The organism is Prescottella defluvii (assembly GCF_000738775.1).
Classification (GTDB): Bacteria; Actinomycetota; Actinomycetes; order Mycobacteriales; family Mycobacteriaceae; genus Prescottella; species Prescottella defluvii.
Genome location: NZ_JPOC01000037.1, coordinates 1 through 57,671, shown reverse-complemented (window position 1 = coordinate 57,671; position 57,671 = coordinate 1). Strand labels below are relative to the sequence as shown.

Below are 57,671 nucleotides of genomic sequence, written 5' to 3'. Positions count from 1 at the left end.
AGTGCGGGCGACGGTGGCCGAGGAACGAACCGAACCACGACATCACCGCGACGTAGCGGTTGCGGAAGCCGACGAGGTACACCATGTGCACCGCGAGCCACACCACCCACGCGATGAAGCCGGTGAGCTCGATGCTCTTCACCTTGGTGACGGCGGAGAAACGGTTGACGATCGCCATCGAACCCTTGTCGCGGAACTTGAACGGGGTCCCGCGCTTGGTCTTGCCGAGGATGGTGGCGGCGACGTGCCGGCCGCCCTGCATCGCGACGGGCGACTGGCCGGGCAGGTTGTTCAGCGACGTCATGTCACCGACCGCGAAGATGTCGGCGCGGCCGCCGACGGTGAGATCGGGGTTGACGAGCAGACGCCCGGCCCGGTCGGTGTCGCAGCCGGTGCGCTCGGCGAGCACGCCCGCGAAGTCGTTGGCCTGCACGCCCGCCGACCAGACGATGGTCTCGGCGGTGCGACGCTCCCCGGTCTCGCTGCCGTGGGCCTTGAAGGTGGCGCCGTGCTCGTCGATGTCGGTGACGAGGGTGTTGAGGACTACCTCGACACCCGACTTCTCGAGCGAGTCCTTCATGTATTCGCTGAGCTTGCCGCCGTACGCGGGCATCGCGACACCGGCGCCCTCGACGAGCGTGACGGTGACGTCGTCGGCGGTGATGCCGCGGATCGACTGCTCGAAGTAGCGGCCCGCGAGTTCCTTGATCTGGCCGGCCAGCTCGATGCCGGTGGCTCCGGCGCCGATCACGATGAAGCTGAGCAGGTTCTTGCGGCGTTCGGCGTCGCTGGTGGTGTGTGCTTCCTCGAAGCAACGCACGATCTGGGCGCGCAGACGCTCGGCGTCGTCGACGGTCTTGAGGGCGAAGGTGACCTTCGCGAACTCGTCGCGGCCGAAGTACGACTGCCGGGCACCGGTCGCGGCGACGAGCGAGTCGTAGCCGAGCGTGTGCCGCTGGCCGGCGGCCTCGTAGACGAGTTCCTTCTGGTCCGGGTGCACGTCGACGACGCGGCCGAGGCGGACGTCGGCGTTGGGGTACTTCGCGAGGATCGCGCGGATCGACGGGGCGATCTCACCGGCCGCGAGGACACCCGTCGCCACCTGGTAGAGCAGAGGCTGGAACAGATGCTCGGTGGTCTCCGAGATCAGAACGAACGGCTTACCGGCCTTGGCCAGCTTCTTCGCCGTGGCGAGGGCACCGAATCCGGAACCAACGATCACTACTTCGGTCCGGTCGACTGCTACTTCGCTCACGGGTACCTCCTCATCGAGATGTATGAGGAACACCGTAGGAGCGCTAACGACGTTTACGCCAGTAATCAGGGATATTCGGAAAACAGTTATCTGGATTGCTCATAAGTAGTATGGCGTCATGGACTTCCGTCAGCTGCGCTACTTCCTCGCGGTCAGTGAGGAACTGAGTTTCAGCCGTGCGGCCGAGCGCTGCTTCATCTCACAGTCCGCCATCAGCCACCAGATCACCAAACTCGAGCAGGAACTCGGCGCGCCGCTGTTCGAACGGTCGACCCGCGTCGTGCGCCTGAGCCCCGCCGGAACCCGGCTCGTACCGATCGCGCAGGAAGTGCTCAGCCTCGAGACCAAAGCCCTCGCCGTCGCGAAGGGACCGCGCGACCGGATCCGAATCACCGCGAGCATGAGTTTCGCGCCGCAGAGCCTCGACGCCATCGCCCGCGTCCGCCGGCGCCACCCGGATCTGGACATCGAGTTCGTGATCAAGAATTTCACCGACCGCATCGACGCGGTGTCGTCGGGGGACGCCGACATCGCACTGATCCGCGGGGAGGTCGACCGCCCCGGCCTCGAGACGCTGGAACTGGGCGTCGAGGACCTGATGATCGCGACGTCGAGCCAGCATCCGGTGTCCGCGTTCTCGACCGTCGAACTGGGGGAACTCGCCCCCTATCCCTTGTTGCTGCCCCCGCGGTCGAGCCAGATCCTGATCCACACGGTCGTCGAGGACGCGTTCCGGGAGGTCGGCCGGCGGGTGCAACTGGGGCCGCCGATCGCGCGTGATCACACCGCGATCCTCGACGTCATCACCAATCCCCGGGCGTGGACGGTGCTGTACGCGAGCACCGTCGCCGAGGCGCCCCGCACCGGACTGTGCGTCATGCGCGAAGCCCGCAACCGCCTACGTGTGCCCGTCAACGGGATCGTTCGCACCGGCGCAGGCACGGGTCCCGGCCTGACGGACCTGGTCGAGTCACTGCGGATGACGGTGACCGGACAGAGCAGTGTGCCCCCGAGTCCGGGTCCCGGACTCGGGGGCACAGCGCAGCCCCGGTAGCCGGGACTACAGCGTGCGGCGCCCCGACAGGGCGCGGCCGAGCGTGAGCTCGTCGGCGAATTCGAGATCGCCACCCATCGGCAGCCCCGACGCGAGCCGGGACACCGTCAGGCCCGGGAAGTCCCGCAGCATCCGCACCAGGTACGTCGCCGTCGCCTCGCCCTCGGTGTTGGGGTCGGTCGCGATGATCACCTCGGCGACGTCGACGCCGTCCTCCTGATTGCCGATGCGGGTCAACAACTCCCGGATCCGCAGTTGGTCCGGGCCGATGCCGCTGAGCGGGTCGAGCGCGCCACCGAGAACGTGGTAGCGCCCCCGGAACTCGCGGGTGCGCTCGATCGCCTGCACGTCCTTGGGCTCCTCGACGACGCACACCATCGTCCGGTCTCTCCGCGGGTCGGAGCAGATGCGGCACTTCTCCTCTTCGGAGACGGTGCCGCACACGACGCAGAACTGGACGCCGTCACGCACCTTCTGCAGCACGGCCTGCAACCGGTCGATCTCCGGCGGCTCGACCGTCAGCAGGTGGAACGCGATGCGCTGGGCGCTCTTGGGCCCGATGCCGGGCAGCTTGCCCAGCTCGTCGATCAAGTCCTGGACGGGACCTTCGTACAAGGCGCGCCTCTAGAAGGGGAGTCCGGGCAGACCGCCGGCCAGCGGACCGAGCTTGCTGGCCGCGATCTCCTGCGCCTTGTTCGACGCGTCGGCGATCGCACCGATCACGAGGTCCTGCAGCGTCTCGACGTCCTCGGGGTCGACGACCTTGGGGTCGATCGCGAGGCCGACGACCTCACCGGTGCCCTTGACCGTCGCGGTCACCAGACCGCCACCGGCCTGACCGGTCACCTCGGCCTGTGCCATTTCCGCCTGCGCGGCCATCAACTGCTGCTGCATCTGCTGCGCCTGAGCGATGAGCTGCTGCATGTCGGGCTGTCCACCTGGTTGCACCTGAATGGTCCTTTCTGAAGTCGCGTCGCCAGCGTAGTCCGTCCGGGGCGTCAGCCCAGTTCGCGCGCCAGGTTCGAGAGGGTCTTCTCCTGGATCTTGCGCAGGCCGAGCGGGGCGAAGGTGCGCTCGAAGAAGCCGCCGATGCCGCCGGCGCCCTTCCACTGCGTCGTCGTGGTGATCGTCGAACCGGCCCCCGCCGACGCGACCTCCCAGGTCGTGACCATCGACGAGTTCGCGTCACGCTCGGTGACGGTGTTCCCCGAGACGGTCACCGACGCCTTGACGTTGCGGGAGCGGCTCTCGGTGGCCTGCAGCGTCCACTTCGCGACGGTCCCGTCGCCCTGTCCGCCCTCGACGACCTCGTAGTCCCGGTACTGCGGGGGCAGGATCCGCGGGCGGACCGTCTCGTAGTCCGCGAGCGCGGCGAGCGTCTGCTCGGGGGTGGCGGTGACGGTGATCGAACTGCTGGCGCTGACCTGTGCCACGGGATGGGCCTCCTTGCTCGAGAGTTTCCTTCATCCTGCCGGGTCGACGGACGCACAGCCACCGCTGCTCGAGTGACCGACAGCACGAGTTTCCACTCACTGGGACTTGCATCACATCGAAGTAAGGAGGCTTCTTACTGTGCGCCGTGAAGCACGACGAAACAATGAGGTGAGCCTTGAAGAACACTTGGTACCGGTCGGGCATCCGACTCGCGGCACTCGGCGCTGCCGCAGCCCTGCTCGTCGGCGGGTGTGCAACCGCCAACAGCGAGTCGGGTGACGGCGCGTCCGTCGACATCGGCCCGGTCAACGTCTCCGCCGACCCGGGCGACCCCGTCCGCGGCGGCGCGGTGACGTTCGGGTCGTACTCCTTCCCCAACTCGCTCGACCCGACCAAGACTCAGGCCGCAGGTTCCACCGGCGGCACCGAGATGGCGGCGCTCTACGACACTCTGCTGCGCGCCGACTCCGAGACCGGCGACTTCGTGCCGCAGCTCGCCGAGTCGGTGGAGAACAACGCCGAGTACACCCAGTTCACGCTGAAGTTGCGCGACGGTGTCACGTTCAGCGACGGCAGCCCCCTCGACGCCGAGGCCGTCAAGTGGAGCATCGACCGTTTCGTCGCCGCCAAGGCCGACGTCGCCCAGGTGTGGGCCAACTCGGTGACCTCGATCGAGACCCCCGACCCCAAGACGGTGACGTTCACGCTGAACACGCCGTGGGACCGTTTCCCGGTGCTCCTGGGGATGGGGCCGGGCATGATCGTCTCCAAGGCCTCCGAGGTCGACGGCAAGTTCACGCCGATCGGCGCCGGTCCGTTCACGCTCACCCGGTTCGCGCCGAACGAGGAGCTCCTGCTCACCGCGCGCGAGGACTACTGGAACGGCCGTCCGAACCTCGACAAGGTGCGCTTCGTCCCGACGAACGGTGCTCGCGGCCAGTTCGAGTCGCTGCAGGCGGGCCAGCTGAACATGGCGTTCGTCTTCCGTGACGAGGCCGCGATCAAGGACACCCTCGCCGCCGACTACAGCGGTTGGCTCTCGGTGCAGGGGCTCGGCGCGCTCGGCATGATCAACAATCGTGAGGGCCGGCCGGGCGCCGACCTGCGGGTGCGTCAGGCGATCGTGCTGGGCGTCGACCCGGAGGCGATCAACGCCCGCAGCAACGAGGGGCTCGGAATCGCCGACTCGGCGCTCGTCCCGGAGAGCTCGCGCTGGTACTCCGGCGCCGAGGGTGTGCAGTTCGACCCGGAGAAGGCCAAGCAGTTGCTCGACGAGGCCAAGGCTGACGGCTACAACGGCAAGCTGACCTACCTCACGAACAGCGAGAAGAGCGCCGAGGCAGCCGCGCTCGCCACACAGGCGTCGCTGAACTCGATCGGCTTCGACGTGAAGATCGACTACGTCAACAGCGTGACGGACCTCGTCCGCAAGCTGTACGTCGAGAACGACTTCGACATGACGCGCTCGGCATACGCCTTCATGGACGAGTCGCCCTACCTGCGCCTGTACGGCGGCCTGGGCAGCGACTCGCGCAACAACGCGGCCGGCTTCGCCGATCCGCAGATGGACGCGCTCCTCGTCGACGTGAAGACCGCGACCACCGACGATGCCAAGAAGGACGCGATCGCCAAGGTCCAGGCTCGCGCCAACGAGACTGCCCCGTACGCGGTGTGGGGTCCGACCAAGATCTTCATCGCGTGGGACAACAACATCCACGGCGTCAAGCGCAGCGTGGACAACATCATGCTGTTCGACGGGGCGTGGGTCACCCCGTGACACCGGCCTGACGACAGTCCCCGACGCCCCGGCACGCACCCGCGTGCCGGGGCGTCGGCGTTTATTAGCATAGCTAAAAATATCCGACTGGCCGGGATATCGATAGCCGACCGACCCGACTAGCGATAGCGTCAGGGCGTGGTCGACTCCAAGAGTGGTATCCGCGAAATCGGGCTTGCCGCGCATCGTGCGGGAGTCCAGCGCCTGCTGGCCAGCTACCGGGCGATCCCTCCGGACGCCAACGTGCGCCTGGCGAAGAAGACGTCCAACCTGTTCCGGGCTCGAGCGAAGAGCAGCGCCCCCGGACTGGACGTGTCCGGACTCGGCGCCGTCGTCTCGGTGGATCCCATCGCCCGCACGGCCGACGTCCAGGGCATGTGCACGTACGAGAACCTGGTGGCCGCGACACTCCCCTACGGGCTCGCACCGTTCGTGGTGCCGCAGTTGAAGACCATCACCCTAGGCGGCGCGGTCACCGGCCTCGGCATCGAGTCCACGTCGTTCCGCAACGGCCTTCCGCACGAGTCCGTGCTCGAGATCGACATCCTCACCGGCAGCGGCGACATCGTCACCGCGACGCCCGACAACGAGCACTCCGATCTGTTCCGATCCTTCCCCAACTCGTATGGAACCCTCGGCTATTCGACACGCATCCGCATCGAACTCGAGCCGGTGAAGCCGTTCGTCGCGCTGCGACACCTGCGCTTCACGGACCTGGAGCAGCTCGAGTCCACGATGGCCCGCATCGTCACCGAACGGACCTGGAACGGCATCGACGTCGACTATCTCGACGGCACCGTCTTCACCCCGACCGAGGCCTACCTGACACTGGGCGTGCAGACCGACGAGCCCGGGCCGGTGAGCGACTACACCGACATGGACATCTACTACCGGTCCATCCAGCACGAGTCGGTCAATCACCCCAAGACCGACCGGCTCACCATCCACGACTACCTGTGGCGCTGGGACACCGACTGGTTCTGGTGCTCCCGCGCGTTCGGTACCCAGAATCCGAAGATCCGGCGATTCTGGCCGAAGCGCTACCGCCGCAGCAGCTTCTACTGGAAGCTCATCGGCCTCGACCAGAAGTACGACATCGGCGACCGACTCGAGGCCCGCAAGGGTCTGCCGCCACGGGAACGCGTCGTGCAGGACGTCGAGGTACCCATCGAGCACTGCACGGACTTCCTCCGCTGGTTCCTCGACGAGATTCCGATCGAACCGCTGTGGCTGTGCCCGTTGCGCCTTCGAGAGCCGGCGCATCCCTCGCTGGATACTCACCGCCCGTGGCCCCTGTACCCCCTCGAGCCGCACCGCACGTACGTCAACATCGGGTTCTGGTCGTCGGTGCCGATCGTTCCCGGTGCACCCCTCGGTGCGGCGAACCGCCTGATCGAGAAGAAGGTCAGCGAACTCGACGGCCACAAATCCCTGTACTCCGAGTCGTTCTACGACGAGGACGACTTCGCGCTGATGTACGGCGGCGACCACTACACCCAGATCAAGAAGCGATACGACCCCGATTCGCGTTTCCTCGACCTCTATTCGAAGGCGGTGCAACGAAAGTGACGACGCTCAGAACAACATCCGATCCGCAGAAGCTCACGATCGCGGAGATTGTCGATACCGTGTCCGACGGCCGGATCCCTCTGCGTTTCACTGCCTACGACGGCAGCGCGACCGGCCCGGAGGATGCGTCGTACGGCCTGCACCTCAACTCGACCCGCGGCACCACCTACCTGGCGACCGCACCGGGCGATCTCGGGATGGCTCGAGCCTACGTCTCCGGCGACCTCGAGGCGATCGGCGTGCACCCCGGTGACCCGTACGAGATCCTGAAGGCGATGACCGACATCCACTTCCATCGCCCGTCGGCGAAGGAACTGGCCGCCATCACGCGGTCGATCGGCTGGGACAACCTGCGTCCGATCGCACCGCCGCCGCAGGAACACCTGCCGCGGTGGCGACGGTTCGCGGAGGGATTGCGGCACTCCAAGACCCGCGATGCCGAGGTGATCCATCACCACTACGACGTGTCCAACACCTTCTACGAGTACGTGCTGGGGCCGTCCATGACGTACACGTGCGCCGCGTACGAGTCCGCCGACCAGAGCCTCGAGGACGCCCAGGAGAACAAGTACCGGTTGGTGTTCGAGAAGCTGGGGCTGAAGGAAGGCGATCGCCTGCTCGACATCGGTTGCGGCTGGGGCGGAATGGTCCGCTACGCCGCTCGTCGCGGCGTCAAGGTCATCGGCGCGACGCTCTCCCGGGAGCAGGCCGACTGGGCGCAGAAGGCGATTGCCGAGCAGGGCCTGTCCGAACTGGCCGAGGTGCGGTTCTCGGACTACCGGGACGTCCCGGAGACCGGATTCGACGCCATCTCGTCGATCGGCCTCACCGAGCACATCGGTGTCCACAACTACCCGGCGTACTTCGGCTTCATGAAGGAGAAGCTGCGCGAGGGCGGAAGGCTGCTGAACCACTGCATCACCCGGCCCGGCAACCGCAGCGGCGCCAAGGCCGGCTACTTCATCGACCGGTACATCTTCCCGGACGGCGAGCTCACCGGCTCGGGCCGGATCATCAGTGAGATCCAGAACATCGGCCTCGAGGTGCGGCACGAGGAGAATCTGCGCGAGCACTACGCGCTGACCCTCGCCGGTTGGTGCCGGAACCTGGTCGAGAACTGGGACGCGTGCGTCGCCGAGGTCGGCGAAGGCACCGCGAAAGTGTGGGGGCTGTACATGGCCGGGTCGCGACTCGGCTTCGAACGCAACGTCGTTCAGCTGCACCAGGTACTCGCGGTCAAGCTGGGCCCCCACGGCGAGGCGGACGTGCCGCTGCGTCCGTGGTGGCGGGGCTGATCGGCACCCCATCGATGCCGCCGATGCCCGTCGTCCGACCCCGGACGACGGGCATCGTCACGTGGTGCGCGCCGCCGCATCTGCCCGACGCGCCGCGCGCTCGATCGCCGCGGCCGCACGTTGCACCGCCTCGGCCATCCTGCGGTCGTTCACGATCCGGTCGAGCGGACCACAGATCGAGATCGCGGCCGGCTTGGGGATGCCCCGCGATATCGACGCACCGAGACAGCCGAGATCCGGAACCGACGTGCCCCGGTCGTAGGTGATGCCCTCGGCTAGGGCTAGATCCAGTTCGGCTTCGAGTGCCTTCCGCCCACCCACGACGCCGGCCTCGAGGTGCGCGAATGTCGGCTGGTCGAGGTGTTCACGCGGCAACCTCATGAGCAGCGCCTTCCCGACCGCCGAGCGGTGCGCCGGGTACCGTCCGCCCAGGCGGGACGGGACGTTCGCACCGAAGCTGCCCGAGAGCTTCTCCCAGTAGATCGTGTCGGCACCGTCGAGGACCGCGAGGTGGACGACCATACCGGTGGACCGGTGCAGATCCTGGAGGATCGGCAACGCCGTCCGATGGAACCAGTGGTTGCGCACTGCCCGCGATCCCAGTTCGAACAGGCGAACCCCCAGCTCGTACCGCGACCCGTCGCGATGGAGCCAGCGCATCGACACCATCCGCTCGAGCAGTCGATGCGCCGACGAACTGGGGATTCCGGTGAGCCGCGCAGTCTCGCTCAGCGTCAGGTAGCCGTTGTCGTCGAGCGCCTCGAGCACCAGCTCGATCCGATCGAGCATCGACGTGGCGGGGGCCTGTCCCCGGTCATCCGACAACGGCCGCGTCCTCTCTACTGGAGCGGGTCGGGCGCCGAATCCACCCGGCACCGAGACCCACCGCCCCGTAATATAGTTGGCGCGCCCGGGCACCCGGCGTCAGGCCTCCGTTCCCGAGCCGACCCCCTTCACGATGGCCGCCAGCAGATCCGCGATCCGGGCCTCGTACTGCTCGCGTTCGTCGTCGGGTATCTCCGACGCCTGCAGGATTCCGCTCCCGAACAGCGACCACCCGGAGATCGCGGCGAGCACGGCCATCTTCCGGACCCGATCATCGACGGAAACCGGCGATCTCCGGGTGACCGCCTCGAGTGCGTCCATGTCCTCGTTCGGAATCAGATCCGAACGACCGTGCAGATTCAGCCACGCCACGATCCGCACGTACTCGGGATCGGCGACTCCGACCATGAACAACGCGCGTACCGCCTCCGGGAGCGAATCCACGGACTCGACGATCGCCGCCGACTTCTCGTGACTGCGCGCGAGCACCGCCCGCACGACATCGTCCTTGTTGCCGACGTGCTTGTGGATCAGGCCGAGGTTGACACCGGCATCGGCGGCGAGTTCACGCATACTGAAGGACAGCCCCTTCTCGGCGAGCAACTTGCGCGCAGCCATCCGCACGGTTCTGCGCACTTCGTCTCTGCCCCAGGCCTTGTCGGCCGCCTGCGCTTCATTCACCCCTTGACAGTAGACGGTCGTCTAATGTGAAATCAACCATCACGCGGCGTTGATCCTGCGCCCCGGCAGTCACTGGTCGCAGACCTGACCTGGTGGCCCGAACCCGTTCGCTCGCAGCCTGCCCCCCACTTTCGGGGTATCCGACACACAGATACCCCGAGGACGCGACCCACAGCACGGAGGAAAGATGAACGACAACGACGCGCCGGTCCGCGAGATCACCGCCCAAGCGCCACCGAGACGGTTCGCGCGCGGATGGCATTGCCTGGGCCTGGAACGCACGTTCCTCGACGGAAATCCGCATCAGATCAACGCATTCGGCCGGAAGCTCGTCGTCTTCGCCGGGCAGGACCAGCGCATCAACGTGCTCGACGCGTACTGCCGGCACATGGGCGGCGACCTCTCGCAGGGAACCGTCAAGGGGAACGAGATCGCCTGCCCGTTCCACGATTGGCGGTGGGGCGGCGACGGGCGCTGCAAGAACATCCCGTACGCGCGCCGTGTCCCGCCGCTCGCCCGTACCACCACGTGGCCGACGATGGTGCAGGACGGACTGCTGTTCGTCTGGAACGACCCCGAGGGCAACCCGCCACCCGCGGACGTGACGATTCCGCGTATCGCCGGCTACGGCGACCCCGAATACACCGACTGGATCTGGTATTCGACGACGATCGAGGGCGTCAATTGCCGTGAAGTCATCGACAACGTCGTCGACATGGCCCACTTCTTCTACATTCATCTCGCCTTCCCGACGTATTTCAAGACGATCTTCGAAGGCCACACCGCGACACAGTTCATGACCGGTGTCGGACGCGAGGATGTCGCCCCCCGCAAACCCGTTCCGGGAGTTCCGGTCTCCCGCGGAAACACCTCAGTCGCGGCGTACCACGGGCCGTCCTTCATGATCGACGACCTCGTGTACCACTACGACGAGGCAGACCTGCCGATCGTGCTGATCAACTGCCACTACCCGATCGACGCCAACTCGTTCGAGCTGCAGTACGGCGTCATCGTCAAGAAGTTCCCGGGCCGAGACGACGCCGAGTCCGCCGCCCTCGCCCGGAAGATCGGCGACTTCGTGCGCCTCGGGTTCGAACAGGACGTCGTGATCTGGAAGAACAAGGCCCGCATCGACAATCCGCTCCTGTGCGAGGAGGACGGTCCGGTGTACCAGCTGCGACGCTGGTACGAACAGTTCTACGTCGATGCGGTGGACGTTCGCCCCGAGATGATCAACCGGTACGAGTTCGAGATCGACACCACCGCACCGAACAGCAAGTGGCGAGCCGAAGTTCAGGACAACATCGCCAAGCGCGCTGTGCCTGTCGCCGCAGGCCCACTGGGGTCCTCCCCGACCGGGAGCCTTTCCGGGGGTAGCTCCGACGGCGACTGCGATCGCGCCTTCGCCCCCGGCGGCGCCCTCGACTCCCCAGCCCAGCTGGATTTCGAGAAGACTGTTGCGGCGGTCGCGGCGGACCCACTGGTGCGCGCAGCGAAGGCCGACGTCGCGGCGATGTACCGTGCAGATCCCCAGGGTGCCACCCGAGCCGGACGAGACACTCTTCACGCAGCGGTCGACTCCATTGCGGCGGCAGCGGCCCAGACCGTGGTCACCGACGACTCCTCGGCACCACACTTCAACTGGGTCGTCACGGCTCCCCACTGCTGGCACGGCCTCGACGTGGACCGTTCGGGCTACGGAATCGACAACCCCGACAACGTACATCGGCACGCTGCCGTCGACGGAGAGTCGACCTTCGTGATTCGGGGACGCATGCCGGAACGGCGGCCGGCCCAATTGTCCTTCGTCCTCTACGGCGAGCTTCCCGGCACCGGGGCGGTGACGAAAGAAGGCGCCCCGGTCCTGGCGTCCCTCACCTCGGATCGTATGCAGATCGATCCCGACGGATCGTTCACGATCACCGTCGACCCAGAGCCCGCCGACGGCCGCCCGAACCACATTCGCACCACGGCTGCCGCTCGGCTCCTCATTGCGCGCGACTCGCTGAACAACTGGGCGGGAGAACGACCGTCGCATCTGGAGATCGACCGCACGGCCGGACCTGACGCGCCCGCACCCCGCAGTCGCGAGCAACTGGCGACGCAGACCGCCGATCTCCTTCGCACGATCGGCCGGTACTGGCTCGACTGGGACAACACCTTCATCTACACGAAGGCGCCCAACGACGTCCAGGCTCCGACGGCGCCACGCGGGTCCGGTTTCGGGTTCGCGACGAGCGGACACTTCGCCCTTGGCCCGAAGCAGGCGCTCGTGGTCACACTCGATCCGGTCGGCGCCCGGTACCTCGGGTTCGAGCTGACCGATCCGTGGGGCGTCGCGCGTGAGTACGTCGATCGATCGGGCAGCCTCAATCAGGCGCAGGCCCGACCCGACGCGGACGGCACGATCACCTATGTCGTCTCCGCCGAGGATCCCGGTACCTGGAACTGGTTGGACACCAGCGGTATCGACAGTGGCATGTACGCGATCCGCTGGCAGTCCGTCCCCTCGGACGTCGACCTGTCCCGGACGGTTCGCTCGGCTCGGTTGGTCGACATCGCCGATCTCGATTCGGCACTCCCCGCCGGCATCACCCGGGTCACCCCGGCCGCGCGAGTCGTTCAGCTCGAGGATCGCGCCGCGGCCTACAACGAGCGCCTCCTCGGCTAGTTCGGCACAGCTTGCTGGGGGCCGTGCACACCGGATCGGTGTGCACGGCCCCGGCATCACCGGTCCCTTCCGGCGTCAGATGCCCTCGAGCGCTCTCGGTTCCAGGGACCGCTCGTACTCATCGATCACCGTCGGGGTCATTGCCTCCAGGGGACCCTGCCGCTCGGGACGCCACCAAACCGGGTCCTCGGTCCGCCACCGTTCGGAGCGCAGCCGGCGCCGGAGCACCTTGGTGGTCGCGGTCGTCGGGATCCGGTCGCAGATCCGGACGAAGCTCGGGAGCCACTTCGGCGAGAAGTCGTCCAGCGTACGCAGGAAGGTGTCGAAGGCACCGGCGTCGAACACGGCGTCCGGTCGCAGCTGGACTGCCACCATCACCCGGTCCCCCACGGTGTCGTCGGGAACGGGGTACGCCCCGACGAGCGCGATATCGGGGTGCCGGCCGATCGCGTCCTCGATCTGGGTGGACGCGATGTTCTCACCGTCGACCCGAATCCAGTTGTCGTCCCGTCCCGCGAACCAGAAGAAACCTCGGGTGTCCCGGTAGGCGAGGTCGCCGGTCCACAGGATTCCGTGTCGCACCCGCTTCTCCGAGGCCTCCGGATTGTTCCAGTAGCCCTCGAATCCCGCTGCACCCTCAGTGTTCACGAGTTCGCCGATCGCCTCGTTGGGGTTCGACAACACACCGTTCGCATCGATCTCCGCGCGCGGACACTCCGACAAGGTCTCGGCGTTCAAGATCTTGATTCCGTCGGATGCCGGCATCCCGAGGCTGCCCGCGGGTGCGTCGGGTGTTCGCGCGAAGGTAATGCCGCCCTCGGTCGAACCGTATCCGTCGACGACAGTGCAGTCGTACCGAGCAGCGAACTCCTCGACGTCACCCGGCGCCGCCTCGTTGCCCATCACCATGCGCAGCGTCGTCGAACGGTCGCGGGGTGTGGCCGGAGCGGTGAGGAGGTACGCGAGGGGCTTCCCGACGTAGTTGAAGTGCGTGACACCGAACTTCTCGACGGTCGGAAAGAACTGCGACACCGAGAACTTCGCGATCACGGACGCCGCGCCGACGGACAGTGCCGGTAGCCAGCCCTGCACGATCGCCGCCGTGTGGAACCACGGCATGCTCACCAGACTCACTGTCTCCCGCGAGTGACCGAAGTACGACGCGACGGCCTCCGCCGTCCCGACGAGCCGGCGGTGCGAGCAGATGCACGCCTTCGGGGCGCTGGTCGACCCCGAGGTGAAGATGAGCATCGCAGTGTCGCCGGGCCGAACGTCAACCTGCGGGGCCGCGACGCCGAGATAAGGAGCGAGTGCGTCGTCGTGGTGGCTGGTGTCCACGTCGAGAACACGATCGCCGCACCGGCTGTCGTCGAGTGCGCTCAGTTCCTCGACGTATCGGCCTTCGGTGATCACGATCTGACAATCGCTGTGCTCGACGTCCCGGGCAAGGTCCCGACCTCGACGTGTTCCGTTGAGGCCCACGAACGTTGCACCGGCGAGCGCACAGGCCCCGATCCACAGCGGAAAGTCGACACGGTTGTCGAGTAGCACGCCGACGTGGAACGGGCCGGGTCGTCGTCGGTCGAGCAGGTAGGCGGCGCGCGCGGCGCACAGTCCGACGAACTCGCGGTACGTCCACGCCTGCTCGCCCTCGTACAGGGCGACACCGTCGTCGTGGGCTCGACGGAGCAGGAGTTCGGCAATGGTGGTCAACGGAGGCCTTCTTCTCTACCGGGAAGGATCTGCAACTGAGCGGAGGTCACCAGGTGACGGGCAGGGAGAACAGCCCGTTGATACCCGACCACCGCTTGAACGGCAGGTCCGCGGGGTCGGTGTCGAGTCTGAGGGTCGGGACCCGACGGGTGAGGGTTTCGAAGATCACCTGCAGTTCGAGGCGAGCGAGGCCCTGTCCGATGCACTGGTGGACGCCGTACCCGAAGGCGAAGTGGTCGCGAGCCTTCCGATGGATGTCGAGCTGACCGGCTCCCGGGAAATGCGCGTCGTCACGATTCGCCGACAGGTTGAGCGGGATGATCGAGTCGCCGGCCTTGATCGTCACTCCGCCGATCTCGATGTCCTCGCTCGCCACCCGCAGGATCACGAGATGGACGACGGTCAGGTACCGGAGCAGTTCTTCGACGGCGTTGCGGATGAGCGCGGGGTTGCCGCGCATCTCGTCCCACTGGTCGCGGTGTTCGAGCAGGGTGTAGGTACCGAGGGCCGTCATGTTCGTGGTGGTGTCGTGCCCGGCAATGATCAGTAGGAAGCCGGAGTTCTCCACATCCATCATGGTGATCTCACCACGGCGCACCGCACCGACGAGCTGACCCATGATGTCCTCACCCGGATCATCCTGTGCAGCACGTTCTTCCGAGATCGAGCGAATGTACCCACGCAGTTCCTGCATCGCCTCGATGGCAATGGTCAGCGCCTCGGGGTTGGTGGGATCGGTGGATGCGAGGGACCGATCGGCCGCGTCGTTGAAGAAGGCACGATCCTCCGCCTTCACCCCGAGCAGCCAACTCAGGACCGTGCTCGGTACCGGTAGGGCGAGCGCCTCGACGAAATCCGCCTTGCGATCCGGGCGCGCAAGCATCTCGTCGATGGTCTTGTCGACCAGTTCCTGGATCGCGGGGCGCATCTTGTTGATCGCGCTGAGCGTGAAGTTCTTCGACAGCAGGTTGCGGAAGATCGTGTGCTGCGGCGCGTCCATGCGAAGGAACAGTTGCTGATCCGCAGGTTCGGGCTGCGCGCCGAAGTGCGGGAATCCGCGATTCTGGGAATCGCTACTCACCCGCCGGTCGGACAGGAGTGCGCGAACGTCGTCGTATCGGGTGACCAGCCACGCCTTGCCGCCACCGGCGGTCGTGACCTGACTGATGGGTTCGTTGTCCCGCAGCCAGTCGTAGGCGGCCGGCGGGTCGATCGGCGGGCGCGGCCAGGGGAACGCAGTGTCGATGGCCTCGGGGCGGAGAGCTGTGCTGTCCATGTCAGGTCCTTTGCGTAGGTGTCGCCGAAGGGCAGGGCGGAGAAGAAGGTCGCGGATACGCGCAAGTGAGGGAGCGGCGGTCCGGATGCGGATTCGCTCGACGCGGTCGAGTCAACACGAGAACAGGGAGATCGAAATACTCAGTCCCACTGAGTGGTATCGGCAGATGCAACTGTAATACGCTGTTGTAATTACGCTTTCGCATCGGATGACAGCAACGAGCGTCAAGTCCGACAGCCCGCCGGAAGTGACGCTCGTTGCGTGCCAGATCTATACGTCGATGGGTGCGGTAAGGACGGCTGTGGCCATGGCGATCACGTTCGCCTTGAAGTCGGGGATGGAATTCGGCATCCGACGGCCGGTCGCCGCGTCCCGAGCGCGTGTCGCGAGCGCCGCGGAGACCAGGGTCAGTACCCCCTTGACACGGTCCTCGACCAGATTGTCGGGGACGTGCTCCATCCCGGCGCGCATGAGATCGAAAGACCTTGCAAGACTGGGATACCGGTCCACACCGACCATCTGATCGGTGTTCAGCTCGAACAACGTCTGACCGAGGATCCGCAGATACCTGCGGCCCCCCTCGTCGCGTAGCAACTCCACCAGCGGAGCGACCACGATCGTGACGGCATCACGAGGCGTCGACGGGCCCGGGGCGGGCCACTTCTCGAGGAGTTCGGCGCGGCGCTGCTCCAGCTGCGCGAGGTACTTCTCGCGAATCGCCTGCAGCACGCCTTCACGGGACCCGAAGTGGTACCGCAGAGCGGAGGGGTTGCGTTGACCTGCGCCTTGGACGATATCGCCGATCAGCGTGGCCTCCACACCCCTGGCGGCAAACAGCTCCTCGGCAACTTCGAGGAGCTTCTGCTTGGTCGAGGGGGTTCCCTGGCTCATGGCCGTAGTGTACCTTCCACCTACTACTAATAAGGAGTATTAATTATGACTTCCATCACGACCCGCAAAGTCGGTCGACTCCTGGTGTCCACAGCGGCTGTCGCCGCTACCACACTCGTCGGTACCGCAGGCGCACAAGCAGATACGGGAAGCCTCGGCATCGGCGGCTTCGGTAGCCTCGGCACCGGGAGCGCTGATCAGGGTGGTGCACTGCCGTACGCGAACACCGGCTGGGTCACGCTCCACGGCGACTCCGCCAATCGCAAGCAGCAGTTAGGTGTGACGCCATCCGCGGAGTACACGCGCTGGACGGCGCTCGAAGGCGCCTCCCTCCTCACGCTTCCGGTGCTGCTGCCGAACGGCAATCTCGCGGCGGCTACAGGCAAGGCCGAGGGGCACGCGAACCTCCACGTGCTCGACCGTATGGGCAACACCGTCTGGGAATCGCCGAAATGGAGCGGCAAGGACGGCGTCGACTCCGGTGCCGTCATCTCCTCCCCCATCGTCGACACGGACGGCAACATCTTCATCGGTGACGGCGACCAGTTCTGGTCCTACACGAGTGACGGCCGGTTGCGGTGGGTGATCGACCTGCCGTCCGCGCCGACGCCCAATCCGTTCGCCGACGGATCACGCGCGATCAACCCGTTCGTCACGGCCGTATTCACCAAGGACGGCGCGGTGCTGGGCACGACAGCCTTCGGCCAGGTCGTGGTCGTCGACCGTGCAACCGGCGCACTTCGCGCGCCGATTCTGCAACTGCCGGGCACGTTGGCGAAGCGCCACACTGCAACGCCGATGTCGCCGAGCATGTGGTCCGACGGAATCATGGATCCAGCTATCAAGGATCCGATCTTCCAGATCCTCATGGGCGGCATCGTGCAGAGCGCCAACACCCCCGCGGTCGATCCGGAGACGGGGCGGGTCTTCGTGGCGGCGACCGACGCGCAGGCGGACAAGGGCGCTCTCTACGGCTTGGACGTGACATCCCCGCGTGGCGGCAGACTCGGTTCGGTTTCGATTGCGTTCGCGGCCCAGATGGGTCCGGGCAGTGGATCGAGCCCGGTCCTGTCCCCCGACGGGCGGACGGTCTACACGTGTGACGACGAGGGCATGCTCTACGCATTCGACAGCAATAGCGGCGCGCTGAAGTGGAATGCGCAGTCGAACGCCGCCGCGGCCGCCGTGGCCGTGGACGCTGCCGGCACCATCTACACCCTCACCAATCCCGGTGTCGCCTCGGCCTTCAGCGCGTCCGGCGACAAGCTCTGGGACGCCGACCTCACCGCAGTCACCGACGAGGCCCTGCCGGTGAATGCCGTGTACGGCGCGCCCATCGTACGAGGCAACGGGAATCCGACCGTGGTCGACGGCGCCATCCTGATGGAGGTCTTCTACGGCTACGACGTCCCGGTGCAGGGACACCCGGTGTCCGTTCCGGTCAAGGCCGCGATCGTCGAACTCGACCCGGCAACCGGCGTCGCGCGACGCAACGTCACCTCCGTGACCGACACGACCGAGGGACTGCTCGCCGTCACGCCCGACGGACGCATGTTCTCGTCGCTCGGTTCGATGACATCTACGGCCGTCGAGCCTCTCGCGCCGATGGTGAACGCGAATCTGCCTGCGGGGCTCGAGGTGATGCGTCCGCAGGGCGGCCTGGACGGCTTCCTGCCGGCCCGGTGACGCGCCGCTGTCCGTCTCACCGGGTGTGCAAACCCCTGATGTCCTCGTCTCCAAGGAGTTTTGACTTCCATGCCTGATTTCTCGTCCAAGACAGTCGTCGTCACGGGCTGTTCCTCCGGTGTCGGTGCCGCCGCCGTCACCAAACTTGCCGCCCAGGGCGCCACCGTGATCGGTGTCGACCGCGTTGCCAGCACCGACTCCGCCGTCGCACGAATGGTGGTGGGTGACCTGTCCACTCATGCCGGGGTCCTCGCGATCGCCGACCGGATCGACGGCCCGATCGACGTCCTGATCAACAACGCCGGTGTCGCGGCGACGCTGCCGTGGCGGACGGTTCTCTCGATCAACACCCTCGCACCCCGGGACCTGACCCGGGCACTGCTGCCGAAGTTCGGGCCCGAACCTGTCGTGGTGACGACTGCCTCGCAGGCCGGATTCATGTGGCAGCAGAACTTCGCTCGACTCAACGCCTTTCTCGCGATCGATGATTGGGATGCCGCCCTCGACTCGCTCGCGGACTTCCCGGACATCGACACCGTCTGCTACAACCTGTCCAAGGAAGCCGCGATCATCAACTCCGGCAACCTCGCGGTCGACGGCAAGCACATCGGCCTGCGGTCGAACAGCGCCTCGCCCGGCACGATCGGAACGCCGCTACTGAAGGACTTCACCGCCACCATGGGCGCCGAGAACATCGAAGGCGCCGCGATCTGGGCCGGTCGCCACGCCCGCGCCGAGGAGATCGCCGACGCCCTGCTGTTCCTTGCCTCCTCCGAGGCATCGTGGATCAGTGGCGCCGACCTCCCGCTCGACGGCGGACTGAGTTCGATGGTCTTCCGCAACTACATCGCGCCGGCCATGGCCGCGGCGGCACAGTAGGGAGGGAACACCACCATGTCCGACATCACCGAACTCGTCTCGATCGACCCGGCGACGCTGCAGGAGGTGGGCCGTACACCGGTCACCACCATCGCGGACCTCGACGCCCGGATCACGTCCGCGCACCGCGCGTTCGCGCGCTGGCGCACCGACCGCGCCTACCGCCAGGGACTGCTCGCCGCGTGCTCGTACGAGCTGATGCGCAAGACCCCCGAACTCGTCCCGCTGCTGTCGATGGAGCAGGGAAAGACCGCAGAGGACGCCGGCGGGGAGATCTGGATCTCCGCCAAGTCTCTCGCCCACCACGCCCGCATCGACTGGGACGACGTCACCGACGCCCCCGCCGTCGCCGGCCGCACCGCCCGCATCGAACACCGGCCGCTCGGTGTCGTTGCGGCCATCGTGCCGTGGAACTTTCCGATCTTCCTCATGATGGCGAAGATCGCCCCCGCACTGGCCGCCGGCAACACTGTGATCGTCAAGCCCGCCGAGTCGGTGTCCCTCGTCGTCGGCAAGGTCGTCGACCTACTGAAGGGTGTTCTTCCCGAGGGCGTCCTCGACGTCGTGTACGGCGGCCCCGAGGTCGGTCGGGCCCTCGTCGAGCACCGCCGGATCCGCAAGGTCTCGTTCACCGGCTCCACCGGAGTCGGCAAGCAGATCATGCGTCAGGCCGCGGACACCGTCACCCCGGTCACCCTCGAGTTGGGTGGCAACGACCCCGCGATCCTCCTCGACGACGCCGACATCGGCTATGCGGCAGCATTTCTCGCCAAGAGCGCCTTCTTCAATTCCGGCCAGATGTGCGTCGCCCCGAAACGCGCGTACGTCCCCGCAGACAAGCTCGACGAGTTCTGCGCGACCTTCGCCGCCGCCATGGACACCCTTCCCGTCGGCTACGGACTCGCTCCCGGCACGAAGGTGGGTCCGCTGCACAACGAGGCCCAGCTCACTTTCGTGCAGGGCCTGCTCGACAAGGCCGTTGCCGGCGGCGGCACCGTCGTCAAGGGCGGCGGACGTGGCACCGATCTGCCTGGCTACTTCCTCGAGCCCACCCTCGTCCGCGACGTCGACGACACCGCCGAGATCGTCGCGCTCGAGCAGTTCGGGCCCGTCTTTCCGGTCGTCGCCTACACCGACATCGAAGACGTCCTCAGCACCCTCGACGACCAGGACTTCGGCCTCGGCGCCTCCGTCTGGGGCAGTGTCGAGAACGCCGAGAAGGTCGCCGACCGGATCGACGCCGGCCAGGTATGGATCAACCAGCACAACGCACTCGAGGTGGAACTCCCCTTCGGCGGCGTCAAGTCCAGCGGCTTCGGCCGCGAGGGCGGCCACGCCGGCGTCCATGACTTCCTCGACGCCCGCGTGATCAGCATCAAGTACTGACGACCGAGTGTGGGCGGTGCGTCCCCGCGAGGAATCACCGCCCACACCCGTCGGCCCCAGGTCTTCCATCCACACAAGGCGACATGAACACTCGACGAGCGAAGCACGAAGCCGTACATCCCTGCGCGAGAAGGGGACTGCGCTGACGATGCCGTCGTATCGCGGAGGGACTCCGCCGAGGAGCATCGTGGCACGAGCAACCCTGATCATCGACTCGTTCGATTCGCCTCACGAGGTGCTGAGCCTCATCGACGTGATGGAGAGAACCGGCCTGCCGAGCTCGTCGTCACACCGCATCGTCACGCAATTGGTCGATTCGGACTGGATCGTCCGGCTCCGCTGCGGGTACCGTCTCGGTCCCCGAGCGCTCTCACTTCTCGTCAACCCGCGGTCGAGTCACCGGGAGCTGCGCGCCGCGTCCTCCCGCCACCTCCACTCACTCATGCTCCGCACCGGCATGGTCGTCCGCCTCACCATCCTCGACGGGGCGGACGAGCTGATCCTCGACCAGCTCAGCGGCCGGTGGTCGGCGACGCCGTCGACGACGGTCGGCGACCGGAACTGCCCGTGCGCCACGGTGTCCGGACGCACGCTGCTGTCGGTGCTGTCGCCCGAGGCTCTCACCCAACTTCTGCACACCCGCGAACGACGATGCGCCGGCTGCGGGGCTGCGCACGCACGGCTCGAGAGCGACCTGGCGAACATCCGCAGGAACGACGGGATCCTCGCCGCGCGGGTCGGTCACGATCCGGGCAGCGCGCCGCACGTGGCGGCGGTCGTCGACGTCACCGGAGTGCCCGTCGCCGCGGTCTCCCTCGGTGGGCGAGCGGGAAACCCGGAGATCCGGCACACTGTACTCGTCGCGGATGCCGCGTGCGCCATCACTGCGCATCTGGAAGCGTCGGGTGCCCGACGCCGCGCCGCTCACGCAGCGGGCGAGTAGCCCGCGCGGCGCGCACGAACACGACACCCCCGCCCGGTAGACCGGACGGGGGTGTCGTGGGTGGAGCTGCGTGACTAGTCCTTCAGCGACGCCGGCGGGGTGAAGCGCTCACCGTACTTGGCGGCGAGTTCCTCTGCACGAGCGACGAATCCGGCCGTACCGCCGGGGTAGCCGGCGACGAACTGGCTGACGCCACCGGTCCAGGCCGGGTAGCCGATGCCCATGATCGAGCCGATGTTGGCGTCGGCGGTGGACGTGATGACGCCCTCGTCGAAGCACTTGACCGTCTCGATGGCCTCGATGAACAGCATCCGGTCGATCAGGTCCTGGATCGGAGCCTGGTTCGATCCGGAATCGAAGTGATCCCGCAGGCCCTGCCACAGGCCGGTGCGCTTGCCGTCCGCGTAGTCGTAGAAGCCCGCGCCGCCGAGGCGTCCCTTGCGGTCGTTGCCCTCGACGAGGTAGTTGATGACGTCACCGGCCGGGTCGGCCGGCAGTTCCTTGCCCTCGGCGATGGCGGCGGCCTTCGACTCGGCGCGGATCTTCTGCATGAGCGTCAGGTTCAGCTCGTCCGACAGCTGCAACGGTGCCGCCGGGTAGCCGGCCTGCATGCCCGCCTGCTCGATGGTGGCGGGCTCGATGCCCTCGGCGACCATGCCGATGGCCTCGTTGACGAACGTGCCGATCACGCGCGAGGTGAAGAAGCCGCGCGAGTCGTTGACGACGATCGGGGTCTTGCGGATCGCCTGCACGAAGTCGAACACCCGGGCCAGCGACTCGTCCGAGGTCTTCTCACCGCGGATGATCTCCACCAGCGGCATCTTGTCGACGGGCGAGAAGAAGTGGATGCCGATGAAGTCCTCGGCCCGCTTGACGCCGGTCGCGAGATCGGTGATCGGCAGTGTCGAGGTGTTGGAGCCGAGGAGGGCGTCGGGCTCGACGATGTCCTCGATCTCCTGGAACACCTTCCTCTTCAGGTCGGGCGACTCGAAGACGGCCTCGACGACGAAGTCGACGCCCGCGAAGTCGGCCGGGTCCGCGGTGGGCGTGATCAGCGCGAGGAGGGCCTTCGACTTCTCCTCGGTGGTCTTGCCGCGCGAGAGCGCCTTGGCCTCGATCTTCTCGGAGTACGCCTTGCCCTTCTCGGCGGCCTCGATCGTGACGTCCTTGAGCACCACCGGGATTCCGGCCTTGGCGCACACGTACGCGATGCCGGCGCCCATCATGCCGGCACCGAGGACACCGACCTTCTTGATCTCGCGCTTGGGAATGTCCTTGGGACGCGAGGCACCCGAACCGATGGCCTGCATGTCGAAGAAGAACGCCTGGATCATGTTCTTCGCGACGCGGCCGGTGACCAGGTTGGTGAAGTAGCGCGACTCGATGAGCAGTGCATTGTCGACGTCGACCTGGCTGCCCTCGACGGCGGCGGCCATGATCGCGCGCGGCGCCTCCATCGGCGAGCCCTTGAGCTGCTTGCGCAGGTTCGCCGGGATCGCCGGCAGGTTCGCGGCGAAGGCCGGGGTGGCGGGGGTACCGCCGGGAATCTTGTAGCCCTTGACGTCCCACGGCTGCACGCCCGACTCGGGATTGGCCTTGATCCACGCCTTCGCGGCCGGGACCAGTTCCTCGACGGAGGAGACCACCTCGTCGACCAGGCCGACCTCCTTGGCCTGCTGCGGGCCGCGCTGCTGCCCCTGCAGCAGCATCTGAGTCAGCGCGGTCATGATGCCGAACATGCGGACGGTGCGGACGATGCCGCCGCCACCGGGCAGCAGCCCGAGGGTGGCCTCGGGCAGACCGATCTTGACGCCCTTGACGTCGGCGGCGATGCGGTGGTGCGTCGCGAGCGCGATCTCCAGGCCGCCACCGAGGGCGGCACCGTTGATGCACGTGACGACGGGCTTGCCGAGGGTCTCGAGGCGACGCAGGTCGGCCTTGAGGGTGAGGCTGTGGTTGTAGATCTGCTCGGCGTCCTCGGGGCCGACCTTGATCATGTTCTTCAGGTCGCCGCCCGCGAAGAACGTCTTCTTGCCCGACGTCAGCACGACACCGGTGATCGAGTCCTTCTCCGCGTACAACCGGTCGACCGTCGCCTTCATCGACGAGATGTACCGGTCGTTCATGGTGTTCGCGCCCTGGTTGGGGTCGTCGATGGTCAGCACGACGATGCCGTCGGCGTCCTGCTCCCAGTTGATGATGTTCTGATCGCTCACTGTTTCGTTTCTCCTGCTTGGTCCGTGAGCGTCAGACGCGCTCGATGATGGTGGCCACGCCCATGCCGCCGCCGATGCACAGCGTGACGAGGGCGCGCTTGGCGCCGCGGCGCTCGAGTTCGTCGACCATCGTTCCGGTGATCATGGCGCCGGTCGCACCGAGCGGGTGACCCATGGCGATGGCGCCGCCGTTGACGTTGAGCTTCTCGTCCGGGATCTTCAGATCCTTCTGGAACTTCATCGCGACGGAGGCGAAGGCCTCGTTGATCTCGAACAGGTCGATGTCGTCGACAGTGAGCCCGGCCTGGGCGAGCACCTTGTGCGCCGCCGGGGTGGGGCCGGTGAGCATGATCGTCGAGTCGGCGCCGGAGGTGGCGGTCGCGACGACGCGGGCCCGCGGGGTCAGACCCATCGCCTTGCCGGCGTCCTCGCTGCCGACGAGCACGAGGGCGGCACCGTCGACGATGCCGGAGCTGTTGCCGCCGTGGTGGACGTGGTTGATCTTCTCCACCCAGTGGTACTTCTGCAGCGCGACGGCGTCGAAGCCGCCCATCTCACCGATACCGGCGAACGCCGGGGCCAGCCCCGCGAGCGATTCGAGGGTCGTGCCCGGACGCATGTGCTCGTCGGTGTCGAGGACGGTGATTCCGTTGATGTCCTTGACCGGGACGACGGACTTGGCGAAGTAGCCGCCCGCCCACGCCTTCGCCGCGAGGTCCTGCGAACGGGCCGCGTACGCGTCGACGTCCTCGCGGGTGAAGCCCTCCATGGTGGCGATGAGGTCGGCGCCGATGCCCTGCGGCACCAGGTAGGTGTCGTAGTTGGTGGCCGGGTCCTGCATCCAGGCGCCGCCGTCGGAGCCCATCTTCACCCGCGACATCGACTCGACGCCGCCGGCGATGACCATCTCGTCCCAGCCGGAGCGCACCTTCTGCGCGGCCATGTTCACGGCCTCGAGACCGGAGGCGCAGAAACGGTTGATCTGCACACCGCCGACGGTCTCGGGCAGGCCGGCGACGGTGACCGCGGTGCGGGCGATGTCCGCGCCCTGGTCGCCGAGCGGGGAGACGACACCGAGGATCATGTCGGAGATCCGGTCCTCGTCGAGGTCCGGGAAACGGATGCGCAGTTCGTCGATCAGGCCGGTGACCAGCGAGATCGGCTTGACCGAATGCAGCGAACCGGTGCTCTTGCCCCGACCACGCGGGGTTCGGATGGCTTCATAGATGAATGCCTCTGTGGTCACTGTGAGGTGTTCCTTCCTGTTCACGTCTGCGTGCCGCCGCAGCGACCTGCCCATACGAGGCACAGACCTCGGCTGCGTTCACCTTAGAACGTGTTCCAGTTAGCGGGAAGGACCGAAGCGATCCCGGTCTGTGACCGAGGCGATCACGACCGCCCGCGGAACACGACCCTGCCGGTGGGGCACCGACCGGACGACCGATAACCTCCCGCAGGGGAAACATGCTCGGGAGGGGTGTTCGGATGGGTGAGCTCGGCCCGCGCAGCGGACTGACGCGACGGGGATTCCTGGGTGCAGCCGCGTTCGGCGCGGCCGGAGCCGCGACCCTGGGCACGAGCGGTACCGCGACCGCGCGCCCTGCCGAGCGCCGCACGACCGCGACACGGGGCCTGCCCTCGCCCGACTCGATCACGGTCACCGATCCCGCGTTCCTCGGCGCGGTCGAGGCCGCGAGCCTGCTGCAGTCCGGACGCCTGCACCCCCGGGAGCTGCTCGACGCCTGCCTGTCCCGCAGTTCGGCCCTCGACGGCGAGATCGGCGGCTGGAGCCGGATCTACCCGGAGATGGCCTACGAGGCCGCAGACGCCGCCGCACGACGGCTCTCCGCGAAGGGCCGCAGCACCGACGGGGACGCCCCGCTCGTGTGCGGAATCCCCTTGGCGCTCAAGGATCTTTTCGCGGTGTCGGGCCTGCCGTTGACCGCGTCGAGCCGGGTCCTCGAGGGCAACATCGCGGCGGGCGACTCCACCGTGTGGCGCCGGCTGCGCGATGCCGGCACGGTACTGATGGGACACGCCCACACCGACGAGTTCGCGATCGGCATCGCGACCGAGCAGGTGGGCAACCCGTGGAACACCGCGTACTCGCCCGGCGGTTCGTCCGGTGGCAGCGCCGCCGTCCTCGCGGCGCGTTTCGCGCCGCTCGCGACGGGTACCGACACCGGCGGCTCGCTGCGTCTCCCAGCGAGCGCGTGCGGCATCACGTCGATCAAGCCGACGTTCGGCCGCTGCAGCACCTACGGCGTGATCCCGCTGACCTGGACCCGCGACCACGTGGGGCCGATGGCCCGCAGCGTCGCCGACGCCGCCCTCCTGCTCGGCTACATGGCGGGCACCGACCCGGACTCCCCCACCACGTACGCCGGCCCGCCCCCACCGGCAGACGGCTACCCGCTCGCCGCGAAGGGTGGCGCGACGCCGTTGGCGGGCAAGCGTTTCGGCGTGGCCCGCCGCAGCGCCGACGCCCTGCCCGCACCCCTCGGCACGCTGTTCGCGGAGTACCTCGATCTCGTCCGGCGCCTCGGCGGCACCGTCGTCGACATCTCGATGCCGGTCCCGGCACCCGACCTGCTCACCGGCGATTCGGCCGAAATGGGCAGCTACCACAAGCAATTCGTGGAAGACATCGCGTTGTACCGACCGAAGTACGCCGTAGTCGCGTCGAGCGGAGTCGCCGCTCTCGCCGTCCCGTCGATCGACTACATGACCACCGCCCGCAATCGGCTGATGTACCAGCACGAGTACAACCGGATGTTCGCCGACAGCGACCTCGATGCCGTCCTGGTACCGGGCTCGAGAGTGGACGGGTCCAAGCGAGTCGAGGTCGCCGGCATCTCGGTGTTCGACGGCGTGACCGGGGACGTGCGCTGGGCCAACCTCACCGGTGCGCCGGTGGTCTGCACGCCGGCCGGACGCTCCTCGGTGACGGGTCTACCGTTCGGGGTCCAGATCGGTGGGCGCCCGTGGGACGAGACTGCACTGATCGAGATCGCTCTGGAACTGCAAGCGGCGCAGCCTGATTGGACCGAGGCGCCGACGGTGGCACCGGCGCCGCGGCAGATCCCGCAGTCCCGGGTCACCACTCCCGGCCCGGGCCCCGACCCCACCAACACCACCAACGTCGGATTCGGGTTCCACTTCCTACCGACGCTGTCGACCGCGGAGATCTGACCCTCGGATTCCGGGGATCATTCCGCCGGGCGGTACCTCGCGAGGTAGCGCTCGGCCGCCCCCTGCTCCGCGGCGTCGACCATCAGATCCGAACTGAGCTCGACTCCGTCTCCGACCGGTTGCGCGATCGCGAAGGACCGGACCCGGAAGCACAGGACCATCGCGACGAAGGCGACGACGACCGCGCCACCCAGCGCCGGAGCGAACGAATGACCTCCGGCGAGGGCCGCCACGAAGCCGCCCAGGCACACGAATCCGACCAGCCCGAGCATGTACCCCACGAAGGGAAACGGGATGGCACGGACGACTCGACGAACACTCTGCACGTCAAACACCCTCTCCGATACGCTACGCGAATCGTATCGCTACGCCCACCGTAGCACGTGAAAGAATCGCGCCCGCGAACCACGAAATCGACGGACCGCGAGGAGAGCGATGCCCCTTTCCGAAAATGCCAATGCCCGGATCGTCGCAGCAGTGCTGGAGATCCTGCGCTCCCGAGGACCGGGAGCCGTCACGGTCGAATCGGTGGCGGCCCTGTCCGGAGTCGCGAAGACGACGATCTACCGGCGGTATGCGGATCGTCGCGAGATGCTGACGGCAGCGCTGTCGCCACTGGCGACCCCACCGCAGGCCCATCCGGCGCTCGATGCCCGGCAGCGACTGCACTGGGTCATCGAACGCGCCGTCGCCTCAGTCGAACACGGCATCGGCTTCGGCGGCATGGCCGCTCTCCTCACCGACGAGGACGTCGAATTCAGTCGGTCGTTCCGGTCGATCCTCGCCAGCTACCGCCGACAGGTCTCCGAGGTGATCGACGAGGCGAAGGAGGCCGGCGAGTTCCGCGCCGACCTGGACAACGACGCGCTGATTGACGCGATCGTCGGCGCCTACGTGGCCGAGCAGGCGCGCCTCGGGAATGTCGACGACTGGCGTGAACGACTGTTCGCGACGTTCTGGCCCACGGTCGCCGCCCGCCCCGCTCCCGCGCTCTAGCCGTCGATCCTGCGCGCGCCGAGAATCTCGCCGAGGAACTCCTCCGCGATGTCGTCCGGATCACGGCGGCTCGCCTGGTCCACCGGAACGGCCGCCTCGGCCATCATCTCCGCCTCGTCCTCAGGGGTGCTGGGAGGAGGTGTGGCCTCGTAGTCGACGGGCGGCGGACCGGGATCGTCCGGGTAGTCCGGGGCCTCGGGCGGCGGAATGTCGTCGAGGTCCGACGCGGCCGAGCGGGGTGCCGACGGCGGGGGCGCCACGGCAGCCCGACCCTGGCTGGGACGGGAGAAACGCGGTGCTGCAGGAGCTTTCGTCTGCTGCGCACTGGCCGGAGCCGCCTGCTGTGCCGGCGCGGTGCCGTGCTCGCACGTGACCTCCCAGTCGCCGCCGAACACATCGCGCATCGCGGCACCGATCACGTCGGTGTTGCGCGGCTCGACGAGACGCTTGGCCAGCGGTGCGGAGTCGTGACTGAGCACCAGACGTGCGCCGTCCACCGACCGGACGGTGGCGCCGGACAGCATCACCTCGACGGTCCGACTGCGGTCGCGCACCTTCGCCCGCACCTCCGACCACACCGCCCGGACCCCGGCGGCGTCCGGACGATCCGACACCGCCGGAACAGGTTCCGGGACCGGTGCGGGCGCCACGGGCTCCGGGGCGGGTGCAACGGGCTCCGGCTCGGGTGCGACGGCGGCCACGGGCACGGGCACGGGCTCCGGTTCGCGCGCAGGCTCCGCCTGGCGGACCGGCTCCAACTTTTGCACCGGTTCGGGCGAACGGACCGGTTCCGGTGGACGTTGCGGCTCCGGTGGACGGACCGGTTCCGGTGGACGCTGCGGTTCCGGTGGACGCTGCGGCTCCGGTTCCGTTGCCGCAGCAGGTGCCTCGCGGCGCTGCGACGGACGCTGGTAGACCGGACCCGACGGCGGCGGCTCGACCGCGGCCGGGCGCGGCGCGGCCGCAGGTACCGGCGCGGGTGCGGCGGCAACGGCAGCGACGCCGTTGGCAGCGGGAATCACTGCCCCCTGTTCGATCCGCTCGAGCCGTTGCAGCACAGCTGATTCCGCGTCCGTCGCGGACGGCAGCAGCATCCGGGCACACATCACCTCGAGCAGCAGCCGCGGCGCCGTCGCACCGCGCATCTCGCCGAGGCCGTCGTGCACAAGTTCTGCGTAGCGGGCCAGGGTGGCGGGGCCGATCCGCTCGGCCTCCTCACGCATGCGTTCGAGGACGTCGCCGGGGGCGTCGACCAGACCGCGCTCCGCGGCGTCGGGCACCGCGCGCATGAGGATGAGGTCGCGCAGCCGCTCGAGCAGGTCGACGGCGAACCGGCGCGGGTCGTGACCGGCGTCCATCACCTTGTCGACGGTGCCGAACAGGGCGGCGCCGTCGCTCGCGGCGAGCGCGTCCACGGCCTCGTCGATGAGCGCGACATCGGTGACGCCGAGCAACGCGAGCGCCCGCGAGTACCGGACGCCCTCCTCCCCGGCACCGGCCAGGAGCTGGTCGAGCACGCTCAGCGAGTCACGGGGCGAACCGCCGCCGGCGCGGATGACCAGTGGGTACACCGCATCCTCGACCGTGACGTGTTCCTGCGCGCAGATCTTCTCGAGCAGCCCGCGCATGGTGTTGGGCGCCAACAACCGGAACGGGTAGTGATGGGTGCGCGACCGGATGGTCGGCAGCACCTTCTCGGGCTCGGTGGTGGCGAAGATGAAGATGAGGTGCTCCGGCGGCTCCTCGACGATCTTGAGCAGCGCGTTGAAGCCCGCGGTGGTGACCATGTGGGCCTCGTCGACGATGAACACCCGGTACCGCGACTCGGCCGGCGCGTAGAACGCGCGGTCACGCAGCTCGCGGGTGTCCTCCACGCCGCCGTGGCTGGCGGCGTCGAGTTCGATGACGTCGAGGTTGCCGGGGCCGCCGGGGCCGAGCGCGATGCACGACGAGCATTCGCCGCACGGCCGGGACGTGGGCCCCTGGACGCAGTTGAGCGACCTCGCCAGGATGCGCGCCGACGACGTCTTGCCGCAGCCGCGCGGACCCGAGAACAGGTAGGCGTGGTTGATACGTCCGGCGTCGAGTGCGGTGCTCAGGGGCTCGGTGACGTGCTCCTGACCCACCACCTCCGCGAACGAAGCTGGTCGATATTTCCGGTACAGGGCCACGGCGAAAGACTACCGGCGTCCTGCGACAGTTCGTCGCAGGAGTGACACCCCACTCGAATCGGACCCGGCGGGCACGAAGAGATTTCCGAAACACAGAAGCAACACGGGCGCCCCGCCCCGGAAACGGCGGGAAGCGATCGTCATTTCTCGCGTGCGGTGACACACCGCCGGTGAGGAGAAGTTCACATGCTCGAGACGATCGATCCCGCTACCACCGCGTGGCTGCTGGTCAGCACCGCGCTGGTTCTGCTGATGACGCCAGGCCTGGCACTGTTCTACGGCGGCATGGTCCGCTCCAAGGGCGTCCTCAACATGATCCTGATGAGTTTCGTCTCGATCGCGCTGGTCACGGTGGTGTGGCTGGTCGTCGGCTACAGCCTGGCCTTCGGTGACGATGTCGGCGGCGGACTCATCGGTGGGCTCGAGCACTTCGGCATGGCCGGGATCGACCCGGACACCGCGCGGTCCGGGGTACCGGAGTTCCTGTTCGCGACGTTCCAGCTGACCTTCGCAATCCTCACCGCGGCACTGATCAGCGGCGCGATCGCCGACCGCGCCAAGTTCTCGTCGTGGATGTTCTTCGTCCCGGTGTGGGCGCTGCTGGTCTACGTGCCGGTCGCGCACTGGGTGTGGGGGCCGGATGGCTGGATCTCGAAGCTCGGCGCGCTCGACTTCGCCGGCGGCCTGGTGGTCGAGATCGTCTCCGGTGCGTCCGCGCTGGCCCTCGCCCTGGTGCTCGGCCCGCGGATCGGCTTCCGCAACGAGCCGATGCGCCCGCACAACCTGCCGATGGTGCTGCTCGGTGTCGGGCTGCTGTGGTTCGGCTGGTTCGGCTTCAACGCCGGCTCGGCGATGGCCGCCGACGGCACCGCCGCCGCGGTGTTCCTCAATACCCTGGTCGCCGGCTGCACCGGCCTGCTGGGTTGGTTGGTCGTCGAGCAGAAGCGTGACGGCCACCCCACCACGTTCGGTGCCGCGTCCGGTGTCGTCGCCGGCCTCGTCGCGATCACCCCGTCCTGCGGGTGGGTCGGCATGGTCGGCGCCTCGGTCATCGGTGTCGTCGCCGGCGCCGTCTGCTCGTTCGCGGTGGGCTGGAAGTTCCGCTTCGGCTACGACGACTCCCTCGACGTCGTCGGCGTCCACCTCGTCGGCGGCATCGTCGGCACCGTGCTCATCGGCCTGCTCGCCTCGGAGGTCATGACCGGCGGTGTCGAGGGCCTGTTCTTCGGCGGCGGGTTCGCCCAGCTCGGCAAGCAGGTCCTCGCGGTCGCCGTCGTCGGCCTCTACGCGTTCGGTGTCACGTACGGCCTCGGCAAGCTCATCGACCGGCTCGTCGGATTCCGCATCACTGCCGAACAGGAGACATCGGGCATCGACCTCGCACTGCACGCCGAGTCGGCCTACGAACACGCCGTCCTCGCCCACGGCGCACCGAACGGGCCGTTCGCCCGGGAACACGAACGGCCGCGGCAGCGCCCCGAGCCGGAGGCCGACGCGGTCTGACGGCAGTTGAACCGAATCGCTGTGGATCGGTTCTTCGTCGCGGCCCGAACCTTGTCTATGAGGCGTGTTTCTCGGCGGCGTCGAACGCGGGCGCAAGCGGCGCCAGCGCCGCACGGAGCTGGTCGGGCAGCGAGCCGGAGGGCACAACCAGTCCTCCGGCAGTGAAGGTCTCGGCAACCCCCGCGTTTCCGGCCGGCTGGAGCCAGCTCTCCAGAGCGATGCGAACTGCCGCGGCCACGCTTGCTGCGAGGACGCGGGCCGTGTGCGCTTCGGGGTCGTCCAGGCGTTCGGCGATCACCACCGTGAGCGGGGGCTCGATGCCGGCGGTGGCGTCGAGGAAGGCGTCGCGCAGTGCGGTCTGGGTGGTGATCAGCAGCAGCGCCTCGTGATCACGCTCGCCGGTGCTCGCGTATTGCTCGATCACGGCTTCGGTGACGGCGTCAGCCAGGCGGACTCCTGCGGGGTGAGCCGCGACCGCCGCCGCGATGCGCGCCTCCCGGTCTTCGGTGACAGCGGAGACGATCGCCTGCTCTCGGCTGGCGAAGTAGTTGTTGTAAGTACGCGGCGAAACCCCGGCTGCTTCGGCGATGTCCTCGACCCGAACCTGGCCCGGTCCGCGCTCCACGGCCAGACGCAGGGCGGCCTCTCGTAGCGCCTCACGCGTGGCCTGTTTCTTCCGCTCCCGCAGCCCTGGTCGATGGGTTGTCACGGAGACAGCGTTCCACACAGGACTGCGCGCACGCAAAGTTGCGTGAGCGCAACCTTGCGCGCACGCAAGTTTGGTGTCAGTCTCGACGCGGAAGAAAGGACGCCACCATGCGAGCAAAAGGAATGACCTACGACACCGGATTCGTCGTGCACGGCCAGTCATCTCGCGAACACTTCGACCCCGCGGTGGTCCGACGCGAGCTGGCCATCATCCGCGACGACCTGCACTGCAACGCGATCCAGATCATCGGCGGCGACCCGGAACGACTCGAGTTGGCCGGCCGTGCCGCCGCTGAACTCGGCCTGGAAGTCTGGTTCTCGCCCTATCCGCTGGAACTGCATCCTGAGCAGATCGTCGGCCTCTTCCGCGATTGCGCCGAGCGAGCAGAACGGCTCCGGCAGCAGGGGGCCACGGTCGTATTCGTCGCAGGGGTCGAACTGAGCGTGATGAACCGCGGATTCCTGCCCGGAGAGACCCCTGAGGAACGGGTTGGGCATCTGATGGCCCGACCCGGGCAGCGGGACGAAGCGATACGTGAACTCGGCGTGCGCATCAACGCGTTCCTCCGCGACGCCGCGGCCACGGTCCGCGAACGCTTCCACGGCACACTCACCTACGCGGCCATCCAATTCGAGCAGGTCGACTGGACGCCCTTCGACATGATGACGTTCGAGCTGATCCGCTCCGCCGAGGTCGCCGACCAGTTCCGGGACGCGGTGCGCACCCTGGCCCGAGGCCCGAAGCCGCTCGCCATCACCGGGTTCGGCACCGCGGCCTATCGCGGTGCGGGTGACCGCGGCGGGCGGGTACTGGAAGTGGTCGAGCACGACCCGGAAACCAAGGCCCCCATACGGCTGAAGGGCGTATACGAGCGTGACGAGGCCGGCCAGGCCACATACCTGAGCGAACTGCTGGAGGTCTTCGAGACCGAAGGTGTGGACAGCGCCTTCGTGTACTTGTTCGCCCTGCCCGGCTACCCACACCGCCCCGACGGTGACCCCAGGGACGACTTGGATCGGGCGAGCTTGGGCATCGTCAAACTCCTCGAAGGACGCCGGGGACAGACCTACCCGGACATGGAATGGGAACCCAAAGCCGCTTTCGCGGCAGTGGCGCACCACCCTGAAGCCGGTGCCGCCGAACCGGAAACACGCCGTCCACACGCCAAGTAAGCGCAGCGCATACACCACTCGTAAGCAGTTGTGTGACTTCGTGGCCGAGCCACGCGCCGACGGTTCGTGAGCCGACAAAGCCGCCAGGACCGTGAAACTTGCTGCGCCTTCCGATCCATCCGAACTTGTTGGCAACACGACGTATTCAACTGTGACGCGCGCGTTGAGTCTTCGAGCCGAGGCTTTGTCTCCCCGTACTGAGCAACAGCGAGGGGTTCACGTATCCGGCGCACTTGGTTCACAGGACAGTGGTGGTGTCAGTCCGAGGTGTTGCCATGCGGCGTGGGTGGCGATTCGTCCGCGGGTGGTGCGGGCCATCATTCCCACCCGGATGAGAAAGGGTTCGCAAACTTCTTCGATGGTGGCGGTTTCTTCGCCGACGGCGACTGCGAGGGTGGAGACGCCGACGGGGCCGCCATTGAAGTTGCGAATCAGAGCGCTAAGGACGGCCCGGTCGAGCCGGTCCATACCGAGGCTATCGACATCGTAGATCGCCAGGGCGGCAACGGCGGTGGCGTGATCAACGGTACCGTTGCCCCGCACCTGGGCGTAGTCACGGACGCGTCGCAGCAACCGGTTGGCGATTCGGGGTGTTCCGCGGGATCGGACGGCGACTTCCTTGCTGGCACTGTCATCGATCGTGATGTCGAGGATGGCTGCGGAGCGGCGGACGATCTGGTCAAGCTCCGAAGGTTCGTAGAAGTCCATACGTCCCACGAATCCGAATCGGTCTCGGAGGGGCCCGGTGAGTGCACCGGATCGGGTGGTGGCACCGACCAGCGTGAACGGTGCGATCTCCAACGGGATAGCCATCGCGCCGGGGCCCTTTCCGACAACGACGTCGACGCGGAAGTCCTCCATCGCCAGATAGAGCATTTCCTCGGCCGGGCGCGCCACTCGGTGGATTTCGTCGATGAACAAGACGTCACCTTCGACGAGGTTGCTCAGGATCGCCGCCAGGTCGCCCGGGCGCACGATGGCCGGCCCGGACGTCAGGTGCAGCGCGGCACCGAGTTCACGGGCAATGATCATGGCCATGCTCGTCTTGCCCAGCCCGGGCGGGCCCGCCATCAGGATGTAATCGGGCGAGTCCCCTCGAAGTTCGGCCGCGCGCAGGACCAGTTGCAGTTGTTCCCGGACCTGTTGTTGACCGATGAAGGCATCGAGATCGCGTGGGCGAAGGCCGGTCTCATCGGGATCGGTGTCGATGACGCCAGCGTGAGAATGGGCGGCGCTGGTGGGCGCACGGGTCATGTCGGTGTTCACGTGGAGGCGTCCGGCGGTCCAGCGAGGTCGATGATGTGTTGCGCGAGTGCACGTCGGGTGGCGGCGGGCAGATCACGCGCACCGAGCGAGTCGTAGGACCACAGACCGTCGGCGGCGAGGCAGGCGATGAACAGGCGCATCGTCGTCGCGTCGTCAGTGGCATCGTGCGGTGAGGGCGTCCATTCGCTCAGCACGCGGGCCCAGGGTTCGTGCAGCGCCGCATCGTGTCCGGTGTCGTGGATGAGGTCGAGTTCACCGGCGGTGGCCGACGTGGTGGCCACGGTGACATAGGCCCTGACCCGCTCGATCGGCGTCGCCTCGGCAGCGGGCTTGCCCGCGGCCTCGATCAGGCGCGCCTCCCATCGCCGTGCGAGGTGCTCCTGCATCGCCAGGGAAAGCGCGTCGCGGTCGCGGAAGTGGTACATCATCCCGCCGCGGGTCAATCCCGCTTCTTCGGCGGTCGCCTCGAGGGTCAGTCGACGAGCGCCGTCGCGTTCAGCGACGCGCACCGCGGCGTCGAGGATCTTCTCCCGATTGTTCGGTCGCACGATCACTCCTCAATAGACAGAAAGGCCTCCGACCTGCGTAACTATACATGCATGAATGTAAAGTTATGTTATTCTCAGGATCTGCCCGGCTACGTGGCCGGGGCGGTCGGGCGTGCGCTGCGCAGCTGTCGATCCGAGGCTTGAAACCTCCAGCGACTTCATTTCAAGAAGCCTGGAGGCCTTCCTCTATGCCCGCAGTTCTGAACAAACCGGCGATGCGCTGGTGGGCTCTGGCGGTACTCGCGCTCACCGAATTGGTCGTGGTCCTCGACACGACGATCGTCACGATCGCGCTACCTCAGGCCCAACTCGACATCGGACTCAGCGACGACCAACGCCAGTGGGTGGTCACCGCCTACGCTCTCGCCTTCGGATCGCTCCTGCTGCTCGGCGGCCGGATCTCCGACTACTGGGGCCGCAAACGCACATTCATGCTCGGGATGGTCGGTTTCGGTGCCGCCTCGGCCTGGGGCGGCCTGGCCCAGGGCGGCATCGAGCTCATCATCGCCCGCGGTGTCCAGGGCGCGTTCGCCGCGCTGCTGGCACCCGCAGCCTTGGCGATGGTGACGGTGACGTTCTCTCACGGCCGCGAACGCAACATCGCGTTCGCCATCTTCGGAACCGTCGCCGGCACCGGCGCCGCGATCGGCCTCGTCCTCGGTGGAGTCCTGACCGAGTACACGAACTGGCGCTGGTGCCTGCTCGTGAACGTGATCTTCGTGGTCATCGGCATCATCGGCGGCGCCCTGCTGCTGGACGAGAGCAAAGCCGGTGGAGACAACAACCGCTACGACATCGGCGGGGCCGTGACGGTCACATTCGGTCTGGGATCACTGGTCTACGGATTCACGCGAGCCGAGCACGGCTGGGGATCGACCGACACGGTCGCCTTCCTGGCCATCGGTGTCGTGCTGCTGGCGGCATTCGTGTGGATCGAAACCCGCGTCGAGCAGCCCCTGCTGCCACTGAGGGTCGTCCTCGACAAGGTCCGCGGTGGCGCCTTCCTGATCCAGGCCGTCGTCGGCGCGGTCATGATCGGCGCGATGCTGTACCTCACGTTCTACTTCCAGATCGTGATGGGCATGAGCCCGCTGGTCTCCGGCGCCGCCAATGTCCTGATGACCGTCGTCATCATGGCATGCAGCCCGTTTGTCACCAAGGCGCTCAACGCGTTCGGTCCGCGCCACATGATGGTCATCGGGCCCCTGTTCGGAGCGGCAGGGCTGTTCTACCTGATCGGCATCACCCCCGAGGGCAACTACTGGACCGAGGTTCTCCCCGGACTGGTTCTGCTCGGTATCGGGCTGTCGATGCTGTTCGTACCGGTGCAGAACCTCGCCCTCATCGGCGTCGACACCGATGACGCCGGTGTTGCCTCGGCAACGGTCAACTCCACGTTCCATATCGGTGGCTCGATCGGACTGGCCGTCTTCACCGTCATCTACGCGAACACCACCGCAGACGCCCTCGACGCCGGCAGCACCGAGATCGCGGCTTTCACCGACGGCTACTCCGCGGCGTTCCTCGCATCCGGAATCGCGATGGTGTCGGCCGCAGCGATCGGCTTCGCGCTCATCCGCGGAACCAAAGACGAGCTCATGCCGCAATGGGACGGCGACGACGCCGAGGTCTACGCCCACTGATGCGCAATGCGTGTGGCCCCGCCCGGTGACGGGCGGGGCCACACGCACCAGTTCGAGTACGCGGGGTCCGGCGAACACCCAAATCAGCCATCGCCACTTGCCGATAGCCAAGACTATGCCATTTAGTTTGGTAGACAACAGGTTTAACAGCACACATCGACAGCTGATCGTCGCAGTCCCCCGACCGGCGTCGCCGTTGCGGCTTCGCTGGCGACTCGGCGCCGGGCTCGCTACTCACACGCGGCGCGTCTCCCCGTACTGCGTCGCGATCGCCATCTCGATCACGGCCTGTAGGTCGGCGGGCGTGAGCGCGCGTGGCTGCTGCACCGCCGCGGCGCGGAGATAGACCTCGCACAACCACTCCAGCAGCACGATCCGGTCGAGCGCCTCGGTGGGCGACTGACCCACCGTCACGGAGCCGTGATGGGCCAGGATCACCGCGTTGTGGTGCGCCAGGGCGGCGACCGTCGACGTGGCGAGTTGCTCGCTCCCGAACGCCGCGAACGGCACCACCGGAATGGCACCACCGAGCAGCAGCTGCTGGTAGTGCACCGGGGGTAGCTCGTCGGCCACTAACGACAGCGCGACGGTCGACATCGAATGGGCATGCACCACACTGCTGTTCGAGGTCGATCGGTAGATGCCGAGGTGCATCTCGAGTTCGGTCGTCGGGCGCAACGCGCCCTTGATCACGTGGCCGTCCAGGTCCACGACGGTGACGTCGTCGACGGTCGCGTCGCTCAGGTGCACCCCGCTCGCGGTGACCGCGACCGCGTCGCCGTCGCGAGCACTGACGTTGCCGGCGCTCCCGAGCACCAGTCCGCGCGCGGCGACCTGACGCGCGGTCTCGGCGACCGACGCACGCAACTCGGTGAAATCTCCGGCACTCGTCATACGAGATCCCCGACCGAGCGGCGGGCCGCAATGAACTCGCGCACCGTGTCCGCGTCGTATGTCCCGTAAGCGCTGCCGAGCCCCTGCGCGGTCTGCGCGGCGGTGGCGTTGCCGAACTCGGCGGCGGCGACGACGTCCAGGCCGAGGGAGATGCCGCGCAGGAATCCGGCCGAGAACGCGTCACCGCACCCGCTGGTGTCGACGACGTCGACCGGGAACGCCGGCACCTCGGTGATGCCGTCCGTGGTCGCGACCATCGTCGGCTCCGCTCCCGCCGTGGCGACCACGCACCGCGCGCCCAGTTCGAGCAGCCGCTCGCACCCCTCACGCAACGACGACGCCTCGGTCCAGCCGATCACCTGCTCGTCGTTCGGCAGCAGATAGTCGATGTGCGGCAGCGCCGCCCGGATGTAGTCGAGGACCCCGGGCAGGCCCTGCGCCAGGCTGTCCGCCGACGTGATCGCACCGTGCTCGTGTGCCCGCTCGAGGATCTGCGCACCGAGGTCGCCGCCGTAGAACTCCACCGCCCCCAGGTGCACGAAGTCGGCACCCGCCAGTTCGTCCCACGGAACATGCTCGCCGAGGAACTGATTCGCGCCCACCACGTGCAGTGCCGGCCGCGAGCCGTCCGGACGGATGGGAAGAACCGAGGCCGAGGTCTGCGCACCGGCAACCTTGTGCAGCAGCGACGTGTCGACGCCCTCACGTTCCAGGAGCATGGTGAGCATCTCCCCCACTACATCGTCGCCGATCGCGCCGGCGGCGCGAACCTGCGCTCCCAGACGTGCCAGGACGAGGCCCGTCCCACCCGCCGTTCCGGCCGGCGAGATGGCGATCTGTTCGACGAGTGCGCCGTCCTGTCCCTCGGGAATGGTCTCCACCGGACGCACCAGGGTGTCGAGCACATGCACGCCCAACATCATCGCCTGCACGGAATCCGTCGCCTTCGTTGTCGTCATCGGACTTCGTCCCTTTCCCGTAGTTCGTGCTGTGTCGGACGTTCGGACACGATGACCGTCTCGAGTTTGCGCATCGACTCGTCGAAATCGGCGGCCATCGAGGAACCGAGGATCTTGTGGACGAGGGCGCCGAGCGGTGCCGGCCCCAGCGTGAAGTGGAACTCGTAGGTCATCGAGGTGGCGGCGTCGCCGACCGGCGCGAACCGGAAAATGTTGACGACGTCGCGCAGCGGTGCAAGGCCGACCCCGGAGTCGATTCGGAGCGTCTTGGGTTCGAGGGTGCGAACGGTCCACTCCGCTCGCGACGTCAGTGGCCCGACCGACGTGACCCGCTCGCGGTACGACTTGCCGACGGTCGCGGGACCGTGGTGCGCGGTCACCTCCCGGACGCTCACCACCCAGTCGCCGTAGCGCCCGGTGTCCGATGTCAGCTCCCACACCTCGTCGAGCGTGGCGGCGAGAACGCGCTGCGCGCTGATCACGAAACGATTGGACATGATCACATTTCTCCTTCGGCCGCAATGACTTCGGCTGCAGATGATTCACCGGAACGGACGGCACCGTCGAGGTACCCGTTCCAGTACGGCGAGTGCTCGGCCCCGGCCCAGTGCACTCGCTGGAAGGGCACGTCCCGCCACATCCCCAGTTCGGTGACCACGCCGGGCGCGAGCACCGACGTCGGGCCGCCGCGCGTCCACTCTTCCTTGGTCCAGTCCTGTTCGATCCACTCGACGGGTGTGAGCGCCTGCGTCCCGACGACCGTGGCGAAGGCCCGGAGCACCGCTCCCCGGCGCTGACCGGCGGGGAGCGACACCCACCGCCGCCACTGGGCGCCGCCGACGAAGCCCATCAGGATGCCGGGGCCACCGTCCGGTGGGGAGTTGTCGAACATCGAGCACACCGGCGAGGCCGGATCCCGGAAGACGCCCTGACCCGACAGTCCTTCCTTGCGCCAGAACGGTTCCGGATAGACGGCCTCGATCTTGCAGAGCGTGCCGAGTGCCATGCGTGAGAAGAGTGCGTCCTGCTGGGCCGGGAGCAGCGGATCCCACGAGATTCTGCTGGCCAGCACGGGAGGCACGGCGACGATCACCCGACTCGCGGCCCATTGGCGGTTGTCGCTGAACACCCGCACGCCACGAGAGTCCTGCTCGATCCTCCGCACCGGCTCGCCGAGCGCCACCGCATCCCCGAGCTCGTCGGCGAGCCGCAGCGAGAGCATCTGGGCGCCACCGTGGAACCGCGAATCCTGCGCTGCCCCAAGCACTCCGATCATCCGCTCGACGGTGCCCGGGGTGTACTCGTTGCCCGCACCGGCGACGTACCACAGGCCGAACAGTGCGGACGCGTCGGTGGCGGTCCCACCGAACGCCGATCCCAGCAGGACGTTGAGCAGGTCCAGTCCGCCGTCGGTGACCGCGCCCCGCCGGATCCAACTCGTCAACGACTGCGAGTCGAGAGCGCTCGCCCCGCGCGCGTTCCACGGCTCGTCGACCGGGATGGACCTGGCGGCCCGGTTCACCCGGAGGATCAGCGCGCCCACGTCGGCCAGCGCGGCCGGGTCCGGCGGAACGTCACCGGAGAACGTCCGGGCCGTGCCGTTCTTGACGTAGGTGCTCAGCCCCTGAGCGAAAGTCGAGAAGGTCTCGACCTCGAGTTCCTTGGCCAGCGCCAGGACCCGGTCCTGGGTCGGGCCGACGAACTGGCCGCCGGAGTCGACGATCCGGCCGTCGCCCAGGTCGTGATTGAGCGTGCGGCCTCCGACCCGGTCACGCGCCTCGACGACCTGCACGGTCAGCCCTGCGTCCACGAGTCGGCGGGCCGCCGTCAGCCCCGCCAACCCTGCACCGACCACGATCACATCGGTTGTCGATGCCATGGTCACTTCTCCGATCCTCGACTCTGAACAACTCGCACTCGTCCCGCAGAACGTCGAGACCGGACCGATGCCCCACCGACCGACCGTCGCGTGGAGACACGTTAGAACAAAGTCTGGCCAAATGGCCAGACTTTGGTGGATCAGTATTCTCGATCCATGAATCCCTCACCTCGGTCGCACTACGCACGCGGACGCGAACGGCGCACCGAACTCGTCGCTGCGGCAATCGCGGTGATCGCCGAGAAGGGGCTCGAGCGAGTCACATTCCGGGCTGTCGCCGACCGTGCAGGGTTTCCCGCCTCCACGACCAGCTACTTCTTCGAATCGGTCCCCGATGTGATCGATGCGGCGATCACGCAGATTGCGGACGCGGTCACCGACAAGGTGGGCAAGCTGCTCACCGAAGCCCGGTCCGAGACAGTCGGCCGGGACGAACTGACCGAGGCCCTGGTGGAACTTGTCACGGGGCAGGACAACGACGATTCCGTCGCGCAGTTCGAGGCATACCTCGCTGTGCGACGGCGACCCGAACTCGCCGAGCCGGTCCAACGCATCATGGGCGTGATCGAGGAGGCCACCGAACGCGCCCTGGAGTTGTTCGGTGTCGACAATCCCGAGCTACCGGCCCGCCAGTTCGTCGCCCTGATAGACGGTTTCACGCTGCACGAGATCGCCCGGCCGGGCGATCCATTGAGTCGCGTCACCCTGCGGGACTCGATGATTCGACTGCTCGAGTCCCATCTGTCGAGCCCGGGGACATCTCGCTGAACCACCCGAAGCAATGCCGCGGCATGCCGGTCGGCGGTCAGGCGGGCGGTACCGCGAACCTCGAGAACCCGGTCGTCGCCCCGTAGGTGTGTTCGATGGTCACCGGGCGAGCGAACGCCGGCGAACGGTCACGGCACCAAACCTTCCCAGGAAGTTAGTTGACGCTGACCTGACTCGAGGGATTCGGGTGGGCCAACACCGCCCCGGCCGCCACCCGTCGGCGATAGGATTTCCAACATCAACGCACCCGGAGGAAGGGGTCCACCGTGGCGCCGTTCCCAGCCCTCACCCACATCGCGGTCACCGTGTCCGACATGGCCGTCAGCACCGAGTGGTACACCCGCCTGTTCGGATCACCACCGGTGCTCGACGAGGACGAGGAGTCCGGCGCCTTCCATCACGCCGTCTTCGTGCTCGGCGGCGGCACGATGTTCGGCGTGCACACCCACACCGGTGGGCGTCCGGACACCGCGTTCGACGAACGGAGAGTCGGTCTCGACCACATCGCTTTCGCCTGCACCCCAGGCGAACTCGAGTTCTGGCGGGACAGACTCGACGAACTGGGCATCCCGCACGGCGGGATCAAGACCGCGAGTTACGGTTCCGGCCTGTCCTTCCGCGATCCCGACAACATCGCACTCGAGTTCTTCGCGCCGCCCGGGTGACCCCTCGTCACTCCTGAGGTCCACCGAGCCATTCGAGGAATGCCGCGAGGTCGCGGTGTCGCCGCTCGTGTCCCTCGGCGTAGGCGAGCACCTCCGGTTCGATGGCGTCGGACCACACGAAGTAGGCGACGCTGCCGTCCTCGGCGCTGATGATCGCGGCGATCGAGAGTCGGTCGGCCGACAGTCGCATCGGCGCCGAACCCGCCCAATTCTCGGCGTGCGCACGGTAGGCGTCGCGGACGGCCCGCGACCGATGCACCGAACCCACCCGTGCGGCCGTCGGGAACTTCCACGCCAGATCGTTCAGTGTCCCGGCCAGCCGGAACCGCGCGCTCAGCAACGGTGACAACGGGCGCGCCGTTCCCCCGAACGTCGGATACCCGTCCGGGACGCCACCGGGCCTGCCCCACCCGAACCGCACGGACCTCGCGGCCTCCTCCGCGGTGAAGCCACCTTGCTCCAGCAGTCGGCGCACCTCGACGGCCCGCTCGGGAAAGCTGTGGCCGAGGGCGTCCAGCGCCTCTCGCATCCTCGTCTCGGCCTCGGCGGTCTCGGTCATGCCCGTCACGCCGTCAGCCGATCTGTTCGAACAGGGACACGATGATCCCCTCGGGCCCACGCACGTAGGCCATGCGCACGCTGTTCTCGTACTCACCGATGCCGCCGACCAGGCCGTACCCGTCCGCAGCGACCGCGTCGACGGCCGCCAGGAGGTCGCCGACCTCGAAGGACACGTTGCGCAGCCCGAGCTCGTTGGCCATCGCCGTGGGCGATCCGGGCACGTGATCGGGCGTGACGAAGGACGAGAGTTCGAGCCGGGACCCACCGCCGGGCGCCCGCAGCATCACGATGTTGCAGTGCGCACCGGGGATACCGCACACGGTCTCCACGAACTCGCCCTCCACGGACCCGGTGCCCTCCACCTCGAGACCGAGTCCGACGAAGAACGCCGTCGCCGCGCCGAGGTCGGCGACGGTGATGCCGACATGGTCGAAACGTTGCACGTGTGCCATGGCGTCTATCCTGCGCTGTCGTCGCCCACGGTGGCGGTCGCCGGACGGCGCGCCACAACGGCGAAGTTGAGCGGGATCCGGGGCGCGCCCTGCCGCAGCTCCCAGCCTTGTCGACAGGGCACGAGATCGTCGAACGCCGGCCAGTCCATGTACGGCAGCTCGGCCAGAGCCTCGATCACGAGCCCCGCATCGAGCAGCGCGCCGACGACCTCGCCGAGGTCGTGCCGCCATTCGTAGTTGGTGACCTGACTGATCCGACCGGCCGAGTTCTCGGTGTACGAGCCCGAATCGTCGTAGCTGCGGTACCCGTCACCGCCGAGATAGTCGTCGCAGATCGACCACGGTTCGTGGTCCATCGCGCCCAGGATCGGGTGGTCGTCGCGGATCATGAACACCCCGCCGGGCACGAGGAGATCGCGAATCGACCGCGCCCAGTCGCCCAGTTCCGGCAGCCACACGATCGTGCCCGCGCTCGTGACGACGATGTCGAAGCTACGGTCGACGAGGCTCGAGGCGAACCGCACATCGCCCTCCACCCAACGGATTTCACGCCCGTCCGCACCCGCGATCCGGCGCGCGTGTCGCAACGAGTTGGGCGACAGATCCACTCCGTGCACGTCCACCGCCCCCAGACGCGCCCACGAGATCGTGTCGGTCCCGATATGACACTGCAGGTGGAGGAGACTCTTGCCGCGAACGCCCGTCTCCGGCAGGTGCGGTTCGAGGACCGACAGGTCGTTTCGGACAACCGTCGAAACAGTTTGCGGGTCGGCGAGAAACCCCTCGACGTCGTACATCTGGGAGGACGCGTGGACGTCGGCCCGCTCGTTCCAGTTCGCACGGTTGGCAGCGATGGCATCGGCGATGTGCATGACGGATCCTCTCGGCAGTTCACGGACTTCGGTGTGTACCACACGACCGGTGCTCGGACGCAGCCATTTTCACCACCACCGCCGATCGGAGCGGCCGACATCAGAGGGTCAGGAGAACCTTCGTGGCGCGGCGCTCGCCCATCGTCCGGTAGCCCTCGGCCGCCCGGTCGACGGAAAGGGTCAGGTCGAACACCACCCCGGGATCGATTGCGTCGCTCATGATCAGTTGGATCAGCTCGGGCAGGAAGCGACGCACGGGCGTCGGTCCGCCGAGTAGGTTCACGGTCGCGAAGAACAGATCCATGCCGTCGAGTTCGGCCCCGTGGGAGACGCCGACGTAGCCGACGTGCCCTCCCGGACGCGTCGCACCGATGGCCTGCATCATCGATTGCTGGGTGCCGACGGCCACGATGGTCGAGTAGGCACTCGTAACCACGACAGGGACGACACGGGAACTGCTCGAACCGCTCGCCGACGAACAGTACGAGGAAAGTGAATACGCGGTGAGAGCGGCCTACTTCCCCTTCGCCGCCTTCGCCGCGGCCTTGGCGGCCTGCTTGAACTCGCGCACCTCGAGGAGCGTCTGCTTGTCGACGACGTCGGCGATGGACCGTCGTGAGCCGTCGTCGCCGTACGATCCGGCGGCCTCACGCCAGCCGGCCGGCTGCACGCCGATCTGCTTGCCCAAGAGCGCCAAGAAGATTCGAGCCTTCTGGTCGCCGTAGCCGGGAAGTGCCTTGAGCCGCTTCAGCACTTCCTTGCCGTCCGGATCACCCGACGTCCAGATGGCGGCGGTGTCGCCGTCGTAGTGCTCGACGATGTAGCCGCACAGCGACTGGATGCGCTCCCCCATCGACTTGGGGAACCGGTGCACCGCCGGCGGCTGCGCGCACACCGCGATGAAGTCGTCCGGGTTCATCTCCGCGATCTTGTGGACGTCGAGGCCACCGAGTCGGTCGTCGAGCTTCTTCGGCCCCGCGAACGCCGTCTCCATGGGCACCTGCTGATCGAGCAGCATGCCGATCAGCAGCGCGAGCGGATCCGACGCCAGCAGCGAATCCGCGGCCGGGTCACCGACAAGGTTCAGCGTGAGTGCCATGCCCCGATCCTGCCATCCCGCCGACGCCAGCAGGGGCCGTCCGCGCGTCGGGTCAGGACGGGCGCCGCCAGAAGACCGCGACCACGACGACGCCGGCGGTGATCGCGATCGTCGCCACCAGGGCCTCGAGCCAGTGCCCGAACAGTGTCGGCTCCTCCACCGCCGGCACCGCGGCCAGCGCGGCGAACACCGCGACCACCGCGATGGCACTGGCGGCGACGGACCAGGCCTGGGCGATCCGCGAATGCCGACTCCCGCGACGCTCGGCACTGCGCAGCAACGCACGTTCGATCACCCGGGTCGCCTCGCCGAGTTCGGCGTCGAGCACCGTCATCTCGTCCGACAGTCGGCGCACCAGCACCGTCCGCAACTGCGCGGGCGACATCCGGGGCAGCGACACACCGTCGTGCCGCGCCTCGGTGACCAGCAGGACGCGTTCCATGCGCCGCGCCTGGACCGCAGCGACGTCGTCGAGCGCGGCCAGCAACCGACCGTCCTCGAGTGTCTCGTGGTCGCGCAGGTGGTCGAGCACCAGTCGGTAGTCCGCGGTGTGCCGGGCCCGGACCGCGACCCACGGCACCAGGGCGCGGATCATCTCGCTCACCCCGAACACGTCGTGGTCGTGGTCGTCGGCGGTCGCGTCGAGGTCGAACAGGATGGCCCCGGCGTCCTCGCGAACCGCGATCGCGGCGTCGTCACGCACGGGGCGGTCCACCAGGGCGATCGATTCCCACGCCCACCCGGCCGCGTCCGTTCCGCTCCCACCGGCCCGGTGCCGCACCCGGGCGCCGCCGTTGCCGGTCACCTCGATCGCCACTCCGGCGGAGGCCCGATCGTGTCCGGTACCGCAGACGAGCCCGGCCAGCGGGACGTTCGCCGACGAGACATCGAGTCCGGGGAAGAGGTCGTGCAGCCGGGACGCGGTGGTGAGTCCGAACGGCGCGAGCAACCGATCGACGGTCGCGTTCAGGGTGCCGGTGTGCCAGTCGATGCAGTCCTCGCCGGCATCGGCAACCAACGCCTCGCACGCCAGCACCGCCCCGTGCCCCGGGACACTCCACAGCGACAGGCAGTCGGCCGATCGTCCGACATGGATTGCGCCGGAATCCGTTCCGAGCACGAGTTGCGGGCCGTCCGCAGCGGTCGGGACTTCCCGCCGCGCCGCCGCCAGTCGAACCGGCAGGTGTGTGCGGGCCGGGTCGACGTGCGTCGCCGGCAGGAACGGCTCGAACCCGGTCCGGTCCACCGATTCGTCGGCCGGAAGATCCTCGATGTCCAGGGCCAGGAGGAAGACCTCGAGCACTCCGGTCCGATGCACCGACACCGTCGGGGACCCGTTTCCGTCGACAACAGACGGAGCGGCCATCACACTCACCACTTTCCAACCCGCCGCGTCCGGCGCGGCGACCCTGGCCGGAGTATGGCAGCTTTCCGGTCGGCGGGGAACCGCAGACGGCGGGCGCGCGTTGAACCGTCCGCCGCCGTCGAAAGGATCCGCTCATGTCCGACGCCCTCATCGAGTTCGACCGTCAACTCGACCACCTCGTCTCCCTCGGCTACCCCGCTCTCGCCGGAACGTCCGAGGCGTCCTTCCGCGACGGGTTCGCCCCGCTCCGCGACGTCGTCGCCGCCCGCCCGGACGCCGACGTCGAACGCGGCGAGGACCACATCCCGTTCCTGCTGGTTCCGAACGGGCTGCCCCGCGAGGAGACGATCGCCCGCACCGCCCTCGGCAAGCAGCAGGGGTTCACGGTCCTCGAGGCCGGTGAGCTCACCACGTTCCGCCCGATCGAGGGGGTCGAGGTGCCCGACGGCCCCGGCTACCTCCTGTTCGACATCGACACCGGCACCGCCTTCCTGAACGTCACGCCGCAGGACGCGCTGGTGCAGATCACCGCCGACGGTCGCAGCCCCCTGACCATCGACGAGGGCATCGCACTCGTCACCGCACGCCCCGACATGCTGCGGAAGAACAAGTGCTTCTCGCTGCTGGCGTCGCGCTGCGGCGACAAGCGGGTGCCGGCCCTGTGGATCAGCGACCGCAAGCCCAAGCTGGGCTGGTGCTGGAACGGCAACCCGCACACGTGGCTGGGTTCGGCGCACGCCGGGCAGCGCGTGGGCGTGTGACGGTCGGGGCTACCGACTACTTCGACACTCCGAAGCGCTTCTCGATCCAGGCCGCGGTCAGGTCGGCGAGCTCGTCACGGGCGCCCTCGTTGAGGAAGTAGTGATCTGCGACCACCTCCTGGAACTCCTTGTCCTCCGCCCCGATCAGGTCGTGGATCGCCGCGGCGTCGCTGGGGAACACACCGGTATCGGCCAGGGCGTTCACCACCAGTGAGGGGACGGTGATGTTGGGCAGGTGGGCCCGCGCCCGAGTCTGGGAGTCCTCGAGGCTCCACAGCGACAGCCACGTCCGCAGCGTGCACGCCGAAGCGATGCCGAACACCGATCGGTTGGCGCGCTCCGGAACACCGGCGTAGCAGAGATTCGGTGTGCGTTCGGTGGGCTCGATGGTGGGATCGACCATCCGCGGGTCGGCCCAGGTGCGGGTGACCGAGAACGGCCGGTCGTGGTAGCCGGCCGCGGTCAGCCGCTCGAGTTCGTCCTTCACCCATCGGGTGATGCGGTGGTTGCGGGCGACCTGCGCGGCCCGGTAGCGCTCGACGAACTCGGCACTGTACGACGGCCCGTTGTCCGGATTGAACAGGTCGAGGGACGGATCGGTCGCCAGCGGGTCGTTCTCGTCGGTGACCGAACCGTCCATCCACGACGTGAGCACCTCGGGCCGACCCAGATGAGCCGCCGACGAGATGTAGGCGTCACCGGCCGGCAGGTCCTCGACACCGGCCGCCAGGCGCATTCCGGGCAGCGGGGTCAGCTTCGGTGCCACTGCCTGCGACTGGTAGGCGGCCATGAGCGAGCCGCCTCCGGAGTTGCCGAGCAGCACGACGTTCTCGACACCAGCCTCCTCGCGGAGCCAGCGGACCCCCACCCCGATGTCACTGAGCGCAAAGTCGAGGATGAAATGCGCCTCGTCGCCACGGAACCGGGTGTTCCAGCCGAGGAAGCCGATCCCCCGCTCCGCCAGGTAGTCCGCCATGTAGTGCTCGGAGAAATCGATCTGGTAGTGCGTTGCGATCACCGCGGTCTTCGGGCGGGTGCCCGCCCGTCGGTGGTACAGCCCTTGGCACGGGTGTCCGCCGGCACCGAAACGGGACAGTCCGAGACTCGGCAATCCGACAAAGATGCGTTCGACAGCCACAGCGACTCCTAGTTTATAAATCTGAGTTCAGATTTAGTATCACGGGGCCGAGTCGCTGTCCACACTTCACATTCACGGACGCCAGTAGATGGCGCGGTACCAAATCTCCGCCAGCGTCGCGATGCAGGCCTCGTCGTCGACGTCGGCCGCGCGCCCGTTCGCCAACTGCTCGTAGCTGAACATGTTCAACATCCCGACGATCGCCGTGGCGGTGAGTCGAGGATCGACGCCCGGGCAGTAACCCCGCTCCTGCGCACGAGTGACTTCCTCGGTGATCCCGGCAATGGCCTCCGCACAGAGCTCGTCCCAGACCCGGGCGAAATCGTCGTTGACCATGGCGAGCTGGAAGACGCCCACCATCTCCGCAAGCCGCTCCCGATAGGTCTCCCAGTGCGCCCGCGCGGACGCGGCCACCCGCTCCCGCGGTTCACGGCCGGCCACCTGACGGCCCGCCTGCGCACGCGCCCGAGCCTCGTCCTGGAACGCCCGCGCCCAGCTCTCGAGCAGAGCCTCCTTGGATTCGTAGTAGTTGTAGAACGACGCCGGAGACCTCCCCGCCTCGGCGAGGATGTCGGCCACCCGCATCTTCAGAAAGCCCTTCTCCGCGATCACCTTCCGCGCGGCGACCTCGATCGCCGCCAGTGTCTCGCGCCCCCGCTTCGTCGGTCGGCCCTTCGCCGGACCAGCCATGTGTGAACCCTTCCATCGCAATCTTCGGACCGTCTGCCGCTCCGCCGCCCTTTCTACCGGACCTCCGCCCGCCCACTCCCCGCAACCGGCCGGAACCGTTGCAACATATGAATCTGATGTTAGAGTCAGATTCTGACCTCGAAAGGAATCCCCCATGAGCACACCCACATTCGAGATCCGCGGCTTCAACCACGTCGCCCTCGTCTGCTCGGACATGGAACGCACCGTCGACTTCTACAGCAACATCCTCGGATTCCCCCTGGTGAAGACCGTCGACCTCCCCGACGATCTCGGCCAGCACTTCTTCTTCGACGTCGGCAACGGCAACTCCCTGGCCTTCTTCTGGTTCGCCGAAGCGCCCGACGGCGTGCCCGGCCTGTCGGCCCCCATGGAGAAGCCCGGCTTCGGGGAATGGACGAGCGCCGTCAGCTCCCTCAACCACATCGCCTTCGACGTCCCGCCGGAGAAGTTCCAGGACTACCGCCAGAAGCTCAAGGAGGCGGGTGTCCGGGTCGGCCCGATCGTGAACCACGACGACAGCCCGTCCCAGGTGGCAACCGCCATGCACGACGGCGTGTACGTCCGCTCGTTCTACTTCCAGGATCCGGACGACATCCTGCTCGAGTTCGCCTGCTGGATGCGCGAGTTCCGTCCGGAGGACGTCAGCCACACGCCCCGGACCGGGGCCGACCGCCGCAAGCCCGTGGCCGTCACCGACTGACGACTACGTCCGGCCGTGGCACCGCGCACCCTGTTCGCAAAACTCTGGGACGAGCACGTCGTCGTCCGCGGCGACAACAGCCCGGACCTGCTCTACGTCGACCTGCATCTTCTGCACGAGATGACCTCCCCCCAGGCCTTCGAGGGACTCCGGGCGGCCGGGCGGCAGGTCCGTCGCCCCGATCTGACGATGGCCACCGAGGACCACAATGTGCCGACCACCGGGCCCGGCTCACCCGTCTCCGATCCGTTGAGCCGGCTGCAGCTCGAGCTCGTCCGCCGCAACTGCGCGGACTTCGGTGTGCCACATCACCCCATGGGCTCGGCCGGCAATGGCATCGTCCACGTCATCGGGCCCGAGCAGGGCCTGTCCCAGCCCGGACTGACGATCGTGTGCGGCGACTCCCACACCTCCACCCACGGCGCGTTCGGGGCGCTGGCCTTCGGGATCGGGACCAGCCAGGTCGAGCATGTCCTGGCGACGCAGACGCTCTGGATGGAGCGCCCGGAGGCGATGCAGGTGCGCATCGAAGGCGACCTCGCTCCGGGTGTGAGCGCCAAGGATCTCGCCCTGTACGTCGTACGCAGCCTCGGCCCCAACGGTGGCGCGGGAGCTGTCATCGAGTATCGCGGCAGCACGGTCCGGGCACTCGGGATGGAACAGCGGATGACGCTGTGCAACATGACAATCGAATGCGGCGCACGTGGCGGTATGGTGGCACCGGACGACGTGACCTTCGCGTACCTGCGCGGCCGCCCCCACGCTCCCGAAGGAACTCGGTGGGAGGAGGCGCTGGCGTACTGGCGGACCCTGCGTACCGACGACGGCGCCCACTTCGACCGCACCCGGACGCTGTCCGCCGCAGACATCTCCCCGACCGTCACCTGGGGCACCGTCCCGAGCCACTCGGTGGCCCTGGACGGCGTCGTCCCGTCCCCGGACGCATTCACCGATCCCGGCGAGCGCGAGGTGGCAGCTCGCGCCCTGACCTACATGGGCCTCGCGCCGGGTACCCCCGTCCGCGACATCGAGATCGACACGGTCTTCATCGGCTCGTGCACCAACGGCCGGCTCGAAGACCTTCGGGCCGCAGCCCGGGTACTGATCGGCCGTACCGTGGCCCCCGGCGTCCGGGCCCTCGTGGTTCCCGGCTCGCAGGCCGTCGCGGCCGCAGCCGAGGCCGAAGGGATCGACCGGATCTTCACCCGAGCCGGGTTCCAGTGGCGCTCGTCCGGCTGCTCGATGTGCACCGCGATGAACCCGGACGCCCTGGGGCCCGGGCAACGTTCGGCGTCGACGACCAACCGGAACTTCGAGGGGCGTCAGGGTTCCGGCGCGCGCACCCACCTCGTGTCCCCCGCCGTCGCGGCGATGACTGCGGTCCGCGGCCGGCTCAGCAGTCCCGGAGACCTCTGAGCCGGCCGTGCGGCCCGGATCAGCGGGTCGGACAGCCCCCGAAGCCGGCCTCGCGGGTCCGCACCAACGCCGCCAGCGTCGCGTTGACCGGAGCCAGGCGGCCCACCTTGGCGGCCTCCCTGGGAACGGCGCCGTTGATCACCGCGATCTCGCCGATCCGCCCGGCCTCGTAGTCGAGTAGCGCCGACGGCTTCGCCGCGGGCATCTGGGCTCCGAAGTCGCGCACGAACGCGACCGGATCATCCACGCCGACAGCAATTCCACGGGCCTTGGCGATCTCCCAGGCCTCCGTCGCGGCCGCCCGGCTGACCGGGCCCATCTCCTCGTGGTCGAGCACCTCGCCCACGGTCAGCCCGGTCAACGCGCACGGCGCACTGTAGGCGACGTTGCAGATCAGCTTCTCCCACTGCATGGCAGCGATGTCGTCGACGGCCCGGGCGTCGAACCCCGCCGATCGCCAGGCCTCCGCCACCCGGTCCACCGCCGCGAACGCGAGACCCGCGTAGGACCCGAAGCGCATCGCCCGCATCGCGTTGTGGTGCACCTGGCCGGGGGCGACCAACGACGCACCGAAACCGCTGGCGATGCCCACCGCGAGCCGATCCGCCCCGACGTGCCGGGCGACCTCGTCGGCCGAGCCCAAACCGTTCTGGATCGTGAGCACCACGGTGTCGGCGCCGATCAAACCGCCGAGAGAGGCTGCGGCGCTGGAGACGTCGGCGGCCTTCACCGCCAGCACGACGAGGTCGACCGGCTCGTCCGGAGCCGTCGGGAAGGCACGTATCGACGCCACCCGGTCCCCGTCCGGACCCGAGACCTGCAGGCCCGAGGTTGCGATGGCGTGAACGTGATCGGCCCAGGAGTCCACCACCAGCACATCGTGGCCTGCGGCGGACAGTCGACCCGCGTACACCGATCCCATTGCACCGCAGCCCATCACAGCGATGCGAAGTGTCGCCGTCATGCCACCAACCCCGCGATCCGCTCCGCCAGGCCCACCTTCGCCTCCAGCCCGAACCCGGGATGGTCGGCGGGGCGGATGAGACCGTCGGCCAGGGAGCAGTCGGCGCTGTAACCACCGAACGGCTGGAACACACCCGGATAGGCCTCACAACCACCCAGGCCCAGCCCGACGACGATGTGCAGATTCACCAGATGCCCGCCGTGCGGCATCGCCGCGGTGCGGTCGAAACCGTGCTGCTCCATGAGCGCGATCATCGCCGCGTACTCGGTCAACCCGTAGCTCAGACCCGCATCCATCTGGAGGATGTCGCGGTCCGGCCGCAACCCGCCGAATCGCAGGAGGTTGCCGACATCCTGTGTGGAGAAGAGATTCTCACCGGTCGCGATCACGCCGTCGTAGGCCTCACCGAGTTCGCCGTACAGGGCGTAGTCGAGCGGGTCGACCGCCTCCTCGTACCAGCGCAGCCCGTACGGGGCGAGCGCCTCGGCATATTCCAGGGCCTGCTTGCGGTCGAATCGGCCGTTCGCATCCACCGCCACGTGCTGTCCGCTCCCGGCGACCTCGATCGCGGCATCGAGCCGGCGCAGGTCCTCGTCGAGCGGTAGCCCGCCGATCTTGATCTTGACGGCCGGGTATCCCGCCGCGAGGTAGCCCGCGATCTCCGTGCGCAGCCGGCCGAGGTCGTCGACGTCCTGGTAGTAGCCGCCGGCCGCATAGACCGGCGCCCCGTCCACCAACGGCGTCCGTCCGTGGGCACGCGCGATCGTCCGGTACGCCGGTTCGTCGTGGTACTTGGCGAGCAGATCCCAGACGGCCAACTCGATCGCACTCGCGGCCGCTGCGCGGTCGCCGTGGCCGCCGGGCTTCTCGTCGGTGAGCGCGCACCGCAGAACCAGTGCCGGATCCAGCAGCCCGGTCGCGGACGACAGGAGCGTGTCCGGGTCCGCGTCGAGCACCCGCGGGATCATCCGCTCACGCAGGATGCCGCCCTGGGAGTGCCGTCCGATCGAGTTGAAGGCGACACCCACCAACGGCCGCCCGTTGCGCACGATATCGGTGAAAACGGCGACAAGAGAGACCTTGTGCCGATCGAAGCTGACGACCGCGTTCGAGATGGCACCGGCCAGCGGCACATCGATTTCGCGGATCTCGGTGATCCTCAAATTTCCTCCATGACTTTTCTCAACGCTGCCTCTGCATCGCCACGTTGAAATCGAAGCGATCGCCCGGGTGGATCGACACGGTTACCTGGGCCACTGCTCCCGAGCTCTCGACATATCTGCGAGTGATTTCGAGACACGGCGAACCGGCCTCGGCATGCAATTGGTCGGCGAGGCCCTCCGGCAGGGCGCATGCGCGAATACGCTGCTCCACACGATCCGTCAGCCGCCCGGTGCACCGCTCGACGATCTCGTTGATCAGACCGTCCGGACGCTCGAGGCGGTTCCCCACGACCGCGGCAACCTCGGGGTCGAGGTAGACGTCGGTGTGACACACCGGGAGGTCCTCCCCCCGCTCCCCGAGCCGCAACATGCGGATCCGGGCCCATGCCTCGCCGGCGTGGCCTCCGATCCGGTCGGCGAGGGCCTGATCGGCGACCACGTCGTCCCGGGACAGCACCAGCCGCCGGGTCTCGACGGAGTACTGCACCAGGTCGTTCATGTTCGTCACGGTGCGCGTGTATCCGGTGGTGGGTTGCACCGACTCCACCAGCGTCCCGATCCTGCGCCGCCGCGACACCATGCCCAGCCGCTCCAGGGAATCCAGCGCCGAGCGGATCGTGGCACGCGACACCGCGTAGCTGTCCGCGAGCCTCATCTCGGTCGGTAGTTTCGATCCGACCGGGTAGGACCCGTCCTCGATCCGCTGGGACAGCGACCGGGCCACCTCCTCATACCGGGCGGCCACGGTCGCCCCTCTCCGTTGTTCCGACAACACTCACGCAATACCTCGTTCCCGTCCCGCCCAATACGGCCCGCGCAACTCCCGCTTGAGGAGCTTGCCGCTGGGGTTGCGCGGTAGTTCCGGCACCACGTCGACCGACGTCGGACACTTGTAGTGCGCCAGATGTTCCCGGCAATAGTCGATCAGGTGGTCGGTGTCGAGGTCGTCACCGGCCTGCACCACGACGGCCTTGACGGTCTCGCCCCAGCGTTCGTGCGGCACGCCGATGACGGCGGCGTCGCGCACGCCGGGATGGGACATGAGCACGTTCTCCACCTCGACCGGATACACGTTCTCGCCGCCCGAGACGATCATGTCCTTGACCCGGTCGCAGAGGAACAGGTAGCCGTCCTCGTCGACGTAGCCCGCGTCACCGGTCCGAAACCAGCCGTCGGGGCGCAGCACCGCGGCCAGTTCGTCCGGCTGGTTGCGATACCCCGTCAAGAGCATCTCGCTGCGCGTCCAGACCTCACCGGTGGTCCGCGCCGGAGCGCGTTCCCCGGTCACGGGGTCGAAGACGCCCATCTCGACACCGGGCACCGGCCGGCCGGCCGAGGCCAGCCGCTCGCCGCCACGGCGATGGTCGCCGGCGTCGAGGACGGTGATCGGCCCACACGTCTCGCTCATGCCGTAGGCCTGCATCAGGTCGCAGTCGAAGATCTCCTGGGCCCGCGCTGCGACGGCCGGCGACATTGGTGACCCACCGTAGATCAGAGTGACCAGGTTCGGGTACGTCAATGTCCGGGCGTCCTCGTGCTGGACCAGCATCTGCACCACGGCCGGCACGGTGAGCGCATGATTGACCCGACCGCCGGCGAAGACACGCAGCACCAGTTCGGGACGGACGTCCAGAACATGGTGCGAGCCGGCACCCAGGCCCAGACAGTAGAAGATCCATCCCGTCCCGGAAATGTGGAAGTTCGGAGCCGGCACCATCACGACGTCGCCCGGATCGATCCGCCACGGCGGTTCGGAGGCGAGGTTGGCGGCAATGGCCCGGTTGGACAACTGCACCCCCTTCGGGCGGCCGGAGGTCCCCGAGGTGTAGATGACGATCGCGATGTCTTCCGGGTCCGGTTGTGCCGCTATCGGATCCGACGACCACGGCGCCAGCCACTCTTCGAAGTCCTGGGGCGGCGAACCCGGGACGAGGAGCCGGGTGCGGCCGTCCTCCGGCACCGGATGCCCCAGCAGCGGCATGAACTCCGCCTCGACGACGATCGCGTCCAGACCCGCGTCCGCGACGATGTCCTGCATCTCTCGATGGCTCAGGCGCCAATTGAGGGGCACCGCAAAGGCTCTCGTGAGCGACGCCGCGGCCAGCACCTCGCCCCACGTCACGGCGTTCTTACCGGCGAATCCGATACCGCGGCCTCGTAGTCCGGCCGGCGCCAGGGCCGCGAGGCCGGTCGCGAGTCGGCTACTGCGCCGGTACCAGTCGGCGAAAGTGCGCTCGTCCACACCCTCGACGGCGATACCCGGGAAGTCCGGGCGCTGCTGTGACCAGTGCTGAAGCATCCGCCCGATCGAACGGTAGTGGTTGTGCATGTTCCCTCACTCCTCTCGTTCCTGGCCGGGGCCCGTTCATACGAGGCCGGTCGCCAAACGTTCGCGCAGTTCGACCTTGCGCACCTTGCCCAGGGCGTTGCGCGGCAACTCCGCGATGAGCTCGATCGAGGACGGGCACTTGAAACCAGCCAGCCGCTCCCGGCAGTGGCGGGCGAGCTCACCATCGTCCGGGTCCGCACCCGGAGCGCAGACGACGAACGCCACCGGGGTCTCGCCCCACTTCGGATGCGGCCGCGCCACGACGGCAACGTCGGTCACGGCGGGATGGTCGAGCAGCACGCGCTCGATCTCGGCGGGATAGACGTTCTCGCCACCACTGATGATCATGTCCTTGGAGCGCCCGACGATATGGAGGAATCCGTCCTCGTCGTGCACCGCCACGTCACCCGTGCGGTACCAGCCCTCGTCGGTGAAGGCCGCCCGCGTCTCCTCCGGATTGCGCCAGTACTCGCGGATGATGTTCTCACTGCGGACCCACAGCTCGCCGGCTTCACCGTCCGGCTGCGGGGACCCGGCCGGGCCGACGATGCGCGCCTCCCAGCCCTGCGAGACGCGGCCCGCGGAACCGAGCCGGGGGCTGCCGGGTACGTGATCCTCCGGTCGCAGGACCGTCAGGAATCCCTGCAACTCGGTACTGCCGTAGATCTGCCGGAACCGTCGGCAGACCACTCGTAGCGATCGCTCCAGCAACTCGGAATCGATTGGTGCGGCGCCGTACTGCACCTCACGCAGGCTCGACAGGTCCTCGCCCCGGCGTGGTCCCTCCATCGCGTCCACAAGCATCTCGATGATGGTCGGGGCGGCGGTGAAGAACTCGATGCGGTCCCGCGCAATCGTGTCGATGACGCGGTCGAGTTCGACGCCGTCGTGGATGAAGAGCGTTCCCCCGGTGAGGAAGCACTGCATCGCCTGGGCGAAACCTGCGAGATGGAACAGCGGCATCATCACCAAGTGCCGGCTGCCGCGCTGCTGGTCGCCGATGTCGATCGCGAACCCGGCGAGCCCGCGGACGAGCGAACCATGGTCGAGCGGAATCACCTTGGGCAACCCGGTGGTGCCGCTGGTGTGCATGAGGAACGCCACCTGATCGCTGCGCAGCCGGTCGTACGGGTACGGCGCGGGCGGAGCGGCGACACTGCCGGCCGCGGTCCAGCCGTCACCGCCCGGCCCGGCCACCACGCGGACGAGATCGCGGCGATCACCGACCAGGTGCCGGCAAGCCTCGTCTGCGAAAATGCCGACCGGAGTGGTGATCTCGAGCAGCCGATCGATCTCGTGCGCGGTCATTCGCCAGTTCACCAGCAGTGGCACCGCGCCGAGCCGGATGAGACCGAGCGTCTGGACGAGGAACTCGGTGCCATTGTGGGCGAGCACCGCGACGACGTCCTCCGACCGGACTCCGAGCGCGTACCAGCTCGCGGCGGACTCCTCCACGCGGTCCCGAAACTGCCGGTAGGTCAGCCGGTCCTGATCGTCGCTCATCGCGAGGGCGTCCGGATCGGACGTAGCACGCCAGTCGAGAACGTGCAGCCACGTGTACATCAGACGGTCTCCTTCTCCTGCTTCGGTTCCGGCACCGGGCCCGGGTGCGGGGCGGGGGCGGCGCTGCGGACCGGCGATCCACCCGAGGACCCGGTCCAGCCCGCCGCGGGCAAACATGATGACGAGAATCAGCAAGCCGCAGTAGACGAAGACGCTCATCACGTTGGCGTCGATGCCACCCTGGCCCACCGGTACGAGAAACGGGATGTTGCCTGCGAACTGCCCGAGCAGCCGGGGCAGGGCCGTGACGAACACGGCACCGGCGATGGCGCCGCGCAGACTGCCGAGGCCACCGATGATGATGATCACCAGGTAGTCGGTCGAGAGCATGAACCCGAACGCCTGCGGGGTGATGAACTGGACGGTCACCGCGAGGAGGACGCCTGCGATGCCGGCGTAGACCGCAGCGACGAAGAACGCCCCGGCCTTGTACCGGCCCACGTCGACACCCATCGAGGAGGCCGCCACCTCGCTCTCGCGCACCATCGACAGCGCCAGCCCGGGCCGGGCCCGGACGATCCGGCGGGCCGCGATGTAGGTGACCACCACCAGGACGATGCCGAGGAGCCAGAGCTTCTCCACCGCCCCGAAGGGCACACCCAGCACCTGCCACGGCGCACTGTCACCGAAGTTGACTCCCAGGATCTCGAGCTCCGGCAC

The 57,671-nt window shown here is 67.8% G+C and carries 50 protein-coding genes and 2 pseudogenes (1 of these 52 running past the window's edge); 19 read left to right on the top strand and 33 right to left on the bottom strand.

From position 1 onward, the window contains the following. Window positions 1–1,255, bottom strand: the 5' portion of a protein-coding gene (locus IJ15_RS0114570) for an NAD(P)/FAD-dependent oxidoreductase (protein WP_031939078.1). It extends 83 nt beyond the left edge of the window; only the first 1,255 of its 1,338 coding nucleotides appear in the window; its start codon is at window positions 1,253–1,255; the stop codon falls past the left edge of the window. 118 nt (window positions 1,256–1,373) lie between these two features. On the opposite strand from IJ15_RS0114570, the gene IJ15_RS0114565 reads away from it, so the two are divergent. Then, a complete protein-coding gene (locus tag IJ15_RS0114565; RefSeq protein ID WP_031939077.1) occupies window positions 1,374–2,309 on the top strand; it encodes a LysR family transcriptional regulator in 936 nt (311 codons plus the stop codon). Between the two features lie 6 nt (window positions 2,310–2,315). Here IJ15_RS0114565 and recR read toward each other — a convergent pair whose 3' ends face one another. The 3 genes from recR to IJ15_RS0114550 form a co-directional block, all read right to left on the bottom strand. After that, window positions 2,316–2,924: a recombination mediator RecR gene (recR, locus tag IJ15_RS0114560; RefSeq protein ID WP_031939076.1), complete on the bottom strand. Its 609-nt coding sequence runs from the start codon at window positions 2,922–2,924 to the stop codon at window positions 2,316–2,318. Window positions 2,925–2,933: 9 nt separating this feature from the next. Next, window positions 2,934–3,233: a YbaB/EbfC family nucleoid-associated protein gene (locus IJ15_RS0114555; protein WP_231569540.1), complete on the bottom strand. Its 300-nt coding sequence runs from the start codon at window positions 3,231–3,233 to the stop codon at window positions 2,934–2,936. A gap of 74 nt (window positions 3,234–3,307) precedes the next feature. Next, the gene (locus IJ15_RS0114550) at window positions 3,308–3,742 is read right to left on the bottom strand and encodes an SRPBCC family protein (protein ID WP_031939074.1); all 435 of its coding nucleotides are present in this window, start codon (window positions 3,740–3,742) and stop codon (window positions 3,308–3,310) included. Between the two features lie 176 nt (window positions 3,743–3,918). On the opposite strand from IJ15_RS0114550, the gene IJ15_RS0114545 reads away from it, so the two are divergent. The 3 genes from IJ15_RS0114545 (at window position 3,919) to IJ15_RS0114535 (ending at window position 8,384) form a co-directional block, all read left to right on the top strand. Continuing rightward, window positions 3,919–5,520, top strand: coding sequence for an ABC transporter substrate-binding protein (locus IJ15_RS0114545; RefSeq protein ID WP_031939073.1), 1,602 nt, complete (start codon window positions 3,919–3,921; stop codon window positions 5,518–5,520). 138 nt (window positions 5,521–5,658) lie between these two features. Beyond that, complete coding sequence (locus IJ15_RS0114540) at window positions 5,659–7,089, top strand: FAD-binding oxidoreductase (protein ID WP_031939072.1); 1,431 nt, start codon at window positions 5,659–5,661, stop codon at window positions 7,087–7,089. Continuing rightward, window positions 7,086–8,384: a class I SAM-dependent methyltransferase gene (locus tag IJ15_RS0114535; RefSeq protein ID WP_031939071.1), complete on the top strand. Its 1,299-nt coding sequence runs from the start codon at window positions 7,086–7,088 to the stop codon at window positions 8,382–8,384. The genes IJ15_RS0114540 and IJ15_RS0114535 overlap by 4 nt, the downstream gene beginning before the upstream one ends. A 57-nt stretch (window positions 8,385–8,441) precedes the next feature. Here the strand turns inward: IJ15_RS0114535 and IJ15_RS0114530 are convergent, their stop codons facing one another. Beyond that, complete coding sequence (locus tag IJ15_RS0114530; protein ID WP_031939070.1) at window positions 8,442–9,209, bottom strand: IclR family transcriptional regulator; 768 nt, start codon at window positions 9,207–9,209, stop codon at window positions 8,442–8,444. A 99-nt stretch (window positions 9,210–9,308) separates the two neighbouring features. Next, window positions 9,309–9,890: a TetR/AcrR family transcriptional regulator gene (locus tag IJ15_RS0114525; protein WP_231569539.1), complete on the bottom strand. Its 582-nt coding sequence runs from the start codon at window positions 9,888–9,890 to the stop codon at window positions 9,309–9,311. A gap of 187 nt (window positions 9,891–10,077) precedes the next feature. Between IJ15_RS0114525 and IJ15_RS26715 the strand changes: the two are divergent. Further along, window positions 10,078–11,208 (top strand): annotated as a pseudogene (locus IJ15_RS26715) (Rieske 2Fe-2S domain-containing protein); the annotation flags it as partial. Between the two features lie 1,428 nt (window positions 11,209–12,636). Here the strand turns inward: IJ15_RS26715 and IJ15_RS0114510 are convergent. The 3 genes from IJ15_RS0114510 to IJ15_RS0114500 all read right to left on the bottom strand — a co-directional run bounded on the left by IJ15_RS0114510 (window position 12,637) and on the right by IJ15_RS0114500 (window position 16,441). Further along, a complete protein-coding gene (locus tag IJ15_RS0114510) occupies window positions 12,637–14,274 on the bottom strand; it encodes an AMP-binding protein (protein ID WP_031939067.1) in 1,638 nt (545 codons plus the stop codon). Window positions 14,275–14,320: 46 nt separating this feature from the next. After that, a complete protein-coding gene (locus IJ15_RS0114505; RefSeq protein WP_031939066.1) occupies window positions 14,321–15,550 on the bottom strand; it encodes a cytochrome P450 in 1,230 nt (409 codons plus the stop codon). Between the two features lie 270 nt (window positions 15,551–15,820). Beyond that, window positions 15,821–16,441, bottom strand: a complete 621-nt coding sequence (locus tag IJ15_RS0114500; protein WP_051918907.1) for a TetR/AcrR family transcriptional regulator — start codon at window positions 16,439–16,441, stop codon at window positions 15,821–15,823. Between the two features lie 45 nt (window positions 16,442–16,486). Between IJ15_RS0114500 and IJ15_RS0114495 the strand changes: the two genes are divergently transcribed. The 4 genes from IJ15_RS0114495 to IJ15_RS25290 all read left to right on the top strand — a co-directional run bounded on the left by IJ15_RS0114495 (window position 16,487) and on the right by IJ15_RS25290 (window position 21,335). Next, a complete protein-coding gene (locus IJ15_RS0114495) occupies window positions 16,487–18,127 on the top strand; it encodes an outer membrane protein assembly factor BamB family protein (protein ID WP_081880738.1) in 1,641 nt (546 codons plus the stop codon). 69 nt (window positions 18,128–18,196) lie between these two features. After that, entirely contained in the window at window positions 18,197–19,006 is an 810-nt protein-coding gene (locus IJ15_RS0114490) for an SDR family oxidoreductase (RefSeq protein WP_031939063.1), read from the top strand. A gap of 15 nt (window positions 19,007–19,021) precedes the next feature. Further along, window positions 19,022–20,392, top strand: coding sequence for an aldehyde dehydrogenase family protein (locus tag IJ15_RS0114485; protein WP_031939062.1), 1,371 nt, complete (start codon window positions 19,022–19,024; stop codon window positions 20,390–20,392). A 187-nt stretch (window positions 20,393–20,579) separates the two neighbouring features. Continuing rightward, window positions 20,580–21,335: an IclR family transcriptional regulator gene (locus tag IJ15_RS25290; protein ID WP_051918905.1), complete on the top strand. Its 756-nt coding sequence runs from the start codon at window positions 20,580–20,582 to the stop codon at window positions 21,333–21,335. 74 nt (window positions 21,336–21,409) lie between these two features. Here IJ15_RS25290 and IJ15_RS0114475 read toward each other — a convergent pair whose 3' ends face one another. Both IJ15_RS0114475 and IJ15_RS0114470 read right to left on the bottom strand, forming a co-directional pair. Then, window positions 21,410–23,551 carry a 3-hydroxyacyl-CoA dehydrogenase NAD-binding domain-containing protein gene (locus tag IJ15_RS0114475; RefSeq protein ID WP_031939060.1) on the bottom strand — a complete coding sequence of 714 codons (2,142 nt, stop codon included), beginning with the start codon at window positions 23,549–23,551 and terminating at the stop codon, window positions 21,410–21,412. Between the two features lie 31 nt (window positions 23,552–23,582). Then, window positions 23,583–24,797 carry an acetyl-CoA C-acetyltransferase gene (locus tag IJ15_RS0114470; protein ID WP_031939059.1) on the bottom strand — a complete coding sequence of 405 codons (1,215 nt, stop codon included), beginning with the start codon at window positions 24,795–24,797 and terminating at the stop codon, window positions 23,583–23,585. Between the two features lie 239 nt (window positions 24,798–25,036). Between IJ15_RS0114470 and IJ15_RS0114465 the strand changes: the two genes are divergently transcribed. Next, window positions 25,037–26,743 (top strand): amidase, encoded by a 1,707-nt coding sequence (locus IJ15_RS0114465; protein WP_031939058.1) that lies wholly within the window; start codon window positions 25,037–25,039, stop codon window positions 26,741–26,743. Window positions 26,744–26,760: 17 nt separating this feature from the next. Here IJ15_RS0114465 and IJ15_RS0114460 read toward each other — a convergent pair whose 3' ends face one another. Further along, the gene (locus IJ15_RS0114460) at window positions 26,761–27,069 is read right to left on the bottom strand and encodes a hypothetical protein (RefSeq protein WP_051918904.1); all 309 of its coding nucleotides are present in this window, start codon (window positions 27,067–27,069) and stop codon (window positions 26,761–26,763) included. A gap of 109 nt (window positions 27,070–27,178) precedes the next feature. On the opposite strand from IJ15_RS0114460, the gene IJ15_RS0114455 reads away from it, so the two are divergent. Further along, window positions 27,179–27,739 carry a TetR/AcrR family transcriptional regulator gene (locus IJ15_RS0114455; protein ID WP_031939056.1) on the top strand — a complete coding sequence of 187 codons (561 nt, stop codon included), beginning with the start codon at window positions 27,179–27,181 and terminating at the stop codon, window positions 27,737–27,739. Here IJ15_RS0114455 and IJ15_RS0114450 read toward each other — a convergent pair. Next, window positions 27,736–29,910 carry a DNA polymerase III subunit gamma and tau gene (locus IJ15_RS0114450; protein WP_031939055.1) on the bottom strand — a complete coding sequence of 725 codons (2,175 nt, stop codon included), beginning with the start codon at window positions 29,908–29,910 and terminating at the stop codon, window positions 27,736–27,738. The two genes, IJ15_RS0114455 and IJ15_RS0114450, sit on opposite strands and share 4 nt — an antisense overlap. A gap of 186 nt (window positions 29,911–30,096) precedes the next feature. On the opposite strand from IJ15_RS0114450, the gene IJ15_RS0114445 reads away from it, so the two are divergent. Next, on the top strand, window positions 30,097–31,413 hold the full coding sequence (locus IJ15_RS0114445; protein ID WP_031939054.1) for an ammonium transporter: 1,317 nt from the start codon (window positions 30,097–30,099) through the stop codon (window positions 31,411–31,413). Window positions 31,414–31,468: 55 nt separating this feature from the next. On the opposite strand, the gene IJ15_RS0114440 is transcribed toward IJ15_RS0114445, so the two are convergent. Continuing rightward, window positions 31,469–32,122: a TetR/AcrR family transcriptional regulator gene (locus IJ15_RS0114440; RefSeq protein ID WP_031939053.1), complete on the bottom strand. Its 654-nt coding sequence runs from the start codon at window positions 32,120–32,122 to the stop codon at window positions 31,469–31,471. A gap of 122 nt (window positions 32,123–32,244) precedes the next feature. On the opposite strand from IJ15_RS0114440, the gene IJ15_RS0114435 reads away from it, so the two are divergent. Then, a complete protein-coding gene (locus IJ15_RS0114435; protein ID WP_051918903.1) occupies window positions 32,245–33,294 on the top strand; it encodes a hypothetical protein in 1,050 nt (349 codons plus the stop codon). Window positions 33,295–33,510: 216 nt separating this feature from the next. Here the strand turns inward: IJ15_RS0114435 and ruvB are convergent, their stop codons facing one another. Together ruvB and IJ15_RS0114425 are read right to left on the bottom strand one after the other, a co-directional pair. Beyond that, window positions 33,511–34,548: a Holliday junction branch migration DNA helicase RuvB gene (gene ruvB / locus IJ15_RS0114430; RefSeq protein ID WP_051918909.1), complete on the bottom strand. Its 1,038-nt coding sequence runs from the start codon at window positions 34,546–34,548 to the stop codon at window positions 33,511–33,513. 8 nt (window positions 34,549–34,556) lie between these two features. Then, on the bottom strand, window positions 34,557–35,108 hold the full coding sequence (locus IJ15_RS0114425; protein WP_031939050.1) for a TetR/AcrR family transcriptional regulator: 552 nt from the start codon (window positions 35,106–35,108) through the stop codon (window positions 34,557–34,559). A 188-nt stretch (window positions 35,109–35,296) separates the two neighbouring features. Between IJ15_RS0114425 and IJ15_RS0114420 the strand changes: the two genes are divergently transcribed. Further along, window positions 35,297–36,751, top strand: coding sequence for an MFS transporter (locus IJ15_RS0114420; RefSeq protein WP_031939049.1), 1,455 nt, complete (start codon window positions 35,297–35,299; stop codon window positions 36,749–36,751). Between the two features lie 234 nt (window positions 36,752–36,985). On the opposite strand, the gene IJ15_RS0114415 is transcribed toward IJ15_RS0114420, so the two are convergent. From IJ15_RS0114415 to IJ15_RS0114400, 4 genes are read right to left on the bottom strand one after another with little or no spacing between them, the layout of a single operon-like run. Continuing rightward, the gene (locus tag IJ15_RS0114415) at window positions 36,986–37,645 is read right to left on the bottom strand and encodes a class II aldolase/adducin family protein (protein ID WP_031939048.1); all 660 of its coding nucleotides are present in this window, start codon (window positions 37,643–37,645) and stop codon (window positions 36,986–36,988) included. Beyond that, a complete protein-coding gene (locus tag IJ15_RS0114410) occupies window positions 37,642–38,604 on the bottom strand; it encodes a carbohydrate kinase family protein (RefSeq protein WP_031939047.1) in 963 nt (320 codons plus the stop codon). Before IJ15_RS0114410 ends, IJ15_RS0114415 begins: the two co-directional genes overlap by 4 nt. Further along, window positions 38,601–39,101, bottom strand: coding sequence for an SRPBCC family protein (locus IJ15_RS0114405; protein ID WP_031939046.1), 501 nt, complete (start codon window positions 39,099–39,101; stop codon window positions 38,601–38,603). Before IJ15_RS0114405 ends, IJ15_RS0114410 begins: the two co-directional genes overlap by 4 nt. A 2-nt stretch (window positions 39,102–39,103) precedes the next feature. Continuing rightward, the gene (locus IJ15_RS0114400) at window positions 39,104–40,483 is read right to left on the bottom strand and encodes a flavin monoamine oxidase family protein (RefSeq protein WP_031939045.1); all 1,380 of its coding nucleotides are present in this window, start codon (window positions 40,481–40,483) and stop codon (window positions 39,104–39,106) included. A gap of 156 nt (window positions 40,484–40,639) precedes the next feature. Here IJ15_RS0114400 and IJ15_RS0114395 point away from each other — a divergent pair, with 156 nt between their 5' ends. Together IJ15_RS0114395 and IJ15_RS0114390 are read left to right on the top strand one after the other, a co-directional pair. Continuing rightward, window positions 40,640–41,251 carry a TetR/AcrR family transcriptional regulator gene (locus IJ15_RS0114395; RefSeq protein WP_031939044.1) on the top strand — a complete coding sequence of 204 codons (612 nt, stop codon included), beginning with the start codon at window positions 40,640–40,642 and terminating at the stop codon, window positions 41,249–41,251. 266 nt (window positions 41,252–41,517) lie between these two features. Then, window positions 41,518–41,916, top strand: a complete 399-nt coding sequence (locus IJ15_RS0114390; RefSeq protein WP_031939043.1) for a VOC family protein — start codon at window positions 41,518–41,520, stop codon at window positions 41,914–41,916. A 7-nt stretch (window positions 41,917–41,923) separates the two neighbouring features. Here the strand turns inward: IJ15_RS0114390 and IJ15_RS0114385 are convergent, their stop codons facing one another. The 6 genes and pseudogenes from IJ15_RS0114385 to IJ15_RS0114360 form a co-directional block, all read right to left on the bottom strand. Next, window positions 41,924–42,484, bottom strand: a complete 561-nt coding sequence (locus IJ15_RS0114385; RefSeq protein WP_156112105.1) for a hypothetical protein — start codon at window positions 42,482–42,484, stop codon at window positions 41,924–41,926. Between the two features lie 4 nt (window positions 42,485–42,488). Next, window positions 42,489–42,929, bottom strand: a complete 441-nt coding sequence (locus tag IJ15_RS0114380) for a VOC family protein (protein WP_031939041.1) — start codon at window positions 42,927–42,929, stop codon at window positions 42,489–42,491. A gap of 5 nt (window positions 42,930–42,934) precedes the next feature. Beyond that, a complete protein-coding gene (locus IJ15_RS0114375) occupies window positions 42,935–43,801 on the bottom strand; it encodes a class I SAM-dependent methyltransferase (protein ID WP_031939040.1) in 867 nt (288 codons plus the stop codon). Between the two features lie 100 nt (window positions 43,802–43,901). Then, window positions 43,902–44,225: pseudogene (locus IJ15_RS0114370) on the bottom strand (IMP dehydrogenase); the annotation flags it as partial. Window positions 44,226–44,315: 90 nt separating this feature from the next. Next, complete coding sequence (locus IJ15_RS0114365; protein WP_031939038.1) at window positions 44,316–44,900, bottom strand: HhH-GPD-type base excision DNA repair protein; 585 nt, start codon at window positions 44,898–44,900, stop codon at window positions 44,316–44,318. Window positions 44,901–44,952: 52 nt separating this feature from the next. Further along, the gene (locus tag IJ15_RS0114360) at window positions 44,953–46,266 is read right to left on the bottom strand and encodes a hypothetical protein (protein ID WP_031939037.1); all 1,314 of its coding nucleotides are present in this window, start codon (window positions 46,264–46,266) and stop codon (window positions 44,953–44,955) included. Window positions 46,267–46,400: 134 nt separating this feature from the next. Here IJ15_RS0114360 and IJ15_RS0114355 point away from each other — a divergent pair, with 134 nt between their 5' ends. Beyond that, on the top strand, window positions 46,401–47,027 hold the full coding sequence (locus IJ15_RS0114355; protein ID WP_031939036.1) for a DUF5701 family protein: 627 nt from the start codon (window positions 46,401–46,403) through the stop codon (window positions 47,025–47,027). A gap of 16 nt (window positions 47,028–47,043) precedes the next feature. Here IJ15_RS0114355 and IJ15_RS0114350 read toward each other — a convergent pair whose 3' ends face one another. Both IJ15_RS0114350 and IJ15_RS0114345 read right to left on the bottom strand, forming a co-directional pair. Continuing rightward, window positions 47,044–48,165 carry an alpha/beta hydrolase gene (locus IJ15_RS0114350; RefSeq protein WP_051918897.1) on the bottom strand — a complete coding sequence of 374 codons (1,122 nt, stop codon included), beginning with the start codon at window positions 48,163–48,165 and terminating at the stop codon, window positions 47,044–47,046. 72 nt (window positions 48,166–48,237) lie between these two features. Further along, complete coding sequence (locus IJ15_RS0114345; protein WP_031939034.1) at window positions 48,238–48,855, bottom strand: TetR/AcrR family transcriptional regulator; 618 nt, start codon at window positions 48,853–48,855, stop codon at window positions 48,238–48,240. 154 nt (window positions 48,856–49,009) lie between these two features. On the opposite strand from IJ15_RS0114345, the gene IJ15_RS0114340 reads away from it, so the two are divergent. Both IJ15_RS0114340 and leuC read left to right on the top strand, forming a co-directional pair. Beyond that, window positions 49,010–49,576 carry a VOC family protein gene (locus tag IJ15_RS0114340; RefSeq protein ID WP_031939033.1) on the top strand — a complete coding sequence of 189 codons (567 nt, stop codon included), beginning with the start codon at window positions 49,010–49,012 and terminating at the stop codon, window positions 49,574–49,576. A 15-nt stretch (window positions 49,577–49,591) separates the two neighbouring features. Continuing rightward, window positions 49,592–50,992, top strand: coding sequence for a 3-isopropylmalate dehydratase large subunit (gene leuC, locus IJ15_RS0114335; protein WP_031939032.1), 1,401 nt, complete (start codon window positions 49,592–49,594; stop codon window positions 50,990–50,992). A 19-nt stretch (window positions 50,993–51,011) separates the two neighbouring features. Here the strand turns inward: leuC and IJ15_RS0114330 are convergent, their stop codons facing one another. The 5 genes from IJ15_RS0114330 to IJ15_RS25285 all read right to left on the bottom strand — a co-directional run. Continuing rightward, entirely contained in the window at window positions 51,012–51,956 is a 945-nt protein-coding gene (locus IJ15_RS0114330; protein ID WP_031939031.1) for a ketopantoate reductase family protein, read from the bottom strand. Further along, a complete protein-coding gene (locus IJ15_RS0114325; protein ID WP_031939030.1) occupies window positions 51,953–53,119 on the bottom strand; it encodes an enolase C-terminal domain-like protein in 1,167 nt (388 codons plus the stop codon). Before IJ15_RS0114325 ends, IJ15_RS0114330 begins: the two co-directional genes overlap by 4 nt. 19 nt (window positions 53,120–53,138) lie before the next feature. After that, window positions 53,139–53,864, bottom strand: a complete 726-nt coding sequence (locus IJ15_RS0114320) for a GntR family transcriptional regulator (protein ID WP_031939029.1) — start codon at window positions 53,862–53,864, stop codon at window positions 53,139–53,141. 30 nt (window positions 53,865–53,894) lie between these two features. After that, the gene (locus tag IJ15_RS0114315; RefSeq protein ID WP_031939028.1) at window positions 53,895–55,448 is read right to left on the bottom strand and encodes an AMP-binding protein; all 1,554 of its coding nucleotides are present in this window, start codon (window positions 55,446–55,448) and stop codon (window positions 53,895–53,897) included. Window positions 55,449–55,484: 36 nt separating this feature from the next. Then, a partial coding sequence (locus IJ15_RS25285; RefSeq protein WP_156112104.1) for an AMP-binding protein occupies window positions 55,485–57,671 on the bottom strand: 2,187 nt, incomplete at its 5' end.

Excerpts from the sequence above, each read along its gene's own strand:
- IJ15_RS0114565 (WP_031939077.1), top strand. The coding sequence starts at position 1,374 with ATGGACTTCCGTCAGCTGCGCTACTTCCTCGCGGTCAGTGAGGAACTG.
- IJ15_RS0114555 (WP_231569540.1), bottom strand. The coding sequence starts at position 3,233 with ATGCAGCAGCTCATCGCTCAGGCGCAGCAGATGCAGCAGCAGTTGATG.
- IJ15_RS0114505 (WP_031939066.1), bottom strand. The coding sequence starts at position 15,550 with ATGGACAGCACAGCTCTCCGCCCCGAGGCCATCGACACTGCGTTCCCC.
- IJ15_RS0114500 (WP_051918907.1), bottom strand. The coding sequence starts at position 16,441 with ATGAGCCAGGGAACCCCCTCGACCAAGCAGAAGCTCCTCGAAGTTGCC.
- IJ15_RS0114495 (WP_081880738.1), top strand. The coding sequence starts at position 16,487 with ATGACTTCCATCACGACCCGCAAAGTCGGTCGACTCCTGGTGTCCACA.
- IJ15_RS0114490 (WP_031939063.1), top strand. The coding sequence starts at position 18,197 with ATGCCTGATTTCTCGTCCAAGACAGTCGTCGTCACGGGCTGTTCCTCC.
- IJ15_RS0114485 (WP_031939062.1), top strand. The coding sequence starts at position 19,022 with ATGTCCGACATCACCGAACTCGTCTCGATCGACCCGGCGACGCTGCAG.
- IJ15_RS0114465 (WP_031939058.1), top strand. The coding sequence starts at position 25,037 with ATGGGTGAGCTCGGCCCGCGCAGCGGACTGACGCGACGGGGATTCCTG.
- IJ15_RS0114455 (WP_031939056.1), top strand. The coding sequence starts at position 27,179 with ATGCCCCTTTCCGAAAATGCCAATGCCCGGATCGTCGCAGCAGTGCTG.
- IJ15_RS0114445 (WP_031939054.1), top strand. The coding sequence starts at position 30,097 with ATGCTCGAGACGATCGATCCCGCTACCACCGCGTGGCTGCTGGTCAGC.
- IJ15_RS0114435 (WP_051918903.1), top strand. The coding sequence starts at position 32,245 with ATGACCTACGACACCGGATTCGTCGTGCACGGCCAGTCATCTCGCGAA.
- ruvB (WP_051918909.1), bottom strand. The coding sequence starts at position 34,548 with ATGACCCGTGCGCCCACCAGCGCCGCCCATTCTCACGCTGGCGTCATC.
- IJ15_RS0114420 (WP_031939049.1), top strand. The coding sequence starts at position 35,297 with ATGCCCGCAGTTCTGAACAAACCGGCGATGCGCTGGTGGGCTCTGGCG.
- IJ15_RS0114415 (WP_031939048.1), bottom strand. The coding sequence starts at position 37,645 with ATGACGAGTGCCGGAGATTTCACCGAGTTGCGTGCGTCGGTCGCCGAG.
- IJ15_RS0114410 (WP_031939047.1), bottom strand. The coding sequence starts at position 38,604 with ATGACGACAACGAAGGCGACGGATTCCGTGCAGGCGATGATGTTGGGC.
- IJ15_RS0114405 (WP_031939046.1), bottom strand. The coding sequence starts at position 39,101 with ATGTCCAATCGTTTCGTGATCAGCGCGCAGCGCGTTCTCGCCGCCACG.
- IJ15_RS0114400 (WP_031939045.1), bottom strand. The coding sequence starts at position 40,483 with ATGGCATCGACAACCGATGTGATCGTGGTCGGTGCAGGGTTGGCGGGG.
- IJ15_RS0114395 (WP_031939044.1), top strand. The coding sequence starts at position 40,640 with ATGAATCCCTCACCTCGGTCGCACTACGCACGCGGACGCGAACGGCGC.
- IJ15_RS0114380 (WP_031939041.1), bottom strand. The coding sequence starts at position 42,929 with ATGGCACACGTGCAACGTTTCGACCATGTCGGCATCACCGTCGCCGAC.
- IJ15_RS0114375 (WP_031939040.1), bottom strand. The coding sequence starts at position 43,801 with ATGCACATCGCCGATGCCATCGCTGCCAACCGTGCGAACTGGAACGAG.
- IJ15_RS0114365 (WP_031939038.1), bottom strand. The coding sequence starts at position 44,900 with ATGGCACTCACGCTGAACCTTGTCGGTGACCCGGCCGCGGATTCGCTG.
- IJ15_RS0114360 (WP_031939037.1), bottom strand. The coding sequence starts at position 46,266 with ATGGCCGCTCCGTCTGTTGTCGACGGAAACGGGTCCCCGACGGTGTCG.
- IJ15_RS0114355 (WP_031939036.1), top strand. The coding sequence starts at position 46,401 with ATGTCCGACGCCCTCATCGAGTTCGACCGTCAACTCGACCACCTCGTC.
- IJ15_RS0114345 (WP_031939034.1), bottom strand. The coding sequence starts at position 48,855 with ATGGCTGGTCCGGCGAAGGGCCGACCGACGAAGCGGGGGCGCGAGACA.
- IJ15_RS0114340 (WP_031939033.1), top strand. The coding sequence starts at position 49,010 with ATGAGCACACCCACATTCGAGATCCGCGGCTTCAACCACGTCGCCCTC.
- IJ15_RS0114330 (WP_031939031.1), bottom strand. The coding sequence starts at position 51,956 with ATGACGGCGACACTTCGCATCGCTGTGATGGGCTGCGGTGCAATGGGA.
- IJ15_RS0114315 (WP_031939028.1), bottom strand. The coding sequence starts at position 55,448 with ATGCACAACCACTACCGTTCGATCGGGCGGATGCTTCAGCACTGGTCA.